At 64.9% G+C, this 56,395-nt stretch carries 56 protein-coding genes (1 of these 56 running past the window's edge); 33 read left to right on the top strand and 23 right to left on the bottom strand.

The window, feature by feature from the left end:
• Positions 1–157 precede the first annotated feature (157 nt).
• Complete coding sequence (locus LFT49_RS11000; protein WP_237430509.1) at positions 158–2,056, top strand: ComEC/Rec2 family competence protein; 1,899 nt, start codon at positions 158–160, stop codon at positions 2,054–2,056.
• Positions 1,990–3,006 (top strand): DNA polymerase III subunit delta, encoded by a 1,017-nt coding sequence (holA, locus tag LFT49_RS10995; RefSeq protein ID WP_237428211.1) that lies wholly within the window; start codon positions 1,990–1,992, stop codon positions 3,004–3,006. Before LFT49_RS11000 ends, holA begins: the two co-directional genes overlap by 67 nt.
• Before the next feature lie 174 nt (positions 3,007–3,180).
• Here the strand turns inward: holA and rpsT are convergent, their stop codons facing one another.
• On the bottom strand, positions 3,181–3,441 hold the full coding sequence (gene rpsT, locus LFT49_RS10990; protein WP_018761400.1) for a 30S ribosomal protein S20: 261 nt from the start codon (positions 3,439–3,441) through the stop codon (positions 3,181–3,183).
• A gap of 169 nt (positions 3,442–3,610) precedes the next feature.
• Entirely contained in the window at positions 3,611–4,165 is a 555-nt protein-coding gene (locus LFT49_RS10985; protein ID WP_237428210.1) for a type II toxin-antitoxin system PemK/MazF family toxin, read from the bottom strand.
• Positions 4,166–4,340: 175 nt separating this feature from the next.
• Between LFT49_RS10985 and lepA the strand changes: the two genes are divergently transcribed.
• Together lepA and hemW are read left to right on the top strand one after the other, a co-directional pair.
• Positions 4,341–6,197 (top strand): translation elongation factor 4, encoded by a 1,857-nt coding sequence (gene lepA / locus LFT49_RS10980; protein WP_236798435.1) that lies wholly within the window; start codon positions 4,341–4,343, stop codon positions 6,195–6,197.
• 25 nt (positions 6,198–6,222) lie between these two features.
• Positions 6,223–7,452 (top strand): radical SAM family heme chaperone HemW, encoded by a 1,230-nt coding sequence (hemW, locus tag LFT49_RS10975; protein WP_237428209.1) that lies wholly within the window; start codon positions 6,223–6,225, stop codon positions 7,450–7,452.
• A gap of 113 nt (positions 7,453–7,565) precedes the next feature.
• On the opposite strand, the gene LFT49_RS10970 is transcribed toward hemW, so the two are convergent.
• Together LFT49_RS10970 and LFT49_RS10965 are read right to left on the bottom strand one after the other, a co-directional pair.
• A complete protein-coding gene (locus LFT49_RS10970; protein WP_056336732.1) occupies positions 7,566–7,976 on the bottom strand; it encodes a DUF4870 domain-containing protein in 411 nt (136 codons plus the stop codon).
• Between the two features lie 76 nt (positions 7,977–8,052).
• Entirely contained in the window at positions 8,053–8,901 is an 849-nt protein-coding gene (locus tag LFT49_RS10965) for a DUF3097 domain-containing protein (RefSeq protein WP_237428208.1), read from the bottom strand.
• A gap of 173 nt (positions 8,902–9,074) precedes the next feature.
• On the opposite strand from LFT49_RS10965, the gene hrcA reads away from it, so the two are divergent.
• The 3 genes from hrcA (at position 9,075) to LFT49_RS10950 (ending at position 12,084) form a co-directional block, all read left to right on the top strand.
• A complete protein-coding gene (gene hrcA / locus LFT49_RS10960; RefSeq protein ID WP_236798432.1) occupies positions 9,075–10,088 on the top strand; it encodes a heat-inducible transcriptional repressor HrcA in 1,014 nt (337 codons plus the stop codon).
• Positions 10,089–10,174: 86 nt separating this feature from the next.
• Positions 10,175–11,302 carry a molecular chaperone DnaJ gene (dnaJ, locus tag LFT49_RS10955; RefSeq protein ID WP_236819541.1) on the top strand — a complete coding sequence of 376 codons (1,128 nt, stop codon included), beginning with the start codon at positions 10,175–10,177 and terminating at the stop codon, positions 11,300–11,302.
• Positions 11,303–11,304: 2 nt separating this feature from the next.
• On the top strand, positions 11,305–12,084 hold the full coding sequence (locus tag LFT49_RS10950; protein ID WP_237428207.1) for a 16S rRNA (uracil(1498)-N(3))-methyltransferase: 780 nt from the start codon (positions 11,305–11,307) through the stop codon (positions 12,082–12,084).
• On the opposite strand, the gene LFT49_RS10945 is transcribed toward LFT49_RS10950, so the two are convergent.
• On the bottom strand, positions 12,071–13,027 hold the full coding sequence (locus LFT49_RS10945) for a GerMN domain-containing protein (protein WP_236819537.1): 957 nt from the start codon (positions 13,025–13,027) through the stop codon (positions 12,071–12,073). The two genes, LFT49_RS10950 and LFT49_RS10945, sit on opposite strands and share 14 nt — an antisense overlap.
• A 368-nt stretch (positions 13,028–13,395) precedes the next feature.
• On the opposite strand from LFT49_RS10945, the gene LFT49_RS10940 reads away from it, so the two are divergent.
• The 5 genes from LFT49_RS10940 to LFT49_RS10920 all read left to right on the top strand — a co-directional run bounded on the left by LFT49_RS10940 (position 13,396) and on the right by LFT49_RS10920 (position 18,914).
• Positions 13,396–14,484: a PhoH family protein gene (locus LFT49_RS10940; protein ID WP_236798428.1), complete on the top strand. Its 1,089-nt coding sequence runs from the start codon at positions 13,396–13,398 to the stop codon at positions 14,482–14,484.
• On the top strand, positions 14,481–14,954 hold the full coding sequence (gene ybeY / locus LFT49_RS10935) for an rRNA maturation RNase YbeY (RefSeq protein ID WP_236798427.1): 474 nt from the start codon (positions 14,481–14,483) through the stop codon (positions 14,952–14,954). Before LFT49_RS10940 ends, ybeY begins: the two co-directional genes overlap by 4 nt.
• Entirely contained in the window at positions 14,951–16,282 is a 1,332-nt protein-coding gene (locus tag LFT49_RS10930) for a hemolysin family protein (protein WP_236798426.1), read from the top strand. Before ybeY ends, LFT49_RS10930 begins: the two co-directional genes overlap by 4 nt.
• Entirely contained in the window at positions 16,266–17,225 is a 960-nt protein-coding gene (era, locus tag LFT49_RS10925; protein WP_236798425.1) for a GTPase Era, read from the top strand. Before LFT49_RS10930 ends, era begins: the two co-directional genes overlap by 17 nt.
• Positions 17,226–17,321: 96 nt before the next feature.
• Entirely contained in the window at positions 17,322–18,914 is a 1,593-nt protein-coding gene (locus LFT49_RS10920; RefSeq protein ID WP_237428206.1) for an LCP family protein, read from the top strand.
• Positions 18,915–18,991: 77 nt separating this feature from the next.
• Here the strand turns inward: LFT49_RS10920 and LFT49_RS10915 are convergent, their stop codons facing one another.
• The gene (locus LFT49_RS10915) at positions 18,992–20,944 is read right to left on the bottom strand and encodes a M13 family metallopeptidase (RefSeq protein ID WP_237428205.1); all 1,953 of its coding nucleotides are present in this window, start codon (positions 20,942–20,944) and stop codon (positions 18,992–18,994) included.
• A gap of 253 nt (positions 20,945–21,197) precedes the next feature.
• On the opposite strand from LFT49_RS10915, the gene leuA reads away from it, so the two are divergent.
• The 3 genes from leuA (at position 21,198) to LFT49_RS10900 (ending at position 24,640) form a co-directional block, all read left to right on the top strand.
• A complete protein-coding gene (gene leuA, locus LFT49_RS10910) occupies positions 21,198–22,937 on the top strand; it encodes a 2-isopropylmalate synthase (RefSeq protein ID WP_237428204.1) in 1,740 nt (579 codons plus the stop codon).
• A gap of 84 nt (positions 22,938–23,021) precedes the next feature.
• A complete protein-coding gene (gene recO, locus LFT49_RS10905; protein WP_236798421.1) occupies positions 23,022–23,774 on the top strand; it encodes a DNA repair protein RecO in 753 nt (250 codons plus the stop codon).
• 2 nt (positions 23,775–23,776) lie between these two features.
• Entirely contained in the window at positions 23,777–24,640 is an 864-nt protein-coding gene (locus LFT49_RS10900; RefSeq protein WP_237428203.1) for an isoprenyl transferase, read from the top strand.
• A gap of 2 nt (positions 24,641–24,642) precedes the next feature.
• Here the strand turns inward: LFT49_RS10900 and LFT49_RS10895 are convergent, their stop codons facing one another.
• Positions 24,643–25,602, bottom strand: coding sequence for an alpha/beta hydrolase (locus LFT49_RS10895; protein WP_236819529.1), 960 nt, complete (start codon positions 25,600–25,602; stop codon positions 24,643–24,645).
• A 95-nt stretch (positions 25,603–25,697) separates the two neighbouring features.
• Here LFT49_RS10895 and LFT49_RS10890 point away from each other — a divergent pair, with 95 nt between their 5' ends.
• Positions 25,698–26,768: a quinone-dependent dihydroorotate dehydrogenase gene (locus tag LFT49_RS10890; protein WP_236798418.1), complete on the top strand. Its 1,071-nt coding sequence runs from the start codon at positions 25,698–25,700 to the stop codon at positions 26,766–26,768.
• Between the two features lie 101 nt (positions 26,769–26,869).
• On the opposite strand, the gene LFT49_RS10885 is transcribed toward LFT49_RS10890, so the two are convergent.
• Entirely contained in the window at positions 26,870–27,472 is a 603-nt protein-coding gene (locus tag LFT49_RS10885) for a DUF3043 domain-containing protein (RefSeq protein WP_236798417.1), read from the bottom strand.
• A 92-nt stretch (positions 27,473–27,564) separates the two neighbouring features.
• Here LFT49_RS10885 and LFT49_RS10880 point away from each other — a divergent pair, with 92 nt between their 5' ends.
• The 5 genes from LFT49_RS10880 (at position 27,565) to LFT49_RS10860 (ending at position 32,786) form a co-directional block, all read left to right on the top strand.
• Positions 27,565–29,019, top strand: a complete 1,455-nt coding sequence (locus LFT49_RS10880; RefSeq protein WP_237428202.1) for a dipeptidase — start codon at positions 27,565–27,567, stop codon at positions 29,017–29,019.
• Between the two features lie 184 nt (positions 29,020–29,203).
• The gene (locus LFT49_RS10875; protein ID WP_236798415.1) at positions 29,204–29,590 is read left to right on the top strand and encodes a HesB/IscA family protein; all 387 of its coding nucleotides are present in this window, start codon (positions 29,204–29,206) and stop codon (positions 29,588–29,590) included.
• Between the two features lie 187 nt (positions 29,591–29,777).
• Positions 29,778–30,650, top strand: a complete 873-nt coding sequence (ctaC, locus tag LFT49_RS10870) for an aa3-type cytochrome oxidase subunit II (protein WP_236798414.1) — start codon at positions 29,778–29,780, stop codon at positions 30,648–30,650.
• A 10-nt stretch (positions 30,651–30,660) separates the two neighbouring features.
• Complete coding sequence (ctaD, locus tag LFT49_RS10865; RefSeq protein WP_236798413.1) at positions 30,661–32,388, top strand: aa3-type cytochrome oxidase subunit I; 1,728 nt, start codon at positions 30,661–30,663, stop codon at positions 32,386–32,388.
• Complete coding sequence (locus tag LFT49_RS10860) at positions 32,385–32,786, top strand: cytochrome c oxidase subunit 4 (protein ID WP_236798412.1); 402 nt, start codon at positions 32,385–32,387, stop codon at positions 32,784–32,786. Before ctaD ends, LFT49_RS10860 begins: the two co-directional genes overlap by 4 nt.
• A gap of 73 nt (positions 32,787–32,859) precedes the next feature.
• Here LFT49_RS10860 and LFT49_RS10855 read toward each other — a convergent pair whose 3' ends face one another.
• Positions 32,860–33,153, bottom strand: coding sequence for an HPr family phosphocarrier protein (locus LFT49_RS10855; protein WP_237428201.1), 294 nt, complete (start codon positions 33,151–33,153; stop codon positions 32,860–32,862).
• Positions 33,154–33,318: 165 nt separating this feature from the next.
• On the opposite strand from LFT49_RS10855, the gene LFT49_RS10850 reads away from it, so the two are divergent.
• Entirely contained in the window at positions 33,319–34,089 is a 771-nt protein-coding gene (locus LFT49_RS10850; protein WP_237428200.1) for a GntR family transcriptional regulator, read from the top strand.
• Positions 34,090–34,198: 109 nt separating this feature from the next.
• Here the strand turns inward: LFT49_RS10850 and qcrB are convergent, their stop codons facing one another.
• From qcrB to ctaE, 4 genes are all read right to left on the bottom strand, one after another.
• A complete protein-coding gene (qcrB, locus tag LFT49_RS10845) occupies positions 34,199–35,869 on the bottom strand; it encodes a cytochrome bc1 complex cytochrome b subunit (protein ID WP_236798409.1) in 1,671 nt (556 codons plus the stop codon).
• Positions 35,847–36,917: a cytochrome bc1 complex Rieske iron-sulfur subunit gene (gene qcrA, locus LFT49_RS10840; RefSeq protein WP_236798408.1), complete on the bottom strand. Its 1,071-nt coding sequence runs from the start codon at positions 36,915–36,917 to the stop codon at positions 35,847–35,849. The genes qcrB and qcrA overlap by 23 nt, the downstream gene beginning before the upstream one ends.
• Before the next feature lie 98 nt (positions 36,918–37,015).
• On the bottom strand, positions 37,016–37,804 hold the full coding sequence (qcrC, locus tag LFT49_RS10835) for a cytochrome bc1 complex diheme cytochrome c subunit (protein ID WP_236798407.1): 789 nt from the start codon (positions 37,802–37,804) through the stop codon (positions 37,016–37,018).
• A gap of 86 nt (positions 37,805–37,890) precedes the next feature.
• Positions 37,891–38,565: an aa3-type cytochrome oxidase subunit III gene (gene ctaE, locus LFT49_RS10830; protein WP_306969060.1), complete on the bottom strand. Its 675-nt coding sequence runs from the start codon at positions 38,563–38,565 to the stop codon at positions 37,891–37,893.
• Positions 38,566–38,677: 112 nt separating this feature from the next.
• Between ctaE and trpD the strand changes: the two genes are divergently transcribed.
• Positions 38,678–39,733, top strand: coding sequence for an anthranilate phosphoribosyltransferase (trpD, locus tag LFT49_RS10825; protein ID WP_237428199.1), 1,056 nt, complete (start codon positions 38,678–38,680; stop codon positions 39,731–39,733).
• A gap of 12 nt (positions 39,734–39,745) precedes the next feature.
• Here trpD and LFT49_RS10820 read toward each other — a convergent pair whose 3' ends face one another.
• The 4 genes from LFT49_RS10820 to LFT49_RS10805 form a co-directional block, all read right to left on the bottom strand.
• Positions 39,746–40,027, bottom strand: a complete 282-nt coding sequence (locus LFT49_RS10820; RefSeq protein WP_043456257.1) for an Lrp/AsnC family transcriptional regulator — start codon at positions 40,025–40,027, stop codon at positions 39,746–39,748.
• A 106-nt stretch (positions 40,028–40,133) separates the two neighbouring features.
• A complete protein-coding gene (locus tag LFT49_RS10815) occupies positions 40,134–40,535 on the bottom strand; it encodes a DUF3054 domain-containing protein (protein ID WP_236798405.1) in 402 nt (133 codons plus the stop codon).
• A 10-nt stretch (positions 40,536–40,545) separates the two neighbouring features.
• A complete protein-coding gene (locus tag LFT49_RS10810; protein ID WP_237428198.1) occupies positions 40,546–40,833 on the bottom strand; it encodes a hypothetical protein in 288 nt (95 codons plus the stop codon).
• Between the two features lie 1,087 nt (positions 40,834–41,920).
• Positions 41,921–42,112: a hypothetical protein gene (locus LFT49_RS10805; protein ID WP_237428197.1), complete on the bottom strand. Its 192-nt coding sequence runs from the start codon at positions 42,110–42,112 to the stop codon at positions 41,921–41,923.
• A gap of 253 nt (positions 42,113–42,365) precedes the next feature.
• Here LFT49_RS10805 and istA point away from each other — a divergent pair, with 253 nt between their 5' ends.
• Together istA and istB are read left to right on the top strand one after the other, a co-directional pair.
• Positions 42,366–43,895: an IS21 family transposase gene (istA, locus tag LFT49_RS10800; RefSeq protein WP_237428196.1), complete on the top strand. Its 1,530-nt coding sequence runs from the start codon at positions 42,366–42,368 to the stop codon at positions 43,893–43,895.
• The gene (gene istB, locus LFT49_RS10795) at positions 43,892–44,680 is read left to right on the top strand and encodes an IS21-like element helper ATPase IstB (protein WP_237428195.1); all 789 of its coding nucleotides are present in this window, start codon (positions 43,892–43,894) and stop codon (positions 44,678–44,680) included. Before istA ends, istB begins: the two co-directional genes overlap by 4 nt.
• A gap of 70 nt (positions 44,681–44,750) precedes the next feature.
• Here the strand turns inward: istB and LFT49_RS10790 are convergent, their stop codons facing one another.
• The 3 genes from LFT49_RS10790 to LFT49_RS10780 all read right to left on the bottom strand — a co-directional run bounded on the left by LFT49_RS10790 (position 44,751) and on the right by LFT49_RS10780 (position 47,516).
• Complete coding sequence (locus LFT49_RS10790; protein ID WP_237428194.1) at positions 44,751–45,578, bottom strand: hypothetical protein; 828 nt, start codon at positions 45,576–45,578, stop codon at positions 44,751–44,753.
• A gap of 499 nt (positions 45,579–46,077) precedes the next feature.
• Positions 46,078–46,416, bottom strand: coding sequence for a helix-turn-helix domain-containing protein (locus LFT49_RS10785; RefSeq protein WP_217509636.1), 339 nt, complete (start codon positions 46,414–46,416; stop codon positions 46,078–46,080).
• Positions 46,410–47,516, bottom strand: coding sequence for a tyrosine-type recombinase/integrase (locus tag LFT49_RS10780; RefSeq protein ID WP_141160405.1), 1,107 nt, complete (start codon positions 47,514–47,516; stop codon positions 46,410–46,412). The genes LFT49_RS10785 and LFT49_RS10780 overlap by 7 nt, the downstream gene beginning before the upstream one ends.
• Positions 47,517–47,939: 423 nt before the next feature.
• Here LFT49_RS10780 and LFT49_RS10775 point away from each other — a divergent pair, with 423 nt between their 5' ends.
• The 3 genes from LFT49_RS10775 to LFT49_RS10765 are packed head-to-tail and all read left to right on the top strand — an operon-like array spanning position 47,940 to position 51,023.
• Entirely contained in the window at positions 47,940–49,163 is a 1,224-nt protein-coding gene (locus LFT49_RS10775) for a type III polyketide synthase (protein ID WP_237428193.1), read from the top strand.
• A 16-nt stretch (positions 49,164–49,179) separates the two neighbouring features.
• A complete protein-coding gene (locus tag LFT49_RS10770) occupies positions 49,180–49,875 on the top strand; it encodes a class I SAM-dependent methyltransferase (protein WP_237430507.1) in 696 nt (231 codons plus the stop codon).
• Between the two features lie 2 nt (positions 49,876–49,877).
• A complete protein-coding gene (locus tag LFT49_RS10765; RefSeq protein WP_237428192.1) occupies positions 49,878–51,023 on the top strand; it encodes an FAD-dependent oxidoreductase in 1,146 nt (381 codons plus the stop codon).
• 28 nt (positions 51,024–51,051) lie between these two features.
• On the opposite strand, the gene LFT49_RS10760 is transcribed toward LFT49_RS10765, so the two are convergent.
• Entirely contained in the window at positions 51,052–51,465 is a 414-nt protein-coding gene (locus LFT49_RS10760) for a nuclear transport factor 2 family protein (RefSeq protein WP_237428191.1), read from the bottom strand.
• A 52-nt stretch (positions 51,466–51,517) separates the two neighbouring features.
• On the opposite strand from LFT49_RS10760, the gene LFT49_RS10755 reads away from it, so the two are divergent.
• The 5 genes from LFT49_RS10755 to LFT49_RS10735 all read left to right on the top strand — a co-directional run bounded on the left by LFT49_RS10755 (position 51,518) and on the right by LFT49_RS10735 (position 55,308).
• Positions 51,518–52,198: a peptide deformylase gene (locus tag LFT49_RS10755; protein ID WP_237428190.1), complete on the top strand. Its 681-nt coding sequence runs from the start codon at positions 51,518–51,520 to the stop codon at positions 52,196–52,198.
• Positions 52,199–52,265: 67 nt separating this feature from the next.
• Entirely contained in the window at positions 52,266–53,147 is an 882-nt protein-coding gene (locus LFT49_RS10750; RefSeq protein ID WP_237428189.1) for a putative RNA methyltransferase, read from the top strand.
• 129 nt (positions 53,148–53,276) lie between these two features.
• Positions 53,277–53,750, top strand: coding sequence for an NfeD family protein (locus tag LFT49_RS10745; RefSeq protein WP_236798394.1), 474 nt, complete (start codon positions 53,277–53,279; stop codon positions 53,748–53,750).
• Positions 53,751–53,772: 22 nt separating this feature from the next.
• Entirely contained in the window at positions 53,773–54,717 is a 945-nt protein-coding gene (locus tag LFT49_RS10740) for an SPFH domain-containing protein (RefSeq protein ID WP_236798393.1), read from the top strand.
• A gap of 243 nt (positions 54,718–54,960) precedes the next feature.
• A complete protein-coding gene (locus tag LFT49_RS10735; RefSeq protein WP_026266052.1) occupies positions 54,961–55,308 on the top strand; it encodes an RNA polymerase-binding protein RbpA in 348 nt (115 codons plus the stop codon).
• 103 nt (positions 55,309–55,411) lie between these two features.
• On the opposite strand, the gene LFT49_RS10730 is transcribed toward LFT49_RS10735, so the two are convergent.
• Both LFT49_RS10730 and LFT49_RS10725 read right to left on the bottom strand, forming a co-directional pair.
• Positions 55,412–56,155 (bottom strand): polyprenol monophosphomannose synthase, encoded by a 744-nt coding sequence (locus LFT49_RS10730; protein WP_236798392.1) that lies wholly within the window; start codon positions 56,153–56,155, stop codon positions 55,412–55,414.
• Between the two features lie 95 nt (positions 56,156–56,250).
• A protein-coding gene (locus tag LFT49_RS10725; protein WP_237428188.1) for an amidohydrolase crosses the window boundary here: on the bottom strand, positions 56,251–56,395 show its 3' portion. 1,505 nt of this gene lie beyond the right edge of the window; 145 of the gene's 1,650 nt are visible here — the last part of the coding sequence; its start codon lies beyond the right edge, outside the window; the stop codon is at positions 56,251–56,253.

The raw sequence follows: 56,395 nt of genomic DNA, 5'->3' as shown, positions 1-56,395 counted from the left end.
TACGAACCGGCGGCGGGAGGGGACCGTCCGGAATCCCAGGAGTGGGAAAGGAATGCTGCGTCCTGAGGCGGAAAGTCAGGGAACGCGACCGTCAGTAACCCGGCGTCCAGGAGCAAAGAGCCCGTGGAGCCGGTTCATTGAGTCGGCCGTGCAGGACATGGACGCAGTGCCGGCCGCCCGGGAGACAACGCCGACATCCGGCCTGGACCGGGTGCGCGCACGGATTGTGGACGCCCGCAAGGCCCAGGAAGAAGCCGACTCAAGTCCTGGCCAACTGCAGAAGCGTACTGACCTCCGGCTTGCCCTGCCGGCAGCGTCGGTGTGGGCTGCCTCGGTGGCGGGGCTTTGGCTGCCGCCCACGGAGTTGGCCGCCCTCTGCTGCGCCCTGGTGGCGCTCGGTGGCGCGTTCCTGGCCATTGCAGCCAGGGGCGGACGGAAACGCAGAGCGCATGGTGGCACCGGGCCTGCTGCAGTTCCCACCTTCCGCAGGGCGCGGGGACGCAGCTATCGGGCGGCAGCGGGCGTCTCTTTGATATTGGCTGCTGCTGCCGCAGCACACTCTGCAACAGCCTCCAGCCAACGGTCCGATGGGCCGCTCGCGGAAGCGGTTGCGGCCGGGAAATCGGCCGTTGCCGTGGTCGAGGTGGCAGGAAATCCGCGCGCCATCGGCGGCCGGGGAGGAACGGGGGAACGGTGGTCGGTGCCGGTGTTGACCCGTGAAGTGACGACGGGCGGTGTTCTGGTCCGGATACGGGCCCGGTTGGTCGTCATGGGCGGACAAGGCTGGGGGAATGTCGTTCCCGGGCAGACACTGCGGGCAACCGGCAAGCTGCGGCCCGCAGAGCCCGGTGGCCAAGAAGCGGGGAACCTCAATGCCTCGACAGGCCCTGGTAACGCTTCAGGCAGCTCGCTGTCGGATAACGGTTCCTTGTTGGAGGCGGGAGCGAGGGACCTGCGCGGGCGTTTTGTTGCCGCCTCCGCGTTCCTGCCACCCGACGCCCGCGGACTGCTTCCGGGAATGGTCACCGGCGACACCAGTGCATTGGACGAGGGCTTGGGCAACGCGATGAAGGCCGTGGGCATGACCCACCTGACAGCTGTCAGCGGCGCAAACTGCTGCCTTGTCCTGGGCGCGCTGCTGGTGATGTGCCGTCGTATCCGGCTGCCCCGCGCTCCTGCTGCTGGAGCCGCCCTCGCCGGCCTGGCCCTGTTCGTTGTCCTGGTGGGACCTGATGCGAGCGTCCTGCGCGCGGCGCTGATGGGTGCCATTGGTGTCGCGTCCCTGGCGGGCGGCCGCTCGGGACGGGGCCTGAGCTTCCTGTGCCTCGCTGTTATCGGGCTCCTGCTGTCGGACCCGGAGCTGGGCTCGAGTTTCGGATTCCTGCTGTCCGTCCTGGCCACGCTGGGCATCATCCTCCTGGGACGGCGGATCGTCGGGTGGATTCCCGCGGCAGTGCCGCGGTGGGTGGCCGCGGCAGTTGCGGTTCCGTTGTCGGCGCAGTTGCTGTGTGGGCCAGTGATCGTCTTCCTGCAGCCGCAGTTTGCAACCTATTCCCTGCTGGCCAACGTGGCCGCCTCACCTCTTGTGGCTCCCGTGACACTGCTGGGTACCGCTGCTGTACCCTTGGTGGTTCTGCTGCCGTGGCTGGCCACGGGGCTGATAGCAGTGGCAGGGATGTTCAGCGCCGGAGTAGGCGGCATCGCCCGGTGCGCGGCTCAATTGCCGGGGTCAGCCCTTCCCTGGCCGGAGGGGATACCCGGACTGTTGTCCATGGTGTTGTTGTCGGTGGTGACACTCGCCACCGTATGGGCGGCGGCCCGGCCCCTGCAGGTCGTCCGCAAAGTTCAGGAAGCGCACGCCGCCACTGTGGTGCTGATCGGGCTGGTGGAACTGCGGCTGCAACAATTCTGCCGCGCCTGCGGCTTGGACCGGGGGCACAGACATGGCAGGCTGGGATACTGCAATAACACCTCCGGAAGGGACCTTCGATGGCCGCTGCGCAAAAGCGAGCAACCCGCTCCCCGGCATCGAACGCGGCCTCCTGGCGGGATGTAACTCCGGACAGGATCGTCCTGGTGAGCGGGCCGGAGGAGTATCTGGGCGTCAGGGCCATGGACAGGATACGTTCGCAGGTACGGGCAGCTGCACCGGACGTTGAATTGAGCCGCATGAACGCTGCCGGCTATGAGACCGGCGCCCTCACCATGCAGGTGAGTCCCTCGCTTTTCGGTGAAAACAAGCTCATCGAAGTGGAAGCAGTGGAGGGCATGAACGACGCCTTCCTCGCGGATGCCCTCGCTTACCTCCAACACCCGGAGGAGGACGCTGTCGTCGTGCTCCGGCATGCCGGGGGAGCGCGCGGCAAGAAGCTCCTCGACGCCATCAGGAAGGGCGGCTGGCCGGTGGTGGATTGCCAGCCGCTAAAGAAAGATGCGGACAAGGTCCAATTTGTGGTCGCGGAGTTCAAGGCAGCCGGCCGGCGGATCAACCAGGATGCAGTACAGGCGTTGGTGAACGCCGTGGGTGCAGACTTGTCGGAACTTGCCGCCGCCTGCGCACAACTGATCGCGGATGCGGGCAGCACCGTCACCACGGAAACCGTGGACAAGTACTACGGTGGCCGGGTCGAAGCCACCGCTTTCAAGGTGGCCGATGCAGCAATGGCGGGAAACGCGCCGGTGGCACTGTCCACCCTCCGCCATGCCCTTGCTACCGGCGCAGACCCGGTGCCACTGGTGGCAGCCCTGGCATCCAAGCTGAGGACGGTGGCCCGGGTGGCAGGTGCTTCTGGATCATCAGCGCAGATTGCCGCGGACCTGGGAATGCAGCCCTGGCTGGTCGAGCAGGCGCAGCGGGATGTCCGGCGCTGGACGCCCGAGGGCTTGGTGCGCGCCATCCAGGCCACGGCGGAGGCTGACGCGCAGGTCAAGGGCCTCTCCCGGGACCCGGTCTACGCGGTGGAGCATGCCGTGACCGTGATTGCCATGTCCGTCCAGGGCAGGTAGCGCCGGCACGGCATCAGCTCCTGCCGCCTTATGGCCTCACGCAGCAGACGAATAAGGCGTTTCAGGTAACCGTCGACGGCGGGCTGCCGCGGCTCCCGAAGAAAACGCGTTAAAGGCGTGTGGCCGGCACCCGAGGGTACCGGCCACACCATCAGTTCGTGGGAACTGGAAACCTTAGAGTGCGTTGACCTTCTTGGAGATCGCCGACTTGCGGTTCGCTGCGTTGTTCTTGTGCAGAACACCCTTGCTGACAGCCTTGTCCAGCTTACGGCTGGCAGAAACGAGCGCAGTAGTAGCAGCTTCCTTGTCAGCGGACTCAACAGCGGTGTTGACGGCGCGGATGGCCGTCTTCAGCTCGGACTTGACTGCGTTGTTGCGCAGGCGGGCCTTTTCGTTGGTCAGGATGCGCTTCTTCTGGGACTTGATATTCGCCACGTGTGAACTCTCTTTGTAATGCGGAAATGGTCTAGAGGGCTTTCAAGCTGGCCTTGACTGAGCGGCGTGGGGATACCTATGGCGGCCAGCTGTCAGTGACCGTCGACCTGCACGGACACACAGCAATAAAGAATAGCAGGTCAGCGGCGCCACTGGCCATTTGCGCCGGTCAGCTCCATCCGTGTCGCCTGCGGAGCCCGGCCGCCACTTTTTCGAAGCGCGCCCTGTCCAGTACCGCGCCTTCACGCCGGATGCCGTCGGGTCGGATCTGGAGGATGCGGTCCAGCCGCACCTCGCTCGCCCGGCCCTGCCTGTCCCAGCCGCCGGCCCCAAGGTCCACGTACTCGGCCGATGTGGAACCCGCGGGCACCCTGTCCCTGCTGGTGAGCATCAGTCCCAGGAGGTAGGGGCCGTGATGCCCCACCAAGAGGACCGGGCGGTCCTTCCCCTTGCCGTGGTCCTCTTCATAGGGGACCCAAGCCCACACCACTTCACCCGGATCCGGGTCGCCGTCCGGCTGCGGGGCGTAGCGGATGTCCGCGCGGCCGCGGAAGTCACCGGGGTAGGCGGCCGACGCTGCGGTGGCGCTGTCGGGCGCTGGACCCCCGCCGCCGGCGCTCTTGGGCGGCAGCCTGCCTGGGACCGGTGGAACGGACGATCGGTTCTGCAGCAGGCGCAGTCCGCGGCGGACGGCGTTTCCCAGGGAGCGGAGATCAATGGCCATCCCGACAGCTTATCGGCGGGGTTGAGCTCCAGAAGCGCACCGGTAGAAGGCGGTCAGGATGCGGTGGCGGGGTCCCGGACGTGGGACACTGGAGGTTCAAGATGTGCGGCTGGACCGCGGGCGCCTTTCGCGTGCCGCCGGATGGCTGCAGAAAAGCCAACAGTAAGGACCCTGCGTGTCTCCCATGGCCCGCACCGCACCGGTGCCCGCCGCGACAGATCCGGCAATCATTCGGAACTTTTGCATCATCGCGCATATTGACCACGGCAAGTCCACCCTGGCTGACCGGATGCTGCAGTCCACCGGGGTGGTCCAGGCGCGCGACATGAAGGCTCAGTACCTGGACCGCATGGACATCGAGCGTGAACGCGGCATCACCATCAAGTCCCAGGCTGTCCGCATGCCGTGGGAGGTGGATGGTGTCAGTTACGCACTGAACATGATCGACACCCCGGGCCACGTGGACTTCACCTACGAGGTGTCCAGGTCCCTGGCCGCCTGCGAGGGCGCAATCCTGCTGGTCGACGCGGCCCAGGGCATTGAGGCCCAGACGCTGGCCAACCTGTACCTGGCCATGGAGAACAACCTCACCATCATTCCGGTGCTTAACAAGATTGACCTTCCCGCGGCTCAGCCCGAAAAGTACGCAGCTGAGCTGGCCAACCTGATCGGCGGCGACCCGGAGGATGTCCTGCGCGTGTCCGGCAAGACCGGTGTGGGCGTGGAAGCCCTCCTGGACAAGATTGTCAGGGACCTTCCGGCGCCGGAGGGTGACCCCGATGGTCCGGCCCGTGCCATGATCTTCGACTCTGTCTACGACACCTACCGCGGCGTGGTGACCTACGTTCGCGTGGTGGACGGCATGCTCCACCCGCGGGAACGCATCCAGATGATGTCCACCAGGGCCTCGCACGAGCTCCTGGAAATCGGCGTCAGCTCACCCGAGCCCACACCTTCCAAGGGCCTGGGCGTCGGTGAAGTGGGCTACCTGATCACCGGCGTGAAGGACGTCCGGCAGTCCAAGGTGGGCGACACTGTCACCAACCTGGCCAAGCCGGCAGCCCAGTCGCTGCCCGGCTACGCCGATGCCAAGCCCATGGTGTTCTCCGGCCTGTACCCGCTGGACGGCGCCGACTACCCGGTACTCCGTGACGCCCTCGAAAAGCTCATGCTCAACGACGCGGCGCTGGTGTACGAACCGGAGACCTCGGCTGCGCTGGGCTTCGGTTTCCGGGTGGGCTTCCTGGGTCTCCTGCACCTCGAGATCACCCGCGAACGCCTGGAGCGCGAATACAACCTCGACCTCATCTCCACTGCGCCTAACGTGGAATACGAGGTGACCCTGGAGGACAAGAAGGTGGTCCGCGTGACCAACCCCAGCGAGTACCCCACCGGCAAGATCGCGGAAGTACGCGAACCCATGGTCTCCGCCACCATCCTGGCCCCCAACGAATTCGTCGGCGCCATCATGGAACTGTGTCAGTCACGCCGCGGCGTCATGGGCGGCATGGACTACCTCTCCGAGGACCGGGTGGAAATCCGCTACCGCCTGCCGCTGGCGGAAATCGTCTTCGACTTCTTTGACATCCTGAAGTCGAAGACCCGCGGCTACGGCTCCCTGGACTGGAAAGCCGACGGCGAGCAGGTTGCCGACCTGGTCAAGGTGGACATCATGCTCCAGGGTGAGCAGGTGGACGCGTTCAGTGCCATTACCCACCGGGACAAGGCATACGCCTACGGCGTGATGATGACCGGCAAGCTCCGCGAACTCATCCCTCGGCAGCAGTTCGAGGTGCCCATCCAGGCGGCCATCGGTTCCAGGATCATCGCCCGTGAAAGCATCCGGGCCATCCGCAAGGACGTACTGGCGAAATGCTACGGCGGTGACATCTCACGTAAGCGCAAGCTGCTGGAAAAGCAAAAAGAAGGCAAGAAGCGCATGAAGATGGTGGGCACGGTGGAAGTGCCGCAGGAGGCCTTCATCGCCGCCCTCACAACGGACGAATCGAAGGACAAGGCAAAGAAGAAGTGACCACTGCGCAGCGGGGGACGCGCTGATGCCCAGCGTCCTTCCCCTTGGCGACCCGGCGCCGTCGGACGGTCTGCTGCCTGCACAGGCAGCGGACGGTGCGGCGGGCCGGGCTTTCGGCCTGTACGTCCACATTCCCTTTTGCGCCGTGCGCTGCGGATACTGCGACTTCAACACCTACACCGCCACCGAGCTCGGCGGCGGCGCATCCCAGGATGCATATGCCCAAACGGCAGTGTCGGAAGTGGCCTTGGCGGCCAAGGTGCTGGCGGGCTCGGGCATGCCGGAGCGGAAGCTCAGCACGGTCTTTTTCGGCGGCGGCACGCCCACGCTGCTTCCCGCTGACGACCTTGCGGCGATCCTGCGCGCTGCCATCGACCACTGGGGCATCGAGGACGGCGCCGAGGTCACCACGGAAGCCAACCCGGACTCCGTCACCCCTGAATCCCTGGCCGTCCTCAAGGAAGCCGGCTTCACCCGCGTGTCCTTTGGCATGCAGTCCGCCGTTCCGCACGTCCTCAAGGTCCTTGACCGCACCCACACGCCGAGCCGGGTTCCGCAGGTGGTGCAGTGGGCAAGGGAAGCCGGCCTGGCTGTCAGCCTGGACCTGATTTACGGCACGCCGGGGGAGTCGCTGGCCGACTGGCGGCACTCACTGGAGACCGCCCTGTCGTACCAGCCGGACCACATCAGCGCCTACGCGCTGATCGTCGAGGAGGGTACCAAGCTGGCAGCCCAGATGCGGCGCGGTGAGGTCCCGGGAATTGACGACGACGACCACGCCGACAAGTACGAGCTCGCCGACCAGCTGATCACCGAAGCAGGGCTTGGCTGGTATGAGGTCAGCAATTGGGCGCGCACTCCGGAGCAGGCGTGCCGGCACAACCTCGCATACTGGCGGGGCGACGACTGGTGGGGGATCGGGCCGGGCGCCCACTCCCACATGGGCGGGGTCCGCTGGTGGAACGTCAAGCACCCGTCCGCCTATGCCAACCGGCTGTCGCAGGGGCTGTCGCCGGCTGCCGGCAGGGAGACCCTGGATCCGGAAACCAGGCACCTGGAAAAGGTGATGCTCGAGGCGCGCCTGCAGTCAGGACTTGAGGTGTCAACGCTCAGCGCCGCCGGGCGGCACGAGGTGGCCGGGCTGATCGCGGGCGGCCTGGTGGAGCCTGCTGCTGCTTTCCGCGGACGCCTGGTGCTGACCCTCAAGGGCAGGCTGCTGGCAGACGCAGTGGTCCGCCGCATCCTCCCCGACTAATCTCAGGAAGCCGCTGGGTGCGCCCCACAGCTTGCGAGGGCAGGGAGCCGCTGGGTGGGCCCACGCCCGTAGGGCCCCGGCCCGAGCTTGCGAGGCTAGGGAACGGGCGGGGACTACTTGATCCAGCGCAGGTTGTACTGGTAGCGGTGCGGCTGGCCACGGTTGACGTGGATACCTGCGGCTACGGAGAAGCAGGTGAGGGCCACCCAGATCAGTGTGGCGATGACCGCGAAGATGTTTCCCACATAGGGGATGAAGACCAGGATGTTGGCCAGCACCGCGGCGATGGTGGGCGGCAGGCTGAAGTTCAGCGCTTCCTTGGATTCCTGCGCGGTGAACGGCCCGCGGTCGCGGAAGATCAGGTAGATCAGCAGCGAGGGGATGCACCCCAGGATCCCGCCGAAGTGCGCCAGCGTGGCCCACTGGCGGTCCTCGCTGGCCGTAAGCGGCAGGGCGTTGGCGGGTACGCCATGGTACTCGGAGCGGCCCTGGCCGTCCCTGTGATCACGTGCGTTTTCTGCCACAGTCTGTGTCCTTCTGAGGTGCAAGTTAGTGCTGACTACTACCAAGAATACTGGCTTTAGGGCCGGCGCCCGCCGCTCAGGGCACGGTAAGGAAATCGATGACTTCCTCAACCCGGCCCAGCAGGGACGCTTCGAGGTCCGCGTATGTGCGTACGGCGCCCAGTAATTTCTGCCATCCGAGGCCGATGTCTTCCTTCGTGCTGTGGGGCCAGCCGAACGCTTTGAGGATCCCGGTCTTCCAGTCCTGCCCGCGTGGGATGGCGGGCCATTTTTCGATGCCCAGGACTGAAGGCCGGATTGCCTGCCAGACGTCCACGTACGGGTGGCCGACGATCAGGACGTTGCCGGCCGCGCCGGGGGACGCCATGACGGCGTCGGCGATCCGGGATTCCTTGGAATCGGGAACCAGGTGGTCCACCAGTACGCCGAGGCGGCGGCCAGGGCCCGGCCTGAAGTCCGCCACGGCTGCGGCCAGGTCGTCGATGCCGTGGAGGGGCTCGACGACGATGCCCTCCACGCGCAGGTCGTCTCCCCAGACCTTTTCCACCAGTTCGGCGTCGTGCTTGCCTTCCACCCAGATCCGGCTTGCCTTTGCGACCTGGGCGCGTTGGCCTGAGACGCGCACTGAACCGGAGGCGGTCCGGCCGGCGGGAGGACCGGCGGCGGCCTTGGGCGCGGGCGGCATCAATCGGATGGGCTGGCCCTCGAGGAGGAAACCGAATCCGAGCTTGAAGGACCGGGACTTTCCGCGGCGGTCCTCCAATGCCACGACGTGCATTCCGCCGGACTTCTCCACGCGGGTGACAGCGCCCACCCAGCCGGACTGTACTTCCTCAAGAACCATGCCCCGCTCCACAGGGACCTCCGGCAGCTCCACCCGCTTGGGAGCGGAAATGCCCCGGGGGCCCCAGTTCTGGTAATCCATGGAATCAATCCGCCTAGCGCTAGCTCCTCAACCCGGGAATTTCGCCCGGAGCGGTACCAATGCTAACAACGGGCCGAGGCATAATAGACTGTTAGCACTTAGGCATGTCGAGTGCTAACCCTTGGGCGGCACCGGGCGGGGCGGGTGCCCCGGACCATGGATGGAGGTGGAGAGTGAGCGAGCCACGCAAACTGGAAGTACTGCGGGCCATCGTGGAGGATTACGTCCACTCCCGCGAGCCGGTTGGGTCCAAAGCCCTGGTGGAGCGGCATCATCTTGGCGTTTCCAGCGCCACCATCCGCAATGACATGGCCGCGCTGGAGGACGAGGGGCTGATCACAGCCCCCCATACCAGCGCCGGCCGGATCCCCACGGACAAGGGCTACCGGCTTTTTGTCGACCAGATCTCCGCCGTCAAGCCCCTGTCGGCTCCCGAACGCCGAGCCATCCAAACCCTCCTGGAGGGCGCGGACGACCTCGACGACGTGCTGGACCGCACCGTCCGGCTGCTGTCACAACTGACCAACCAGGTAGCCGTGGTCCAGTACCCGCACCTGAGCAGGGCACTTGTCCGCCACATCGAATTCGTGCTGCTGGCACCTCGGAAGGTCCTCGTGGTCCTCATCGCGAACAGCGGCAAGGTAGAGCAGCGCGTCATCGACGTCGGGCAGGACCTCGGAGACGAAGCGCTGGCGGAGCTGCGCACCCGTTTCCTTGCCGCCCTGGGGGGAACCCGGCTGAGCCACCTCGCCCAGGCACTTCCCGCCGTCGTGGCCGCTGCGCCCCAGCCGCAGCGCCAGGCAGCCCACGCGCTTGCCCTCGGCCTGGAGGCGCTGGCCCAGAACAGCAGGGAAGACCGCATGGTCATGGCCGGCACCGCCAACCTGGCCAGGTCGAACGTTGATTTCCCCCTGAGTATTGGTCCGGTGCTGGAGGCGCTCGAGGAACAGGTGGTGATGCTGCGGCTGTTGAGCGAAATGGCCCAGGACCACCGCGGCGTGGCCGTCAGCATCGGAAGGGAGAACCCCTATGACGGCCTTGCCGAGGCCTCCGTGGTGGCCACCGGCTATGGTCCGGACAGTGCAGCCAAGGTGGGAATCCTCGGACCCACCCGAATGGACTATCCCACCACCATGGCCGCCGTCAGGGCCGTAGCCCGCTACCTTTCCAGGATTTTGGGGCCCTGACTCCTGGCCGCCGGAGCCCGCTTCGGCTGTGGACAAGAGTCCTGGCGCCCGACTGAACGCAGTACAACAAGGAAGAGACACGAATTTTGAGCAGCCACTATGACGTCCTTGGAGTCTCACCCGAAGCTACGGGCGAAGAGATCAAAAAGGCCTACCGCAAGCTGGCCCGCACCCTTCACCCGGACGTTAACCCAGGTGCCGACGCTGCCGAGCGCTTCAAGGCGGTAACGCACGCCTACGAGGTCCTTTCCGACCCCCAGAAGCGCAGGATCTACGACACCACCGGCAACGAAAACGGCACGGACAACGGTTTCGGCGGCGCCGGTTACGCAGGCCAGGGGTTCGCGTTCCAGGACATCTTCGACACCTTCTTTGGCGCGGGCGGCACGTCTGGCCCGGCGTCCCGGGTCCGCCGCGGCCAGGACGCACTCATCAGTGTCCGGATCGACCTCCGCGACGCCGTCTTCGGAGTCAACAAGAAACTCGAGGTGGACACCGCAGTGGTCTGCCCCACCTGTGATGGATCCTGCTGCCGCCCGGGCACCCACCCGGAGCGCTGTGACATCTGCGGCGGCAGCGGCCAGGTCCAGCGGGCCGTCCGGTCCATCCTTGGCCAGGTCATGACGGCAGCTCCCTGCGGCACCTGCGAAGGTTTCGGTACGGTCATCAAGGACCCCTGCAATGAATGCAGCGGCCAGGGCCGCATCCGCAGCCGCCGGTCACTGACCATCAAGGTTCCTGCCGGCGTCGCCACCGGCACCCGCATCCAGCTTTCCGGGCAGGGCGAAGCCGGCCCGGCAGGTGGGCCCGCCGGCGACCTCTACGTGGAGATCCGCGTCAACAACGACCCCACGTACGTGCGCGAAGGCGATGACCTGCACGCCACCCTGCACATCCCCATGACCGCTGCGGCCCTGGGCACGGACGTCAGCCTGGAAACCTTCGACGGTACCCAGGAGATCGATGTCAAGCCCGGCACCCAGTCCGGCGAAATCATCACCCTGCGCGGCTTGGGCGTCACGCACCTGAGGGGCTATGGCCGCGGCGACCTGAAGGTCCATCTGCAGGTGGACACCCCCGCGAAGCTCGACTCCGCGCAGGAGGACCTGCTGCGCCAGCTTGCCAAGCTCCGCGGCGAGCAGATCACCGAAGGCAAGTTGGCTGCCAGCGGCGGCATGTTCGCCAAGCTCCGGGACCGGTTCGGGAACCTGTAGCGGTGAGCAACCCGGTCTTTTTCACCTCCACCGGTTCGCTGGACGCCATGACGCCGGGCCGCATCTTTGTCCTCGAAGGGGCGGAGGCGCGCCATGCCGTCACCGTAAAGCGGCTGGCGCCGGGCGAGGCCGTGGACATTGTCGACGGCGCCGGCACCCGCATGACCGGAAGAGTCGTCTCGGCTGCACCCTCGGGCCTCGAGGTGGAGTGCGGCAGCCTGGCGGTGGAAGACAGGCCGGACGTGCGGCTGGTGCTGGTCCAGGCCCTGGCCAAGGGCGATCGCGACGAACTGGCCATTGAGACGGCCACCGAACTGGGCGTCGACGCGGTGGTTCCCTGGCAGTCCGAACGGTCCATCGTCCGCTGGAAGGGCGACCGTGCAGCGCGGGCTCACGCCAAGTGGGAGTCAACCGTGGCGGCGGCCGCCAAGCAGGCACGGCGTGCCTGGATCCCGGAAGTGCGCGCCGCCGTCGACACCACAGGGCTTGCCACCGCGGTGAACGCGGCGGACCTGGCGGTCATCCTGCATGAAGACGCCGTACGGCCGCTGCGTACCGTCCTTGAAGCGTGGCAGGGGAGTGCAGGCACCGGCTCCCGTGAAATCCTGCTGATCGTCGGCCCGGAGGGCGGCATCAGCCCGCGGGAAGTAACGAAACTCTGCGACAAAGGGGCTGTGACAGCCCTGTTGGGGCACCATGTCCTGCGGTCCTCCACAGCCGGGCCGGCCGCCGTCGTGCTTGCCAGCGACATTCTTGGCCGGTGGACCACTACCGGACTTTGAAGGTCCTGGTGTCCTCGTTCTTGTCCGGCTCCCCGCCGGAGCCGGCCTGCGCCACCCGGAGTTCGTAGTCGCCTGGCGGCAGGTTCAGGGCCAGCGTGAAGACGCCCGCCTGTCCCTGCTCCGTGCCGGCCGTGGTCTCCCCGTTCAGGAAGGGCGCTTTGCTGCCCCCGTCCCCGGCCCGAAGGAGCTGCCAGTGGAGCTTCGCGCCAGGTGACGTGCTGCGCCCTGTGACTTTTACGCTGCCGCCCGGCACCTCGGCGTTTTCCTGGGGGTCGATAATCCATACCGGCGCCACCAGGCCTGCCGCGCGCGTCATGAGCGCGCCCAGCTGGATCTTTCCGAACGCCACGTAGTCCGTGTGGCCGTCCACGAGGATCCGGACCCGGACTTGCTGGCCGGTGTCGATCAGGCCCGAACTGGCGGCCGCCGCGGTGGCCGTGTAAATCAACTGCTGGATGGCCCGTGCCGCCATGTCTGCATCGAGGTTGCTGTTAAAGGCGTCGGCCGAGACGTCGACGGTGATGACATCCTTACCGGAAATGGACGTGGCCAGCTTGTCCGGGTTCTGCCAGGGCGTGAAGAAATCAGGGTCCAGGGGCTTTTCCGACATCATGGCGCGCAGTGCCCGGGTCACCGGGTTGTCCTGCTCCGGGACGTCCCGGAATTCGCGGTAAAGGAAGATGTTCCCCCCGCTGCGGCCAATCCAGTACACCGGGGCCTTGTTGGAGGACTGCGTGGTTTCCAGCGGGGCGCTTGTGGCCGGGCCGTCCGGCATAGTGCCCCCGGAGGCGGGGACCGATGCGCTGGTGCCTGTAGGTGAAGGCCCGCCCTCGGCCGTGCAGCCTGCCAGGGCCGGAACAAGCACCAAAATTCCTGCAAGGACGGCCGGGCACAGGCGGCCCTTGGGTCGTCCTGCCCTTTTGGGCACAGAGGTTTCCGGCACTGTCCTGCCCTTGTCCTTTCCTGGCGTGGCGGGCCGATCCCCCTGGCGGCCTGACGTCCCAGCAGATGCTGGATTTCCAGCATTGCACAGCGGTGCGCACGGTCAGCCGCTCTGTGCGTCCTTCCGGGGAACTGCAACTGGAACGATATATGGCCGATATGAAGTTGATATCTAAGCGCCCTGCTCGGGAACCTTTCACGGGTGGCGCGGCAGCTCCCATTCGGGCGGATATCCGCTCCATACCCGTGCTGGCGTAAGATAAAGGGATCGCTGGGCAGGGAGCACCGCGCGACGGGCACCGGCATCAGCCAAACGCAAAACAAGTGATGTCGATCTTCGAGGGGACCACGGGCCTGCGGGCCAACACCATGACTGAATCAGCAAATGGTAAGCGCCGGCTCAACACGGGCGAAGGCAGTCCGGGGGAATTTCCGCACTCAATGCCCGGCACCCGGACCGAAGTTGTCCTCTTTGAGAACACCGACCAGATGGTTCAGTCACTTGGCAGCCACGACGAGGCGCTGCGCTTTATCGAAGAGCAGTTTCCGGATGTCAATTTCCACGCTCGCGGCAATGAACTCTCGATCAGCGGCCCCGTCAGTGACGTGCCCCGGATCATGCGGCTGCTCCAGGAGGTCCGTGGCCTGGTGGCCAGGGGCACTGTCATCACGCCCGCAGTGCTGCAGCAGCTGGTGTCGCTCCTGCGCACCCAGTCCCTGCAGAATCCCGTGGACGTGCTCACCCACGACATCCTCTCCAGCCGCGGCAGGACCATCCGGCCCAAGACGCTCAACCAGAAGAACTACGTTGACGCCATCGACGCCAACACGGTGATCTTCGGCATCGGGCCCGCCGGCACCGGCAAGACGTACCTGGCCATGGCGAAAGCGGTCCAGGCGCTGCAGCAAAAAGAGGTCAGCAGGATCATCCTCACCCGCCCTGCGGTGGAGGCCGGGGAGCGGCTGGGATTCCTGCCCGGAACGCTCAGCGACAAAATCGACCCCTACCTCAGGCCGCTCTACGACGCCCTGCACGACATGATGGACCCCGAGTCCATCCCGCGCCTCATGGCCGCCGGCACCATCGAGGTGGCCCCTCTGGCGTACATGCGCGGGCGAACCCTCAATGACGCCTTCATCATCCTCGACGAGGCACAAAACACCACGCCGGAACAAATGAAGATGTTCCTCACCCGGCTTGGATTCGGATCCAAGATGGTGGTCACCGGAGACATCACCCAGGTGGACCTGCCCTTCGGAACGCGTTCCGGGCTGCGGATCGTCGAGGAAATCCTGCAGGGAATCGAGGGCGTTAGTTTCTCCGTCCTGGATGCCGCCGACGTTGTACGGCACCGGCTTGTGGGGGACATCGTCAACGCCTACAGCATCTGGGACGAAACCCAGCGGAACCGGGTCAAGCACTCAGCCAGCAGGGAAAAACGGGGGGAACACGCGTGAGCATCGAGGTCAACAACGAGTCCGGCATCCAGGTGGAGGAATCGGAGCTCGTGGCCCTGTCGCGGTACATCTTTGAACAGCTCTATATCCACCCGCAGGCCGAACTTTCCATCCTCTTGGTGGACGAACCCGCCATGGAGAAGCTGCACATCGAGCTGATGGACGAACCTGGCTCCACGGACGTGCTCTCGGTCCCCATGGACGAGCTGACCCCCGGGACCCCTGACCGGCCGACGCCCCAGGGCATGCTGGGCGACATCGCCATCTGCCCGCAGGTGGCCAAGGTCCAGGCCCGGAACGCCGGCCATTCGCTCCAGGACGAGATGCTGCTGCTGACCACGCACGGCATCCTGCACCTGCTGGGCTACGACCACGCCGAGCCGGAAGAGAAAGCGGAGATGTTCGGGCTCCAGCGCGAACTCCTGTCCGGCTTCACCGGCAAAGAAGCCCCCGCCGAGACAACCCAGTGACGCAACTGCTCCTGGTCGCGGTGGCACTGGTTTTCCTTGCCGTCGCGGCCGTGCTGACCGCGGCCGAGGCCGCCTTCAGTTTCCTTCCCCGCCACGACGCCGAAGAGGCACTGCACCGGAGCCGCGGCACTGCCATGCGGCGCATCCTTGCCGAACCCGTGGCCCACACCCGGGCCCTGCGGTTCTGGCGCGTCTGGTTCGAGATGGCCTCCGCCGTCGCCGTTGCGGTGCTGATCGCCAGCCTGCTGGACAACGTGTGGGTCGCCGGCCTGGTGGCGACCGGCATCATGGCGCTTCTGGGCTTCGTGATCGTGGGTGTTTCGCCCCGGCAGCTCGGCCGGCTGCATTCCACGGCTGTTGTCCGCTTCACCGCCCCGATGGTCCGGTTCCTCACCAGCGTGCTGGGACCGGTTCCGGGCTGGCTTGTTGCCATCGGGAGCTCGGCAGCCCCCGGAGCGCCCGGCGGCGACGATGCGTTTTTCAGCGAGCAGGAGTTCCGGGAGCTCGTGGACCGGGCCAGTGAATCCGACATGATCGAAGACACCGAGGCGGAGATGATCCAATCGGTATTCGACTTTGGCGACACCCTGGTGCGGGCTGTCATGGTCCCCAGGACGGACATCGTCAGCATCGACGCCGGCTCCAGCCTGCACCAGGCAATGTCCCTCTTCCTGCGCTCGGGCTACTCCCGCATCCCCGTCATCAACGAGAATACGGACCACATCCTTGGCATCATCTACCTCAAGGACGTGGCCGCGGTCATCCACCAACTGGCAGCCGGCCAGGAACCACCCCTGGTGGAGTCGCTGGCCCGCGAAGTCCGCTACGTGCCGGAGTCAAAGCCCGTCAGCGACCTCCTGCGCGAGTTGCAGAAGGAATCCACCCACGTGGCCATCGTCATCGACGAATACGGCGGTACTGCGGGGCTCGTGACCCTCGAGGACCTGATCGAGGAAATCGTGGGCGAGATCGTGGACGAATACGACACCGAGAGCGCGGAAGCCGTGGCACTGGACGACGGCTCCTACCGCGTGAGCGCCCGGATGGGCATCGATGATCTCGGCGAGCTGTTCGACCTGGAGATCGACGACGACGAAGTTGACACCGTGGGCGGCCTCCTCGCCAAGGCGCTTGGCCGCGTCCCGATCGTGGGCAGCAGCGTGGAGGTGCAGGGGGTGTCCCTGCGGGCGGAGCGGCTGGAGGGCCGGCGGAACCGGGTCAGCCACATCATTGCGGCGCCCGTACCAAGAGTAGAGACTGACCTTGAAGGCCTCCTGGAAGAGGCCGAAGCAACCCAGCAGGGAGTTCCACGTGAGCAAGAAAAATAAGGCCGAATTACCAAACGATTTTGGCGGCTTCCGCGCCGGGTTCGCGGTCCTGGTTGGCAGGCCCAACGCGGGCAAGTCCACCCTGACCAATGCCCTGGTGGGCAAGAAGGTGGCCATCACCTCCGCCAAACCGCAGACCACTCGGCACACCATCCGCGGCATCGTGCACCGTGACGACGCCCAGCTGATCCTCGTGGACACGCCGGGGCTGCACCGTCCCCGTACCCTCCTGGGAAAGCGCCTGAACGACCTTGTGGCAGACACGCTGGCCGAGGTGGACGCCATCGGTTTTTGCCTGCCGGCGAACGAAAAAATCGGTCCCGGTGACAAATTCATCGCAGCCCAGCTTGCCGCCGTCGGCCGCCAACCGGTGGTTGCCATCGTCACCAAGGCAGACCTCGTGGATAAGCAGGCATTGACTGAACAGCTCCTTGCGGTTGCGGCCCTGGGGCGCGAAGTGATGGGGGAGGACGGCTGGAAGGACATTGTTCCGGTCTCCGCTGCTGACGGCTTCCAGGTGGAAACGGTCGCCGACGTCCTGATCAGCCACATGCCGCCGTCGCCGCCCCTCTATCCCGACGGCGAACTGACGGATGAGCCCGAAGCGGTCATGGTTGCCGAACTCATCCGCGAAGCTGCCCTGGAGGGGGTCCGTGACGAGCTTCCCCACTCCCTGGCCGTGGTGGTCGAGGAGATCGTCCCCAGGGAGGACCGGCCGGACGACAACCCCCTGCTGGACGTCCGCGTTAACCTCTACGTGGAGCGGCCATCCCAGAAGGCCATCATCATCGGCAAGGGTGGCAGCCGGCTGCGGGAAGTGGGAACCAACGCCCGCAAGGGGATCGAAGCCCTCCTGGGCACCCGGATCTACCTGGATCTTCACGTCAAGGTGGCCAAAGACTGGCAGCGCGACCCGAAACAACTGGTCAAACTGGGTTTCTGACCTACGATAAAGGCGTTCGGCGGAGGGCGCCGGCAAGTTCTCCACACTGGACCACTAAAATGGACCGGATTTCGTTTTTAGAGGAAGGTTCACCAGGTGGATCGAGGCCGCGATGGACGTGACAACGAGGCTGACCTGTCAGCCGGACCGGGACCGGTATCCCGGCACGCAAACGGCGGTGCCGTTGGTACTGCCCGCCACCTGGGCCCCCTGCGCGGGATGCCGTTGTGGCTGAAGGCCGTCACTGGCGTGGTGGCACTGGTCCTCGTGGGCGCGATCGCCTTCGGCGGGTTCTGGTTTTTCCGGCTCCAGAACAACATCTCCAAGGCGCCGCTGAACGCCGGCGGGGAGAACACCGAAGCTGCCGGTAACGATGCAACCGGCCGGCTCCAGATCCTGATTCTCGGTTCGGATACCCGCGACGGGAAGAACTCGGAGTATGGAACTTCCGACGATTCCACGGGCTACGGCAAGTCTGACGTCATGATGCTGATGGACATCTCCGAGGACAACAAGCGCGTCAACGTCATCAGCTTCCCGCGTGACCTGCTGGTGGACATCCCCGACTGCAAGGACAGGAAGACCGGCAAGGACTACCCTGCCCGCACAGGTGTGATGATCAACGAGGCCATGAGCGAGGCCGGCATCGGCTGCGCGGTGGACACCGTCAACAAGCTCACCGGCATGCAGGTGGACCACTTCATGATGGCCGACTTCAATGCCGTGAAGGAGCTGTCCAATGCAGTGGGCGGAGTAGACGTCTGCATCAGCGACGCCGTTTACGATCCCGACTCCCGGCTGCGCCTGCCCGCCGGAACATCGTCAGTGCAGGGTGAAATGGCGCTGGCGTTCCTCCGGACCCGCCACGCTTTTGCCGACGGCGGCGACCTGGGACGGATCAAGGCGCAGCAGGGCTTCCTGTCGTCACTGACCCGCAAGATCAAGGATGAGGGAACACTGTCCGACCCGGCAAAAATGCTGAAGATCGCCGACGTCGTTACCCGGAATTTGACCGTTGATGACGGGCTTGCCTCCGTTCCCACCCTCCTGACCATCGGCACCCGGCTCAAGGACATCGACATCAGCAAGGTGGCGTTCGTGGCGGTGCCCACCACGCCGGCACCCGTTGATCCCAACCGGCTGGTCATCGCGGAGCCTGCCGGCGCACAGCTGTTCTCTGCGTTGCGGAAGAACGTGGACCTCACCGATCCCAATGCGCCCGCTTCGCCGTCGCCCAGTGAGACGGCATCACCGTCTCCAACGCCGACTGAGACGGCTCCGCCGGTGCCGCCGTACAACAAGGGCATCCAGCCCGTCACTGTCGCCAACGGAAGCGGGGTCAGCGGCCGCGCGCAGGAAATTGTCCAGGCGTTGGTGGCAGGCGGCTTCACGCAGACCAGCCAGTTCCTCGCCCAGCCGGTGGCCAAGACAGCCGTGTATTACGGCAACGGCTTCGCCGACGTGGCGGCCGACGTCGCCGCCCTGCTGGGGATTCCGGCCACACTCATGATTCCTGCCCCGGGGGTATCGGGCGTGCAGGTCTACGTGGGGAGCGACTTCACCAGCGGCACCACTTATGGAGGAGGAGCCAGCGGTGGGACGGCGCCGGCTTTGCCGCAGGACATCGTGAACCAGACTGCAGGAGACAAAGTCTGCCAGCAGGCCAACCCTGAGCTGATCGTGCGGTAACACCAGTGTCGCCGGCGGCAGGCCGCCGGCAAAAAATTTGGGCCCCGCCGCACAGGCGGGGCCCAATTTTAGTTTGGCTACCAGATGCTGACGCGCTCGGCGGCCGGCATCCACATGCCGTCCTCCTCGGTGACGTCGAACGCCTCGTGGAAGGAGTCCAGGTTCTTCGCAATCGCGTTGGTCCGGAACTCATTGGGGGAGTGGGGATCGGTGGCAAGCCGCCTGATCGCCTCTTCCTGCCGGATCACCTGGCGCCATCCCGCCGCCCAGGAGGCAAAGAAACGCTGCTGTCCGGTCAGCCCGTCCAAAACTTCGGCGTCCTTGCCATCGAGGCTGATCTGGTAGGCCTTGTAGGCGATGGTCAGGCCTGCCAGATCGCCGATGTTCTCACCGAGCGTGAGCCGGCCGTTGACGTGGTGGCCCGGCGCGGCGGTGGGGGACAAAGCATCAAACTGTGCAACGAGCCGTGCTGTCAGGGCCTCGAAAGCCTGGCGGTCCTGGTCCGTCCACCAGTTGCGGAGGGCGCCGCCGCCGTCGAACTGTGATCCCTGGTCGTCAAAGCCGTGGCCAATCTCGTGTCCAATGACGGCGCCGATACCGCCATAGTTGACGGCGTCGTCGGCGTCGGCGGTAAAGAACGGCGGCTGCAGGATGGCGGCGGGGAACACAATCTCGTTCATCATCGGGTGGTAGTAGGCGTTGACCGTCTGCGGCGTCATCAGCCACTTGGTCCGGTCCACAGGCTTGCCCACCTCGTCCAGGTGCCGGTCGACGTCGGCATTGTGCGCCCGTTCCACGTTGCCGAGGAGGTCTTGGGGGTCGATCTCCACCGCGGAGTAGTCGATCCACTTGTCCGGATAGCCGATCTTGGCCCGGAATGCCTCCAGCTTGCGCAGGGCCTCGGCCTTGGTGTCCTCGCCCATCCAGTCCACCCCGGTGATGCTGCGCCGGTAGGCCTCGATGAGGTTTGCCACCAGGGTCTGCATCCGTGCCTTGTGGGTCTCGGGGAAGTGGCGTTCCACGTAGATCTGCCCCACGGCTTCACCCAGAGCAGCCTCGATGACGGCGACGCCCCGCTTCCACCGGTCCTTGTTGCGGGGCGTGCCGCTGATGGTGGTGCCGTAGAAGGCGAAGTTGGCGTCCACGAAGGCGGAGGACAGGTAGGGGGCGGCACCGCTGATGACCCGCATGGCCAGCCACTCCTGCCAGGTCGCCACGGGGACTTCGCCCAGGAGTGCGGCTGCGCCGGTGAAGAAGTCAGGGGTGCTCACCACGATTTCCGTACGCTTGGCCTCGTCGATTCCTGCAGCGTCGAACCAGGTGTCCAGGAGCGGGAAGAGTTCGGTGGCTTCTTCAGCCGTCTTCAGGTTGTAGGTCTTCTGCGGATCACGAAGGGTGACATTGTCCCAGTGGTGGGACGCCAGCTTTCGCTCCAGCTCAACGACCCGGGCTGCTGCGCCCTGCGGATCGGCCACCCCTGCGAGTTCGAACATCTTCTGCACATGCGCGGCGTAGGCGGAGACGATGGGAGCGAACTTCTCCTCCCGGTAATACGACTCGTCGGGCAGGCCCAGGCCGCCCTGGCCGGTGTACAGCAGGACCCGGTCCGGGTTGCCGGCGTCGGGGGCAGGGTAGATGTAGAACAACCCGCCCACGTCGGCGCGGAACAGCCGGCCGGCCAGTGCAATGAGGTCCGGCACAGCGCTGGTGGCGAACACCTCGGCCAGCCGTCCGCGGATGGGCTCCATGCCCTTGGCCTCAACAGCTGCTTCGTCCATGAAGCTGTTGTAGAGGTCGCCGATCTTCCGCTCGATACCGGTGGCGTCCGCCCCCTTTGCCGCGGCTTCCTCGATGATGTCCCGGACAGCGATCTCGGACCCGTCGCGGAGTGCGGTGAAAGTGCCCTCCAGCGGCCTGTCATCGGGAATCTCGGTTGATTTAAGCCAGGCTCCGTTGATGTGCTGGTAGAGGTCGTCCTGCGGCCGGACTGTGTGATCAATGGTGGACAGATCGATCCCCGAAATGGGCACTGCAACTCCTTTGCTGGGACGCCGTTGCCGGGCGGAAAACCGGAATGCGTCTGCATGCTGGACTTTACGGACGGTAGTGCCCTTTCATCTTACGCACCCGTGTTACCCTCAAAGTGTGCGTGCAGAGCTCCTTCTCCTTAGCTGCCGCGGCGAGGCCACAGACGCTATTTAGCGCACGGCCCACCCTCGCTGCGGAGTTTGTGTTGCCCGGCCACCCTTTCACTGAAGATCGATAGAAAAGGCCACGAACGTCATGCGAAACGCACAGAAGCCCTCAGGAATGCCTGCCCACCGGTACACCCCGTTCCAGGACCAGATCAAGGTTGAACTCCCGGACCGCACGTGGCCGGACAAGGTCATCACCAAGGCCCCGCGCTGGTGCGCTGTGGACCTGCGCGACGGCAACCAGGCACTGATCGACCCCATGAGCCCGGCCCGCAAGATGAAGATGTTCGATCTGCTGGTCCGCATGGGCTACAAGGAGATCGAGGTTGGCTTCCCGTCCGCGTCCCAGACGGACTTCGATTTTGTCCGTCAGCTCATCGAGGGCAACCACATCCCGGACGACGTCACCATCCAGGTCCTGACGCAGGCGCGCGAACACCTGATCGAACGGACCTACCAGTCCCTGGTGGGCGCCAAGCAGGCCATCGTCCACCTCTACAACTCCACATCGGTGCTGCAGCGGCGCGTGGTCTTCAACCAGGACGAGGACGGCATCCTGGACATCGCCCTCCAAGGCGCCCGCCTGTGCAAAAAGTACGAGGAAACCCTCGCGGATACGCACGTGACCTATGAGTACTCGCCCGAATCCTTCACCGGCACGGAACTGGAGTACGCGGTGCGCGTGTGCAACGCCGTCGCTGACGTCTTTGAAGCCTCGGCGGACCGCCAGGTAATCATCAACCTGCCCGCCACCGTGGAGATGGCAACGCCCAATGTCTACGCCGACTCCATCGAGTGGATGAGCCGGCACCTGCACCCGCGCGAAGGCATCATCCTGTCCCTGCACCCGCACAACGACCGCGGCACCGGAGTCGCAGCCGCCGAACTGGGCTACATGGCCGGTGCAGACCGCATTGAAGGCTGCCTCTTCGGCAATGGTGAACGCACCGGCAACGTGGACCTGGTGACCCTGGGCTTGAACCTGTTCGTCCAGGGCATTGATCCCATGATCGACTTCTCCAACATCGACGACGTCCGCCGCACCGTGGAGTACTGCAACCAGCTGCCGGTCCCGGAGCGGTCGCCGTACGGTGGCGACCTGGTGTTCACTGCTTTCTCCGGTTCCCACCAGGACGCCATCAAGAAGGGGTTCGAAGCCCTGGAGCGCGATGCCGCTGCAGCCGGCAAGGCCGTGGACGACTTCACCTGGCAGGTGCCGTACCTGCCCGTGGACCCCAAGGACCTGGGCCGCAGCTACGAGGCCGTGATCCGCGTGAACTCGCAGTCCGGCAAGGGCGGCGTGGCCTACCTGCTGAAGAACGAACACAGCCTGGACCTGCCGCGCCGTGCGCAGATCGAGTTCTCCGGTGTCATCCAGCGCCGCACCGACACCGTCGGCGGGGAGGTCAGTGGCGCCCAGCTCTGGCAGATCTTCCAGGATGAATACCTGCCGTCCGGGAAGGCTGATGGGCAGTGGGGACGCTACTCCCTGGGCGGAGTCAAGACGGAAACGGATGCCGACGGCGGCATGACGCTGCACGCGTCCCTCGCCATTGATGGTGCCCAGGTGAACCGCACCGGCACCGGCAACGGTCCCATTGCGGCCCTGCTGAACATCCTCCACGAGGACGGCGTGGACGTCCGCGTGCTGGACTACAGCGAGCACGCGCTGTCCGAGGGCGGCAACGCCATGGCCGCCGCTTATGTTGAGTGCGCCGTAGGGGAGCGGGTGTTGTGGGGCGTCGGGATCGACGCCAACACCAGCATGTCCTCCCTCAAGGCCGTCATCTCGGCAGTGAACCGCGCCATCCGGGACGCCCAGGCCTGATACCTGTAGCAGGTGGCGCCGCTCTTACCGGCGGCGCCGCCACGCCTTGGCAGCATGGTGCTGTACAGGATGGGAAGATAGAGCGTGCCCCAACAGTCTTTCGCCTCCCGGGCGTACCGGGACGACGCCGTGGTGCTCCGTACCCACAAATTGGGCGAAGCGGACAGGATCATCACCCTCCTGACCAAGCACCATGGGCAGGTCCGCGCCGTCGCCAAGGGTGTGCGCCGCACCAGCAGCCGTTTCGGTGCCCGGCTTGAACCCTTCATGGTGGCGGACCTGCAACTGGTCTCCGGGCGCACCCTGGACATCGTGACCCAGGCCGTCGCCAAAGGTGCCTACGGCGGAAGCATCGCCGCGGACTACGGCAGGTACACGGTGGCCGCGGCGATGACCGAGACGGCGGAAAAACTCACGGATGTGGACGGCGAAGCGGGCACCGCGCAGTACAACCTGCTGGTAGGGGCCCTCGCCGCGTTGAGCCGGGACGAGCATGCCGCCGGCCTCATTCTGGACTCCTACCTGCTGCGCGCGCTGGCTACCGGCGGATGGGCGCCCAGCTTCACCGACTGCGCGCGCTGCGGCATGCCCGGCCCGCACTCCGCCTTTTCCGCGCCTCTGGGCGGCATGGTCTGCCCGCAATGCAGGCCGCCGGGGTCACCCGCCCCGGCGCCGGAGACCGTGGTCCTGCTGGCCGCGCTGCTGACCGGGGACTGGACGACGGCCGACGCTTCCCAGGCGCAGCACCGCAAGGAGGCGGCCGGGCTGGTGGCCGCGTACCTGCAATGGCATCTGGAACGAGTACTGAAATCCCTCAAACATGTGGAGCGTAGCTGACAGTGGCCCTGGGAAAAAAGAACAATGCAGCCCGCAGGCGCACCCATCCCGTGGTGGCCCCCTACCCGCATCCGTCCGGTGCGGTGGCGCCCTCTATTCCCGCTGAGTTCATTCCGCGGCACGTGGCCATCGTGATGGACGGCAACGGACGGTGGGCCAACCAGCGCGGCCTGCCCCGGATCGAGGGGCACAAGGCGGGGGAGCCAGCGCTGCTCGACGTCGTGGCCGGAGCCATCGAGTTGGGGATTGAGTACGTCAGCGTGTACGCCTTCTCCACCGAGAACTGGCGCCGGTCGCCCGAGGAAGTGCGCTTCCTGATGGGATTTAACAAGGATGTGCTGCGAAGGCAGCGGAACCAGCTCGATGACTGGGGAGTGCGGGTCCGCTGGGCCGGCCGCCGCCCCCGGCTCTGGGGTTCGGTGGTCCGTGAGCTGGAAGAAGCTGAGGAGTTCACGGCTGCCAACACCACCTGTAATTTGACCATGTGTGTTAATTACGGCGGCCGGGCCGAGATCACCGATGCGGTTACCGCCATTGCCGCGGAGGTGGCAGCGGGGAAGCTGAAGCCCGGTGCCATCACGGAGCGGACCATCCAGAAATACCTCGACGAGCCTGACCTGCCGGACGTAGACCTCTTCCTGCGCAGCTCGGGGGAGCAGCGGCTGTCCAACTTCCTCCTCTGGCAGTCCGCCTACGCGGAGTTTGTCTTCATGGACACGCTCTGGCCGGACGTGGACAGGCGGACGCTTTGGGCCGCCGTCGAGGAATATGCCCGGCGGGACCGCCGGTATGGGGGCGCCGTGGATGCCGCCGCTGCTCCCGCGGACGTCAGGGATGATTCCCCGGCCGGGCTTCAGGCGGAGTAACTTCACCCATACGCACGCAGCCAGCGGGCCAGCCTTGAGTAGGCATCGGACCGGACCGGCTCGGGGGAGAGGAAGACGTCGTGCAGCGCCCCGTCGATCCGTTCGAGGGTCACGGTGCGGCCCAGGGTCAGCGCCCGGGCGCTGATGGTATTGACGTCCAGGACGGCATCGGTGCGGCGCATTTCCTCGGACCAGAGAAGCCCGTTGGCGCTCCCCTTGGAGAGCAGGACCAGGATGGGCGCTTCGATCCCCAGGCCGCGCGCCACCCGCGCATGTCCCGCGAGGACCGCCCTTAACCACCCTGCCCGGACGGGGAAAGCCATCCGGGGACGGTAGCGTTCGTCAAGGGGCCACTCGCCGTCCGCAGCGCTGCTGATGGTGCGCCAGTAATGGCCCCGTTCGGGCAGGCGGAGGACTGTTTGAGGCCGGAGGCGGGCAACCGGGCGCACCATGCCCGCCGCAGCCCGGCGCACGAGTGAGCTGCCGTGCATCTCCAGCCACGGACTGTTGAGGACCAGCAACGAAACGGCCCCGGGATGCCGGCTGGTCCAGAGGGCTGCCACCAGTCCGCCGGTGGAATGGCCCATCAAAGCCAGGGGACCGGGGGCGCCCTCGGCGCTGATGATGCGCCCTGCTTCTTCAATTTCGGCGTCATAGGCCGCGAGGTCCGCCACGTACCCACCAGGGGATTCCGGGCGCAGGCTGCGCCCGTGGTTGTGCATGTCCAAGGCGTAGAAGTCGTATCCCGCCCCAGCCCAGAACCTTGCCAGGTCGACATTGAAGAAGTAGTCGCTCCAGCCGTGCAGGAACAGTACGGCACCGCGGCGGCCGTCGCCGGCGCCCCTGTCCGGCTGAGGCCGGAGCCGTACCAGGGTTGCGGTCCGCTCCACACCGTCAGGTCCGGTGGCCACAAAGGAACCGGACTCAAAGTCCCCGCCCAGGATGTCCTGCTGCCACTGCATGACCTCATGCTAAACCGGGCCGGCGGGTGCGTCCGTTCCGGATCGGCTGCTTCTTCGTTTTGGTATGCGGCCCCAGGAAACGGGAAACTGGAGGCATGCGCGTTTACCCCACTTTCTTCAGGCTGGCCTTTTCATGGATGGACGCCGAGCGCGCCCACAAAATCGGATTCAAAGGCATCCGGCTCGCGCATGCGTCGGGCGCCGGGAGGCTCCTGCAGAAATTGACGGCGCCTGCACCGTCCCTCCAGACCACTGCCTTTGGTGTTACATTTCCTTCGCCCTTCGGGCTGGCCGCCGGCTTCGACAAGGAAGGGCTCGGCATCGAGGCCCTCACCGATCTTGGGTTCGGCCACGTGGAAGTCGGCACCATTACCGGCCAGGCCCAGCCGGGCAATGAAAAACCGCGGCTGTTCCGCCTGGTGGAGGACCGTGCGGTTATCAACCGGATGGGTTTCAATAACGACGGCGCCTCGGCCGTCGCGCCCCGGCTGAAGGCGGCGCGCGCTGCGCTCCAGCGCCGATACCCGTCGGTGCGCCCGGTCATCGGCGTCAACATTGGCAAGACCAAGGTGGTGGAGCTGGCGGACGCCGTGGACGATTACCTGGTGAGCGCCCGCAGCCTGGCTCCTGCCGCGGACTACCTCGTGGTGAATGTCAGTTCCCCCAACACGCCGGGGCTGCGGTTGCTCCAGGACGTGGAGACCCTCCGCCCTCTCCTGACGGCAGTGGGACAGGAAGCTGACCGGGCCGCCGGGCGGCACGTGCCGCTGTTGGTGAAGATCGCCCCGGACCTCAGCGACGAGGACATTGACGACGTCGCCCGCCTCGCCCTGGACCTCAAACTGGACGGGATCATCGCCACCAACACCACCATTGCCCGCTCGGGACTGACCTCGCCGGCGGACCAGGTGGCCAAGTGCGGTGCCGGCGGCCTGTCCGGAGCCCCCTTGAAAGCGCGGTCCCTCGACGTCCTCAAGCGGCTCAAGAAGGCTACCGGCGATTCCCTGACCCTGGTGGCGGTAGGCGGTGTGGAGTCGGCCCAGGACGTACAGGAAAGGCTCGACGCCGGCGCAAGCCTGGTGCAGGGCTACACGGCGTTCCTTTACGAAGGTCCGTTCTGGGCGGCACGGATCAACAGGCAATTGGCAAAGAACCGCCGCTCCTGATAGTCGGGCGGCCGGCAAGCCTGCCCCGGACAGCCACTACTTAAAACCGGAACCCCGGCGGTCATTCCGCCGGGGTTCCGGTTTTTGAAGTCGATGCCTGGTCAGGCGGGGTACTGGCCGCGCTGAACCTGGGGCTTGGGCAGCCGCAGTTTCCGGAACTGCAGGGACCGCATGGAGCCGTACCAAACGGTTCCACGCTCCACCTCGCCGAACTTCTCCGCCAGGCGCTTGCGAAGCTTGCGGGACAGGATAAAAACGTCCACGAAGACAGCCAGGAACATCACCCAGAATGCGCCCAGGACGTAGATCATCATGTCGCTGGAGGCCGGTACCACCAGTGACACCAGCACGAAGACCAGCGCGCCGAACATCAGGTACTCGCCAAGGTTGAACCGCGCGTCCACGAAATCGCGGGCAAACCGCTTCTGCGGGCCTTTGTCCCGCAGCGGCAGGAACTTCTCGTCACCGGTGTCCAGCGCCCGGCGCATTTTCAGCCGCTGGTCCTGGACGGCCTGGCGTTCGGCGGCCTTGGACGCCTTGCGGTCCTCGGGGACCAGCGGGCGTTTGCGGGCAGCCTCCTGTGCCTTCCGGGTGGGGGTTGGGGCGCCCTTGCCCACCGCGCTGTTCTGCCGCGCGGCCGCTTCCGCTGCCTGCTGGTCTATTGTTTGCTGCGCCGAGGGCGCTTCTTTTCTACGTCCGAACACCTGACCAGAATACCTTGCAGCAGCACGCCCGCCGCCTGCTCCCGCGCCCGCCCTGGCCGGGAGCAGAATGTGACGAGGGTAATGTTTTGGCCATGACCTCTTCATCCGCTGCCACCCCGCGCAGCACCACAGACATCCCCGGATCCAGCCCAGCCGGCAACGTCAGGACGGACGATCTTCGTTCAGCCGTAGACCGTTCCTTCGATCGGACTTTGGCACGGCTCAAGGAGCTTGTCGCTATCCCCGGAATCGCATGGCCCAGCTTCGACCGCGCCCCCCTGGAACGCAGCGCCGAGGCCGTCGCGGAACTTGTCCGGGGCGCCGGCCTTGGCGAAGTCCAGGTGCTGTCCGTGAACAAGGCAGACGGCACACCCGGTGGCCCGGCCGTCGTCGCCCGCCGTCCTGCCGGGGACGGAAAGCCGACTGTCCTGCTGTATGCCCACCACGATGTCCAGCCGGTGGGCGACGAATCGCTGTGGGAAACGGAGCCGTTCACTGCCGTTGAAAAGGGCGGCCGGCTGTTCGGCCGGGGCGCTGCCGATGACAAAGCCGGCATCATGACGCACGTTGCTGCCTACGCAGCCGTCTCCGAGGTCCTGGCCGACTCCCTGGATCTTGGCGTGACCTTCTTTATTGAGGGGGAGGAAGAAGCGGGGTCGCCTACGTTCCGTTCATTCCTGGAGGCCAATCGCGAACTGCTGCGTGCCGACGTCATCGTGGTGGCCGACTCAAGCAACTGGAAAGTAGGGGTACCTGCCCTGACCACCAGCCTGCGTGGATTGGTGGACGGCACTATTGAAGTGCAGGTCCTGGAACACGCAGTGCACTCCGGTATGTACGGGGGCCCGGTCCTGGATGCGCCCACGCTGCTGTCGCGCCTGATCGCCACGCTTCACGATGCCGACGGGAACGTGGCCATCGAGGGCCTGGTGGCAACCGACACGGCTGCGGTGGAGATGCCGGAGGCGGACTACCGCGCGGATGCCTCGGTGCTTGACGGGGTCCGGCTGGCCGGGTCCGGAAGCATCGCTTCCCGGCTGTGGACCAAGCCGGCCCTGTCGATCATCGGTTTCGACGCGCCCGCCGTGGATGTGGCCTCCAACACCCTCCTTCCGCGCGCGCGGGCCAAGTTCAGCCTGCGTCTGGCGCCCGGGCAGGTTCCGGCGGACGCCATGGATGCAGTTCGCCGCCACGTGGAGGCCAACGCGCCCTTCGGCGCAAAGGTTGTCTTCACTCCGGGGGAGGCCGGGAACCCGTTCCGGACGGACACCTCCTCCGCCGCTGCCTCCGTGGCCATGTGGGCCCTGGGGGAGGCGTGGGGCGTTCCTGCCGTGGAAACCGGCATCGGCGGTTCCATCCCCTTCATTGCGGACTTGACGGACCTGTATCCTGCAGCGCAGATCCTGGTAACGGGGGTGGAGGACCCTGATTCGAGGGCCCACAGTGCCAACGAATCCCTGCATATCGGTGACTTCCGCAACGCCATCGTTGCCGAAGCCCTCATGCTTGCAAGGTTGAACGGTGAGGGCCTTCCGGGGGCCGAATGACGGTCCTTTGCCGTGAAGTGGACCGGACGGGCTTCCAGGGAACAACCGGACCGCTTTGACGGTTACGACAGGAGTTAGAGCTACAGGACTGCCGCGCGTAGCATGTAGCTATAGCCCATACCGTAACCGTAGGGGCAGGCGCCGTTTCGGCGACGCCGCCAGACCGTCCTAAGAAGGTAGGCCAATGAGCACCGCAACCAACGAAAACAGCACCGCCACCACCGTGGCCAGCGATGAACTGCCCGTTCACGAGGTCAACCTGACCGACGTCGCTGCAGGCAAGGTACGCAGCCTCCTTGAGCAGGAAGGCCGCACGGACCTGCGGCTGCGCGTAGCCGTACAGCCCGGCGGGTGCTCAGGGCTGATTTACCAGCTCTACTTCGACGAACGGCTCCTTGATGGTGACGCCGTGCGCGACTTCGACGGAGTCGAGGTCGTCGTGGACAAAATGAGCGTGCCGTACCTGAGCGGCGCCAGCATCGACTTCGAAGACACCATCTCGAAGCAGGGTTTCACCATCGACAACCCGAACGCCGGAGGCTCCTGCGCCTGCGGTGATTCATTCCACTAAGCCGGTTATTTCGCCTGATGTCCGCGCCGGGTTCCCTGCCGTCCAAAACGGCACGGGGGCTCGGCGCGGACATGTGGGCGAAACGCCCGGCGGAGCGGTAAGCTCTACACCGAGTAGTAAAACTTTTTTGTGCCCGGAGCGCCTTTCTGGCTGCCCGGACAACAGCAACAAGTAGGAAGGGCCGTCTGTGAGTTCGCAGAACCGAACCGGCAGCCGACGCAAAACGATCACCACGATCTCAAGCTTGGCAATTGCCGGCGCGTTGGTTTTGACCGGATGTTCGCCAGAGGTAGAGAAAGGGTGGATGCCCACTGAACGTGGCACCACCAGCAACACCGACCGCATCATGGACCTCTGGGTCAACTCATGGATTGCTGCGCTCGTGGTGGGCACCATTACGTGGGGCCTGATCATCTGGTGCCTGGTTGCCTACCGCCGCCGCAAGGGAACCGTCGGCTTCCCCCGGCAGACCAGCTTCAACCTCCCCCTCGAGGTCTTCTACCTGACCATCCCGATCTTCATGGTCCTGGTGTTCTTCTACTTCACCGACCGTGACCAGCAGGCCATCGATGACCGCTCCCAGCCGGCCGACGTCGTAGTGGACGTCCGCGGCAAGCAGTGGGCATGGGACTTCAACTACAAGTCCGGCGACGTCATTCAGGAAGACCTCCACGAGGCAGGCGTCCAGGCGCACCTCACGGGCAACACCATCGACAAGGAACAGCTTCCCACCCTGTACTTGCCCGTCAACAAGTCCGTTGACCTCGAACTCAATGCCCGCGACGTCATCCACTCCTTCTGGGTTCCTGCCTTCCTCCAGAAGCGCGACATGATCCCGGGCAAGACCAACTACATCCGGTTCACCCCCACTAAAGAGGGCACCTACGACGGTAAGTGTGCCGAACTCTGCGGCGAGTACCACTCCGAAATGCTGTTCCGCGTAAAGGTGGTGTCGGAATCCGAATTCCAGGCCCACATGGACAAGCTCAAGGCTGACGGCAACACCGGCCTGCTCGGTGTGGAGTACGACCGCAACCCGAACCTGAACGAAACCAAGTAAGGGGAGCGACGTGGCTACGTACACCCAATCCGCACCTGCGGGAGTCCTGTCGGCTCCCGTGGTACCCAAATCCAAGGGGCGCATCGTCGTCAACTGGATCACCTCCACTGACCACAAGACCATCGGGTACATGTACCTGATCGCGTCGTTCGTGTTCTTCTGCCTCGGCGGTGTCATGGCGCTGCTGATCCGCGCCGAGCTGTTCGAACCCGGCATGCAGATCCTGCAGACCAAAGAGCAGTACAACCAGCTGTTCACCATGCACGGCACGGTCATGCTGCTGATGTTCGCCACCCCGCTGTTCGCCGGATTCGCCAACGTCATCATGCCGCTGCAGATCGGCGCCCCGGACGTTGCCTTCCCCCGCCTGAACGCGCTGGCATTCTGGTTCTTCCTGTTCGGCTCAACCATCGCGGTGTCCGGCTTCATCACTCCGCAGGGCGCCGCGTCCTTCGGCTGGTTCGCTTACGCACCGCTGTCCAACACCACCTTCACCCCCGGCATCGGCGGTGACCTGTGGGTGTTCGGCCTGGCGCTGTCGGGTTTCGGCACCATCCTGGGTGCGGTCAACTTCATCACCACCATCATCTGCATGCGCGCTCCGGGTATGACCATGTGGCGGATGCCCATCTTCACCTGGAACACCCTGATCACCGCCATCCTGGTGCTCATGGCCTTCCCGCCGCTGGCCGCCGCCCTGTTCGCGCTCGGCGCGGACCGCAAGTTCGGTGCCCACATCTTTGACCCGGAGAACGGCGGCGCTGTCCTGTGGCAGCACCTGTTCTGGTTCTTCGGCCACCCCGAGGTGTACATCATCGCGCTGCCGTTCTTCGGCATCGTCTCGGAGATCTTCCCGGTGTTCAGCCGCAAGCCGATCTTCGGTTACAAGGGCCTGGTCTACGCCACCATCGCCATCGCAGCCCTCTCCGTGACGGTGTGGGCACACCACATGTACGTCACGGGCGCCGTCCTGCTTCCGTTCTTCTCGTTCATGACCATGCTCATCGCAGTGCCTACCGGCGTGAAGTTCTTCAACTGGATCGGCACCATGTGGCGCGGGTCGCTGACGTTCGAGACGCCCATGCTGTGGAGCATCGGCTTCATGATCACCTTCCTCTTCGGTGGCCTGACCGGCATCATCCTGGCTTCCCCGCCCCTGGACTTCCACGTCTCGGACTCCTACTTCGTGGTGGCGCACTTCCACTACGTGGTGTTCGGCACCGTCGTCTTCGCCATGTTCGCCGGGTTCTACTTCTGGTGGCCCAAGTGGACCGGCAAGATGCTCAACGAGCGCCTGGGCAAGATCCACTTCTGGATGCTCTTCCTGGGCTTCCACGGCACCTTCCTGATCCAGCACTGGCTGGGCGTCGAAGGTATGCCCCGCCGCTACGCCGACTACCTCGTGGAGGACAACTTCACGTGGATGAACCAGTTCTCCACCATCGCATCGTTCGTGCTTGGTGCGTCCCTTATCCCGTTCTTCTGGAACGTCTACATCACCTGGCGCAGCGCGGAAAAGGTCCAGGTCGATGATCCGTGGGGCTTTGGTGCTTCGTTGGAATGGGCCACGTCCTGCCCGCCGCCGCGCCACAACTTCACGTCCCTGCCCCGGATCCGTTCGGAGCGTCCCGCCCTGGACCTGCACCACCCGGAACTCCGGCAGGTTCACACCGTTGAGTCGCCGGCTCCCGCAGCAGGGGTGCTCGGCAACGCCGACCAGAAGGACACCGCACAATGAAAATCGAATCCTGGATCTTTGGCTCCGGAGTTTTCTTCTTCGTTCCCGTCGCTCTGGTCTACGGTTTCCTGACCAGCTGGGGTGAATGGGTCGGCATCCTGGGCATCCTCCTCGTTGGTGGGCTGGCAGGCATGATCGGCGCCTACCTCGGCTTCACCGGCCGGCGGGTAGGCCTGCGTCCTGAAGACCGCAGTGATGCTGAAATCCACGAAGGCGCCGGCGAGCAGGGGCACTTCAGCCCCTGGAGCTGGTGGCCCCTCGTGCTGGGCATCGCCTGCGCCACCGGCTTCCTGGGCCTGGCAGTGGGTCCGTGGATCATCTTCATCGCAGCCGGTATTGCCGTTGTGGCACTCGTTGGCTGGGTCTACGAGTACAGCCGCGGAGACCACGCGCACTAGGCAAGAAAAAGAATAACGACGTCGGGCCCCACCGAAAGGTGGGGCCCGACGTCGTTAACTATCTCCAAGCGGCTCAGGCGGCTCCCTGCGACTCCAACAGGCCCCGGAGGTCCCGGAGGGCTTCCTCGGCCTTTTGCCGGCCCAAAGCGCCATCCAGGGCCGCCTCATTGACGGCCAGTTCAACGTGGCAGCCCTGCGGGAAGTCGGCAGCCATCACCTGGAGCAGGGAGCGGGCATCCACCTTGTCAGCGCCGGCCTTGCTGATAGTGACCGGCAGTCCGGTATCGGTGACCGCCCGGACAAATATCGCGGCGGAACGTGCGTGCAGGCCCACGGGCGCAGCGACCACGGCCTTCTGTACTGGCAAAGCGACTCCTACGTCACGCGACGGCCCCATCCGTCTGTCCGGCAAAATTTCCTGACCAAATATATCCGGCGGCCGGCGCTGTGCGCGACAGCGACCGAGAGTGGTACAGCAGGTGGTCTAGCCCGTCCTAAAATTGAGTGCAAACCCAACGGCAGGAGAAACATCATGGCAGCTGGCGCCACGGCAATAGCGGGGGAGATAGACCGCACCAGCGGAACCGCCATCTACGTTCAACTACGCGAGATCCTTCGGACCTATATTGCAGAGTCCTGCCCCCCGGGCTCGGCGCTTCCCTCGGAACGTGACCTTGCCGAGCGGTTTGGGCTGGCCCGGATGACCGTGCGACAGGCCATCGATGCCCTGGTGGGGGAGGAGGTCATCGAGCGTGTGGTCGGTTTGGGGACCTTTGTCCGGCGCCCGAAGCTGGACCTCCAAGTGAAGCTCACGTCCTATAGCGAGGAGATGCAGCGGCGCGGCATGGTTCCTGCAGCCAAGGTGCTGAGCTTCGAGCAGATCGGTGCCAGCGCCTTCCTGGCGCGCGAGCTCCAGCTTGATGAGGGCACTCCGCTGGTCCGGTTCCGCCGGCTTCTCCTGGCGGACGGGGAACCGATGAGCGTGGACGAAAACTTCATCCCGGCGCACCGGGTCCCAGGGCTGCTCGACGGCGAGCCGCCCACCTCGCTGTATAACGTCCTCAGCGAGCAGTTCGGCCTGGTCATGGAGTGGGGGGAGGACATGATCGAGGCCACGGCGGCGTCACCCTCCACTGCCAGGCTGCTCAACGTGGAAGTGGGGGCGCCCCTGTTGAAGATCCAGCGGCATGCGTTCGTGGCAAGGGCCATGGTGGACTACTCCGTCTCGTACTACCGGGCGGACCGGTACAAGCTCTGGGTGCCCCTCCAGCGACCCGGAGCACGGAGAGCCCGCAACCACTAGGCACGCCACTTTTGGCGCTGGTGAACGGGCCTGGAGGTACTTGCAGTCACGTGTTAAGCAGGAAAGGCCCGATCCATAACGGATCGGGCCTTTCCTTTGGGTTCTGAAGCTAGTGCGTGAGGCTCTTGCTTCCTTCTGCCGCTTCAACAGCCTCGTGGCCGTGGCCGTGGGCTGCCTCCAGCTCAGCAGGCGTTGCCGGAGCGACGCGGTCTTCAAAGAACCAGCGCGAAAGGAACGCGCGGCGCTTTTCCTTGCTGGTGACTACGCCGTGCTCGTTGGGAATGGCCGGAATCACCTGGGGTGATTCGAAACCAACCAGCTTGTAGCGCTTGTACTCATCCAGCGGGGCGTGGACCTCGATGAACTCACCGTGCGGAAGCCGGACGATGCGGCCTGTCTCCCGACCATGAAGGGCGATCTCCCGGTCCTTGCGCTGCAGCGCAAGTGCTACGCGCTTGGCGACGATGAAGCCAATGATGGGGCCGATGAAGAACAGAGCACGAAGCCAGTAGGTGACATCGTTCAGCGACACGTGGAAGTGCGTGGCGATGAGGTCGGAACCTGCAGCAGCCCACATGACGCAGTACCAGATGAACCCTGCTACGCCGATTGCCGTGCGGGTGGGGGCGTTGCGCGGACGGTCCAGCACGTGGTGTTCACGGTCATCCTTGGTGATCCACCGTTCGATCCACGGGTAGGTGAACATCACGGTGAACAGGATGCCGGCCGGCACCAGGGCGGGCAGCAGAACGTTGAAGGTGAACACGTGGCCGAACCAGACCTGCTCCACGTGCCAGTTGCCGAGCGTGCCCGGCATGAGCCGGAGCGCGCCATCAACGAAGCCGATGTACCAGTCGGGCTGCGTACCGGCGGACACGGGGGACGGGTCGTAGGGACCGTAGTTCCAGATCGGGTTGATGGTGAAGAATGCGGCCATCAGTGCGATCACACCGAAGACGATGAAGAAGAAGCCACCGGCCTTCGCTGCGTAGACAGGCCCGAGGGGGTAACCCACAACGTTGTTGTCGTTACGGCCGGGGCCAGGGTACTGGGTGTGCTTGTGGACCACCACCATGAACAGGTGGAGGACGATCATCAGCAGGATCAGGGCAGGCACCAGCAGGATGTGCAGCATGTAGAGGCGGCTGATGATGGCGGTACCGGGGAACTCGCCACCGAACAGGAAGAACGAGATGTACGTTCCGATGACCGGGATCGACTTGATGACGCCATCGATAATCCGGAGGCCGTTACCGGACAGCAGGTCGTCGGGGAGCGAGTAGCCGGTGAATCCGGCTGCCATGGCCAGGATCAGCAGTACGCTGCCGACTACCCAGTTCATCTCACGCGGGCGGCGGAACGCGCCGGTGAAGAAAACACGCAGCATGTGGACCGCAATGGACGCCACGAACAGCAGGGCCGCCCAGTGGTGCACCTGGCGCATGAAAAGGCCGCCGCGGATATCGAAGGAGATGTTCAGCGACGAGCTGTACGCCACCGACATTTCCACGCCCTTCAGAGGAACGTAGGAACCGTCGTAGTGGGTCTCCGCCATGGACGGATCGAAGAAGAACGTCAGGAAGGTGCCCGAAAGCAGCAGGATGACGAAGGAGTACAGGGCGACTTCACCGAACATGAACGACCAGTGGTCGGGGAAGACCTTGCGGCCGAATTCGCGAAGGATGCCAGAGCCGCCCACGCGGGAGTCAACGAAGTCGGTAAACCGGCCTGTCTTTGTTTTAGCGACGAAAGCGGGTTCAGCTGTTGATGTTGCGCTCATGCTCATCACGCTCCCAGTAACTTGGTCCTACGGGTTCATGGAAGTCGCTGGTAGCGACGAGGTAGCCCTCGTCATCAACTGCAATCGGCAGCTGGGGGAGAGGACGGCTGGCGGGGCCAAAGATCACCTTGCACTCTTGCGTGAGGTCGAAGGTGGACTGGTGGCACGGGCACAGAAGGTGGTGCGTCTGCTGCTCGTAGAGGGCAACGGGGCAACCGACGTGGGTGCAGATCTTGGAGTAGGCGACGATTCCGTTGTAGCCCCAGTCTTCGCGGCCCTTGGAGGGGTTCAGCGATGCTGGATCGAGGCGCATAAGCAGGACAACGGCCTTGGCCTTCTCGTTGAGCTTGCCTTCCTCAAGTTCGTTCAGCCCCTCCGGGATAACGTGGAAGGCGGAACCGATGGTGACATCCGCGGCCCTGATGGGAGTGCCATCGGGGTCCCGGGTAAGCCGCTTGAGCTTTCCGTCCTGGGGAGCCCACATGGTGTGTGCGAGCTTGTCGTCAGGCCGTGGCCCAAGGTCGCCGAAGATGGCCACAGCGGGAAGCGGAGCCAGCGCGACGGCACCCAGAAGGGTGTTGCGGATCAGCGGACGGCGCTTGATGCCGGTCTCTTCCACGATGTCGTCAACGATGCGGACGGCAGCCTGGCGGTCCTCCTCGTAACGGATCGCATGGCGTTCCTCGGAGACCTCGTGATCGGGCATAAGGGCCTTGGCCCAGTGCACGATGCCGGTACCGATACCCAACATTGCGAAGGCAGTGCCGACGCCGAGCAGGGCATTCTGGAGCCGGATAGTGGCAATGCTGGAGTCATGACCAAGATCGATGGCGAAGTACGCCACCAGGAAGATCAGGGTTCCAACAACAGAAATGCCAAATAGTAAGGCGACCTGCCGTTCTGCCCGCTTTGCGGCCTTCGGGTCCGTGTCAGCCAGGCGCAAACGATGCGGGGGAATTCCAGGATCCTGGAACCTCTCCACCTCATTCTGACCAGCCGTAGCTACGGTGCCCGAGTGGTTCGGACTGCCGTCACTATGGTTGCCCATAATTCGCCTCATCCTTCTCTCGTCCCGGCGGTTGCCGGGTTAGTTTCTAATATCAAGCTGCTGACTGGGCAGCAGAAGTGTGTTTTTCCTGCCGAAACTCAGGAAGTCCTTGAGGTCAGCCAGATGGTGAAGGCGATGATGACGCCGAGGCCGGCGACCCAGACAAACAGGCCTTCAGCAACCGGGCCAAGGGAGCCCAGGTTGGCGCCGCCCGGCGAACCGGTGGTCTCGATCTGCTTCAGGAAGGTGATGATGTCCTTCTTGCCCTCAGGGGAGATGTTGGCATCGTTGAACACGGGCATGTTCTGCGGGCCCGTGGCCATGGCTTCGTAGATGTGCTTGCCGCTGACATCGGCCAGGGCGGGAGCAAACTTGCCCCGGGTCAGGGCGCCACCGGCTGCTGCGGCGTTATGGCACATGGCGCAGTTGGTACGGAAGAGCTCGCCACCGGCGGCCGCGTCACCGCCACCGTTTGTCAGCTCTTCTGAAGGGATTGCCGGGCCGGCTCCCAGGGAAGCAACGTAGGCTGCAAGCTGGTGGGTCTGCTCGTCGTTGAACTGGACAGGCTTCTTCATGGCCTGGGGACCGTTCATCTGCATCGGCATGCGGCCGGTACCCACCTGGAAGTCAACAGCGGCGGCACCGACGCCGACCAGCGACGGACCGTCCTTGGATCCACTGGCACCCATGCCGTGGCAGGTGGCGCAGTTGGCGGCGAAGAGCTTGCCGCCTTCCTCCACGTCGCTTGCGCTTGCGGTGGTGGTGCTCGCCTTGGCCTCATTCATCGAGGTTGCTACGGCGTACAGCCCACCCGTAATGAGGAGCCCCATCAGAAGCAGCGCGATTGCTGCAAGTGGGTGACGCCGCTTTTGGGAGAGTGCCTTCACGTGGTGGTTCCTTTATTCGATCCTGCGCCGGCTCCGGGAGCCGCTACCTGAAATTCTGCCTCTTGTAGAAAAAGAATCAAAGCTGGCTACTTGAGTACGTAGATGACCAGGAAGAGGCCGATCCACACGACGTCCACGAAGTGCCAGTAGTAAGAGGTGACGATTGCGGACGTTGCTTCGAAATGTCCGAACTTCTTCGCAGCGAAGGACCGGCCCATGATGAGCAGGAAGGCAATCAGGCCGCCGATGACGTGGAGGCCGTGGAAGCCGGTGGTCATGTAGAACGCTGAGCCGTAGGCGTTGGAGGAGAGCGAGACGTGCTCGGAGACCAGCATCGCGTATTCGGTGGTCTGGCCGGCGACGAAGAACGCGCCCATGAGGAAGGTCAGGGTGAACCATTCGTTCATTCCCCAGCGGGCGAACTGCAGCACGCCACCGGAACGCCGGGGCTGCAGCCGCTCTGCGGCGAAGACGCCCATCTGGCAAGTAAAGGAACTGGCCACGAGGACGATCGTGTTGACGAGCGCAAAGGGGAAGTTGAGCTTGGCTGTCTCTTCCGCCCACATCTGCCCGCTGGTGGAGCGCAGAGTGAAGTACATGGCGAAGAGACCGGCGAAGAACATCAACTCGCTGGACAGCCACACAACGGTTCCGACAGAAACCATGTTGGGGCGGTTCAGCGTTGGGTGCGCCGGGGTACTGGGGGCATGGGTCGCAGATGTCACATAGACATTATGTCTGTAAAAGTCCGTGCTGCCCAACGCAAACCGCCTTTTCGGAGGACTTTTTCTACAAAGACGCGAAATTGGCCGGAAAAGTTCCCGGCACCGTTCACATTGGTCAGCGCCTGCCATCCCTCGATAGCATCAGCAGGTGACTTCACTGGCATCCGCAGCGTCCGGCAACACTTGGCCCCGCCTGATCTCCGCCCTTATCAAGGGGTCCGACCTCTCGGCGGAGAGCACCTCCTGGGCCATGGACACCATCATGTCCGGTGAAGCCACGCCTGCGCAGATCGCTGGATTCCTGGTGGCCCTCAGCGCCAAGGGTGAAACCGTGGATGAGCTTTCCGGCCTGGTCGAAGCGATGCTTTCCCATGCCAACCCGGTGGCAATCTCCGGCGAAAAGCTCGACATCGTCGGGACGGGTGGTGACCAACTTAACACCGTCAACATCTCCACCATGGCCGCGCTCGTCGCTGCCGGCGCCTGTGCAAAGGTGGTGAAGCACGGCAACCGGGCCGCGTCGTCGTCGTCCGGTTCTGCCGACGTGCTCGAAGCGCTGGGTGTCCGCCTTGACCTGTCCATTGCGCAGGTGGCGCGGAACGCTGAAGAGGCGGGGATCACGTTCTGTTTTGCCCAGGTGTTCCACCCCTCGTTCCGTCACACGGCCGTACCCCGCCGCGAGCTGGCAATACCTACGGCATTCAACTTCCTGGGGCCGTTGACCAACCCCGCGAACGTTCAGGCCTCGGCCGTCGGCGTCGCCAACGAGAGGATGGCGCCGCTCGTCGCGGGAGTCCTGGCCCGGCGGGGGAGCAGGGGGCTGGTGTTCCGTGGCAACGACGGGCTGGATGAGCTGACCACCACCGGTCCTTCCACGGTCTGGGAGATCCGGAATGGCGTCGTCACCGAGCTCCATTTCTCGCCCGAGGACCTCGGCATCAGCCTGGCTACCGTTGAACAGCTCCGCGGCGGCGATGCAGCTGCCAACGCGGGAGTCGTGCGGGACGTGCTTGCCGGCCAGGAGGGTCCTGCCAGGGACGCAGTGTTGGTGAATGCTGCGGCCGGCCTGGTTGCGTTCGACCTGGAAGCGGAGGGCCCGTTCCTGGACCGTATGCAGAAGGCGTTCGCCCGCGCAGCACAGTCCATTGATTCCGGTGCCGCCGCCGCCGTGCTGGACCGTTGGGTATCCCTGTCCCGCGCCTAGGGCGGCCAGGGCCTACTGTTCGAAGCCCAGGGAAAAGGCGGCGTCCAGATCGTGCTGCGAGTAGGCCCGGAACGCGATGTGAGTGGTGGTATGGACCACGGCGGGAACTTTGGAGAGGCGGTCGGCGATGACGTCCGCCAGATCCTCGTGCCGGTGCACGCGCGCCACCGCTATGAGGTCCCATTCCCCGGTGACCGAGTAAACCTCGCTGATGCCTTCGATGGCGGAGATCTCCTCCGCCGTCTCGGGAATGCGGGCGGCGTCAGTCTTGATCAGAACAAATGCGGTAACCACGTTTGTACCCCTTCAATCAGTTCCGCCGCGGCAGGGCCCGGCAGGTTTCTTCTCTGCTGCCAGCCTATTACACGGTCGGCGTTTCCCCGGCTGCCGCGTCCTGTACTTATCGACTGCGGAGCTTTCCAGCGCCGGTGATCAGCAGGCGGTAGCCCACCAGGAAAACGGCAAGCGCCAGCGTGGCCACGATGACGAAGGGAATCACGACTGTTTGGCCAGTGAGGGCGCGCAGGACCATGCCCCCTGCCAGGCTGCCCAGCCAGACGGGAACACCTGCCCCCAGGACGGATAAGGGTCTCCGCCATACCCTGGCAGCTGCCCAGCCCGCGGCTGCGCCGGCGAGGAAGGGCCATGCGGTGAGGAGCACGCCGAGGACCGGCTCCTCACGGTGGTGCGCGTCCCGGCCTATCGCGGCGAATGCGAGAATCAACACGATGTCAGCTGCTGCCGCCGCCAGGACTACTCTCGCGGAAGCTGTCTTGGCCGGCTTCGTTTTCAACGAACTCATGGTTTCGAGCTTAGCCGCCTGCAGAGAGGGTTGACGCGGGCATGTACATGCCCGGCGTCGGGATCGGCAGGGGACCGGCATCCTGCCGGCCGTTGCTGTCTGGCGGCGCTTCAACCTTGCGGACCAGCCAGCTTGCCTCCCACCGGAGCTGGTATCCGCCGCTTCCGTCCCACTCAACCAGGACGTCCGTCACGGTATAGGCGACGGCGGTCCCCGGGTGGGCCCGAACCGTGACCGGTGCGGGCTTCAGGAGGATGATGGGCCGTCCGGGTGCCTGCCGCAGCGCGTCCTCACGCATCAATGAACGGCACGCGTGGCAGGTGCTGACCGAATGTGTGCACGCTTGGGGTCGGGGAAGTTCCTGCATGGAGGCGTCCTTGTGAATGGAAGGAGGATGGTGCGCGGTCGCCGTCTGCATGAACAAGAGAGCCGCCCCGGGGGACCGCTCCATCGCGCTGGCGGAGGACCGGCCGGCCTGCCGCCATGTCCAAAAGGTTAGGACGCCCGGCTGTAGCGCGCATGGGGAGGAACTACCCAACTTCCATGCGGGGGCTCCCCGTTTTGAGCGGCGTAGGGGATAGGGATGCAGTAGGGTCACAGCAGGAACCAAGGAGCCCAGCACTACTGGAGACACAGTGAACAAAGCCTTGTGGATATGCAGCCTGGTTGGTGCGGCCTTGGGCATCAGCCTTGGCCTGGCAATGTTTCAGTCGCCGTTCTGGGGCTTTGCATTGGGACTGGGACTTGGAGCCGTGGTGGGCGCTTCGATCCGGCGGCGTCACTGACAAGTATCAAAACCGGCCCGTTGGCCGGCCAGTCCCACCAGCCCACCAGCTATCCAGCCGAACAGACTTGATAGCCGTGGCAGGAGGGGGATGCATGTCTCAGCCAGAGGCCAAGCCATCGGACTGCTTCATCAACTTTACTGGCATCCCTGCGGATCAAATGTGAGCGTATTCGCCACGAAAGCCTGCGTCGTGCAAGTCCTCCGCTAGAACACGGAATGTCTACCTTTGCTGCCAAGGCTTTCCCTGTTGGTCTAGTTCGTGCCAGCATTTGCACAACTGCTCGGGGAGGAGTGCGATGACGGGTCGAAAGCAGAAAGCCTTCGTTTTGGTAGTCACAGCGATGTTGGTTGTTGGCATTGCCGTCTGGATCCAGGTTGCAACGGGCTCCCCGGCTGTGACGGCGGTGGGTTTCGCGTTAGCTGGGCTTCTTGGGTCCTACTTTGGTTGGCGATGGTCTCGAAAGAAGTCTGCTGAAGTTGAGGGTTATCGTCAGGAGCTCATTGGGAAGAGACCGATTGAGGATCTGCGCTCAGACAGGCGAGAAGACCTTGATGAGTGAGAGTTAGATGTCACTGTCGAAGTGTTCGCAAGGACGCTTCAAGGCCCGGTTCTTAGGTTGACGTAGCGGGACCAGGCGTCGCCTGCCGCGTCGGCGTGGAGGAAGGCTACTTGGTGGCTGTATCCGAGTGCGTCGGCGACCAGTGGCGGTGGTGAGACTAAAAGGTGTTCGTCGAGGGCCGTGTTTCGTGCGCCGCGCAGGTCGATGCCCAGGCTTCGGAGCCTATCCATGATGCCGTTTGGGTGAAGTGGTTGTCCGGCCCGGGTCCCCGGGAAGAGCCAGGGGTGTTAGCGGCCATGAAAAACTGCCCATAGGCGGCCACGAAAGTGCCCGCTGGCGGCCAGCAGAACTGCCCGCCGGTGGCCATGAGATCTGCCCACTTCCTTACTTGTTCCTGCCGCGTCTTTAGGCGGTGGGGGCCTCTCCCTGCGGTTTGATGACGGTGTCTAAGCGCACCAAAAGCGAACCAGGAAGAGGCCCTGTATGAAGTCTGACGGAGAAATCATGGAAATTCTTGCTGCCTACGATCTGACCGGATCGTTGCGCGCCACCGCGGAGCTCACGGGCTGCTCGCACCACACCGTTGCTAAACACGTCACCGCCCGTGACGCGGGCCGGCCGATCGGGGAACCCGCGGCCCGCGGCCGGGTCACCGACGCGTTCCTGCCCAAGATCGAGGAATGGATCGAAGCCTCCAAGGGCCGGATCCGGGCCGACAAGGCCCACGAAAAGCTCCTCGCTCTGGGCTACACCGGTTCGGAACGGTCTACCCGCCGGGCGATCGCGCAGGTCAAAGCCGCGTGGCGGCTGGGCCACACCCGCGTCCACCGGCCGTGGATCACAGAACCGGGGATGTGGTTGCAGTACGACTTCGGCGACGGGCCCCGGATCGGCGGGGTGAAGACCATCCTTTTCGTGGCCTGGCTGGCGTTCTCACGCTTCCGCATCGTGATCCCGCTCAGGGACAGGACCGCGCCGAGCGTGTTCGCGGCCCTGGACCGGTGCTTCCGGATCCTCGGAGGGGCGCCGACCTATGTCCTCACGGACAACGAGAAGACCGTCACCACCGCCCACGTCGCCGGGGTCCCGGTGCGCAACCAGCAGACCCTGGACTTCGCCCGGCACTACGGGGTGACCGTGCTGACCTGCCAACCGGCGGACCCGGCCACCAAAGGCGGAGTCGAAGCGTCCGTGAAACTCGCCAAGGCCGACCTCGTGCCCAAAGACACCAACCTCCGCGATGACTACCGCACCTTCGCCGAGCTCGAGGCCGCCTGCACGGCGTTCATGGACGAGGTCAATCACCGTGAGCACCGGACGACGCGGCGGAAACCCGCGGCCATGCTCGCCGAGGAAGCCCCGCGGCTGCACCGGATCCCGGACACCGCCCACACGGTCGCGTTCGGCCTGGCCCGCGGCGTTCCGGAGAACACCCCAATGGTCACCTTCGAAAACGCCCAGTACTCCGTCCCGGCCCACCTGCTCGGAGCCCGGGTGTTCGTCCGCACCCACGGCACCGGGCCCGGCGAGCAGGTCATCATCGTCCACCACGGCACGACCGGGCCCGTCGAAGTCGCCCGCCACGAACGGGCACGGCCCGGCAGCCCCGCCATCAACGACGAACACTTCCCCGGAACCCGGGCGAAGCTCCCCGGCGACTACGAGGTGAGGGCCCGCAGCGCGGACGAGGCCGCGTTCCTGGCCATCGGCGAAGGCGCCAGAACCTGGCTCGTCGAGGCCGCCGCGGCCGGGACCGCAAGGATGAACGTGAAAATGGCCGAAGCCGTTACGCTGGCCAAAATCGCCGGCACTGATCAGGTCGACCGGGCCCTGGGCGACGCCGCCCTGCACGGCCGGTTCGCGCACCCGGACCTCGCCTCGATCTTGAACGCCAACATCCGCCGCACTACCACCCACGCCGCCAACGAAGCCACCTCCCTCACCCAAGGAACAGGGGCGTGGGCCGCGATCGGCAACCCCGCAACCATCACCACGCCGGAGGAGGCCCGATGAGCCCCGTCACCACGACCAATACCGTGGCTCCGCCGCTACCGGCGGACCTGGAGGCCCTGATGCGGTCCCTGAAAATGCCCCACGCCCGGGCGCTGGCCCCGGACCTGATCGCGACCGCCCGCGCCCAGCGGTGGGAACCGGCCGAGGTCATCAAGGCCCTCTTCACGGAGGAAGCCGCCGGCCGGGCCCGGTCCATGCTCGCTTCCCGCCGCAAAGCAGCCGGGTTCCCGACCGGGAAGACCTTCGAGGCGTGGGACCCTGCAGCGTCCTCCATCCCGGGCCCGACCCAGCAGGCACTGCGGACCCTGGAATGGATCACCCGCAGGGAAAACTTGGTCGTCTGCGGGCCCTCGGGGACGGGGAAGACGTTCTTCCTCGAAGCCCTCGGCCAGCAGGCCGTCGAAGCCGGAATGCGGGTCGCTTGGTTCAGGCTCGAGGACCTCGGCGTCCTCATCCGCGCCCACCGAACCGATGACAGCGTCACCCGGGCCGTTGCCCGGATCCTGCGCGCCGAGCTCGTGGTCATCGATGATATTGGTCTGTTGCCCGTGGCCACGGACGCCGCCGAAGGCCTCTACCGGGTCGTGGACGCAGCCTACGAAAAACGCTCCGTCGCGATCAGCTCCAACCTCCACCCCGCCGGGTTCGATGAGCTCATGCCCAAAACCCTCGCCACCGCCACCGTTGACCGACTGCTGCACCACGCCCACGTCTGCCAGACCAGCGGCGATTCCGTCCGTCTTACCCAGGCCCTCGCCGGAAAAGGAGTGACCCGCTTGAACTGACCAACCCAACGATGGCCGACCCCGCCGAAACGAATCAGTGGGCAGATCTGTTGGCCATAACCGGGCAGTTTTACTGGCCACCAGCGGGCACATCAACTGGCCGCCCATGGGCAGAACGTAATGGCCATTGACAGGGGCTTTGTGCGTCTGATCCTGTTCTGAGATTCGGACGGCCTTTAAGGTGCTCTCGAAGCAAGTCGGCGAAGGGTTCGGAAATGGGCACTGGGTGCGGGCCGAAGGTGATCCGCATGTTGCCGGTGCTTTCATTGGTTTCGATAGCGTCGGTCCGGAGTTTGGCGACCCGAACGAGCGGCTGGGCGTAGAGAAGCAGCAGGATGCCGGCGACTCGGTAGGGCAGGGACTCGCTGGTGCCGGTAAGCAGTTCCCGGAGCCAGGCCACGCGCTGGTCCTGGGTGATCGCGGGGCGGGTTTTGGCTGTGTAGTGGCCCATGTCCACCCTGTGGTTTGTGCCGGTGTTCTTGATGAAGACGATGAAGGTGCGGATGGCTTTTCTGGTCGTGGAACCGGTTGCGAGCCAGGTTTCGATGTCTTGTTGGGTGCAGTTCGCCGCTGTCCGCTGGTGGGTTTCCCAGAGCCAGTCCAGAAACTGGACGGTTTCGGTGATCTCTTGCTTGGCCGAGTGGACCGGGGCTTGGGCGCTCTTCTCCGGTGTTGTGATGGACCGGATGCGCCGGAGGTGATGCCAGGTGGCAAACTGTGCGACGGGTTTGGCGACCTCCTCGGGCAAGTGGCGGAGCTTGTCGTCAATCCAGGTTTCGAACCGGGCCAGATACGGGTCTTGGTAGGGGAGGAGTCCATGATGAATGAACAGGGCGCGCAGGTGATTGGCTTCGCGGTTCGCTGACTTGGCCGCGGCATCGAGTCCTTCGTGCGTCAAGGGAGTTTCCCCGCATGACAGAGAGGCCAGGAGTGCTTGGACTTTGGGGGAGCGTTTCCACGTGATGATGCTTTCGGGCCGGTCCGCTTTGCAAAGCGCATGGACGATTTTGCCGGCGGTGTCCGGGTCGGCGGGGTGCATGAGCAGTAGTTCGTTGAGGTCCTCCCGGAGGGCGCAGCGGGCGCATATGCCGCGCCGGTAGAACTCGCCCTCCGTATTGCAACGGGTGCAGTGGAAGTCGTGGAGGATGCCGGCGCAGGGCGCGCAGCGTGGCCCTCCGCTGATGTCCGGTGGCCCGGGTAGAAGTCTGTGCTGGCCGCACTCCGGGCAGGTCCCGTGGGTGCGGGTGGCGGTGGTGAAGCATGGGCCGCAGATTCGGCCTTCGGGCCAGGTGGCGCGGGTTTTACCGGCGGCCCGGCCGCAGCGTGCGCAGGTAGCAGTCCCCGTGGTGCGGGGCCGGCCGCGGCTGGTGCTGCGGGGGCTGAGGCCTGCGGGTTTGTCAGTGATCATTGTCGATGATGCGTGCGCGCCGTGGTCTGACGGTGCGGTTCAGGTCGACGACGTTGGGGGCGCTGGTTCCGGTTTTGCGGGCGCGGACGTCGGCGGCTGTGACGGTGATGAGGTCCTCGGGTCCGCAGGAGAAGATGTCGCAGATCGCGGCGATGACCTGCAGTGCGACGCGTTCGGGTTTCTGGTTGACGAGACGGTAGACCTGTGGGCGGGACAAGGTGATGCCGCGCTCGGCCAGAAGGGGGATGAGGTCGGTGGTGTTGTGCAGGCCCCGTGCTGCCATGAGCTCCGAGAGCCGCCACTTGTATTCGACGTCGCGTCTCACCATTCACCTCGCATCTGCACGCCCAGGACTTCATCCATGGTGCGGTCCAGCGCCGCCCGAAGGGTCGTGTTGCGGAAGTCGTCGCTGACGAACTGGTAAATCCCGGTGGTGGAGGCGTGTTCGTGGCCCATCTGATGTTGCACGAATCTAGGATCCCATCCGTCCTCCAACAGGTGCGTTGCATAGGAGCGCCGGAGCGAATGCAGGTCCAGGCCATCCATTGGCAGGCCCAGCTCGTTGAGGTAGCGCCGGAGCCGGCGCAGCAGGGTGGATTCGCAGATCAGGCCGCCGCGTTCGCTGGGGAACAGGTCCAGGGTGTCGAGCATGCCCCGTCCGTTGGCGAGCCAGTCCTCGAGAACGCCGGCGGTCCAGTCGAAGACCGTCAGGACGCTGCGGGGTTTGTGCGGGGAGCCCTTGCGGGATTTGCCGAACCGGACCTTGCAGACGCCTGCCTTGCCGAACCTTCGCGCCTTCGGGTTGGCCGCAAAGTCGATGGATTGCAGGTGCCGGAGCTCGTTGAATCTGAGCCCGTACGAGTAGGCGATTTTCAGCATGACGGCGTCCCGGTAGGCGGCCTGCCAGCCTTTCTTGCCTGAGGCGGCGATGAGTTCGACCTGGTCGTCGGCGTGATCGAACAGCATCTGGAGTTCCGTCTTGGTGAAGGGCCGCTTGGAGGGACGTCCTTCGTACTCCTGTGTGTGGGAGGCGGTGTTCCAGTCAAAGAAGACCTGGGACGGGTGCGTGCCGAAGCGCTGTTCGCAGACCTGGTCCCAGCCGTAGTCGGGGTTTGACACGTAGGACGTGAACCGGCGGAGCGTGGACTGGTAGCCGCGGACCGTGGAGTGCTTCAGCTGGTGGATTGAGCGGAGGTCACCGAAATACTCCTCGACGTGTTCCGGTGCCCAGTTCCACGGAAACTCGTTCACATGGTTCACGAACCGGCGGACACTCGCGATGCCCTTGTCGATCGTGTCGAACTGGAGGTTCCTGGAAAGCTGCTGGTTGCGCCACCCGGTCAGCATGTCCTCAAGAGTCTGTTCCTCGGGATGCAGCAGCTGAACAGCACTCAGCTGCAGCACACGCCCGAACGCGTCCACCGCCATTCTCGCCCCACAGTTCCCTCGAAGTTTGTGCTCAAATCTTGAATCAATGATTCATTAAATGCATCATCAGCACAAAACCGCAGGTCAGACGCTTGTCGCAACCGCTTCAAGGATCGATATTGCGCCCGTCGGGCAGCGCCTGGCCAGCGGCGCGTTAACGCTGTTCAGACCGCAAATTCCGCGGAATCTTAGGGAAGTGAAAGGACTTGGTGCGGATCCGGGGGATCGGGGCGATTGATTCATCTGATGCAATACGCAGAGTACTACTTGACATAATGTAGATTATCGGCGTTTCGGTAAGGACTCCGGGCGGGGTTGCCCAGCATGCATCCCTGGCCACAAAACCGGCCTGAAAGAGCATGAAAGCGCTGGTCAGGACGCAGAGCCATTGTCTTTATCAGGGCACCCGTCAAGAATGAATCAATGACGGTCTACGTGCGTTCACTTGAAACTGCAGTTCCGACGACAAAGCTGATCCAGTCCGAAGCCCGCGATGTGTTTGCGGCCCAGCCAGGCTTGTCCCGTTTGGGTTCGCGGTTGGTCAACACCTGCTTTGACGGTGCAGCCATCGAGACGAGGTTCACCGCCGTCGAGGAACTGACCACCACGGGCCGCTCCGAAAACCCCCAGTTCTATGACCAGGAAACCGGCTTGCTGCTGAACCCCAGCACCAAGGTCCGCAACGACATTTTTGCCCGCGAAGCCACAAAACTGTTCGTGGAGGCTTCCCGCGCTGCCCTGGAAGCCGCCCCTGAGATCGATTTACTTGACATAACTCACCTTGTAACCGTTTCCTGCACCGGCTTCTTCAACCCCGGACCCGACTATAAGGTTGTCCGCGAACTTGGCCTCAGCCCTGCTGTCCAGCGCTACCACCTGGGTTTCATGGGCTGTTACGCGGCTTTCCCCGCGCTCCGCGCCGCAAAGCTGTTCTGTGAGGCGGATCCCCATGCTGTCGTCCTGGTTGTCTGCGCTGAATTGTGCTCCCTGCACGTGCGCACCTCCAACAACCCGGACACCATCATGGGCTCCGCCCTGTTCGCTGATGGTGCGGCAGCCGCCGTCGTCACGGCCCGGCCAGGCGCCGAGGACACCGCACTGCTGAAGCTGGACCACTTCGAGACTGTCCTGACGCCGGTCGGCGAGGACTCCATGGCCTGGAACATCGGCGACAACGGCTTCGAGATGGTGCTTGGCAACTACGTGCCGCACATCATTGACGACCACATCGTGGATGCGCTGCAACCGCTTCTGGCCAGGGAACCGGAGCTGGCGGCACTCCCCTACACCGCCATCCCCCACTGGGCCATCCACCCCGGCGGACGCAGCATCCTGGATAAGGTGCAGTCCCGGCTCGGCCTCAGCCACACGCAACTGGTGCCCGCCCGGGAGACCCTGCGAAATTTCGGAAACATGAGCAGCGCCACCGTGCTGTTCGTCCTCAAACACATCCTGGAACAGCCCCTCCAGGAAGGGGAAGAACGGATCTGTTCCATGGCCTTTGGCCCGGGCCTGACCGTGGAAACGGGCCTGTTCACAAAGCTGCGGCAGCTGACCGGCGGGTTGGCAAACCCTGCCCGGATGGACGCTGCCGGGGAACAAGCCCTGCTCCAGGACAACCGGGCAACGGAGGTCACGCTTGCCTGAGCGGGCTTCCACAACAATGGACATCCTGCTTACCCGGCGCGCCATCGGCGATGTCGAGCAAATGGACCACCCCGACTGCGACCCCCGGCTCCTCGATAACACCTACCGGCAGTTCGGCATCATTAACAGGGCCCTGTCGGGCTGGCGCCGGCTCTACACCACGGAATTGCGCAGCTTGGAACGGCAGGGCCAGGCGCCGCTGACTGTCCTCGATGTCGGATGCGGCGGCGGCGACCTCGCGGTGATGCTGGCCCGCTGGGCAGCCCGGGACGGCATGCCCATCCAGATCACCGGCATCGATCCCGATCCCCGCGCGGCCAGCTTTGCCAGGCGCCGGCCGCCCATATCGGGCGTTGAGTTCCGTCAGGCCCACAGTGCAGACCTCGTCAGGGACGGTGTGGCCTTCGACGTCGTGATTTCCAACCACATGCTGCATCACCTCGGACCCGAAGAGCTGCGGCAACTGTTGGCCGACTCCGAAATCCTGGCGTCAGGGAAGGCGCTGCACAACGACCTCGTTCGAAGCCCTACCGCCTTTGCCCTCTTCAGCGTTGCCGCACTCCCCTTCCGCCGCTCCTTCATCCGCCAGGACGGCCTTACCTCCATCCGCCGGAGCTACCGGCCCGTCGAGTTGGCTGCCGCCGCTCCCCCGGGCTGGTCAGTGGAGCGCTCATCTGCCTTTCACCAGGTCCTGACCTACCGCAAGGGCTGACCATGGATGCCGAGGTTCTGATCGCAGGCGGAGGTCCCGTGGGCCTGTACATGGCTGCTGCGCTGCTGCAGGAAGGTGTCTCGGTCAAGGTTTTTGAACAGAGGCAGACGCGGAACCGGCATACCCGCGCCATCGGCATCCACCCTCCGGCGCTGGAGGCACTTGCCGGGGTTGGGGTGGCTGCCCCCATGGTGCAGGAGGGCGTCCCCATCAGGACCGGCCTGGCGGTCAGCGGCGGGAAGACAGTGGGGACCATGGAGTTCGCCGCCGTATCCAGGGATTTCCCCTTTGTGCTGGCGCTCCCGCAGTTCCGCACGGAGCAGCTTCTCGAAGAGCGCGTCACTGAGCTGGACTCCGGCGCGATCATCAGGGGTGCCAACGTCACCAGGGTCAGGGACGACGGCGGCACGGTAACCGTTGAGGTCGAGTCCGGCGCAGGTGCCACGCGCCGCAGCGCCACGGCAGCGTTGCTCGTGGTGGCTGACGGTGCCCGGTCCCGGCTGCGTAGCGCGTTGCAGGTGCCGGTGGCCGGCAGAACGTACCCGGACCACTACCTCATGGGGGATTTCGACGACGGCACGCACTACGGGAACAAAGCCGTCCTGTTCCTCGAACCGGAGGGAATCGTTGAATCCTTCCCGTTGCCCGGCGGCGTGCGCCGCTGGGTGGTCCGGCTGGGACAGGCCGCCGGACCGGCGGCAGGCCCGCACGACCTGGCCCAGTTGGTGCGGCGGCGGACCGGGTTCCTTCCTGATACGTCCTCGAATTCCATGCTGAGCGCCTTCAGCGTGCGGTCCACCATTGCCCGCCGCACCGTCACGGGACGGGCGGTGCTGCTGGGAGATGCGGCGCACGAGATCAGCCCCATTGGAGGCCAGGGCATGAACCTGGGCTGGCTGGACGCCAGGGAGCTGCTGCCGGTGGTCTGCGCGGCCTTGGCAGGCAGGCCGACTGGCAGCCAGCTCAGGGAGTTCGAAAAGCGACGGCAGAAGGCAGCGGTCCTGGCCCGCCGACAGGCGGAAGTCAACATGATGCTGGGCAGGCCGCTGCCGTCACAGCTCCTGGGAATCCGCACCGCCGCCATTGGCGCGGCCGCGGCAATTCCGGCAGTGAACCGGTGGGCCGCCAGGCGCTTCACAATGCACTAGGCTCCCGGTGGGCACAAGCAGGCGGGGGTTACCGGAAATAGCAGTCGTAGCTGTCCTGGCTCACGATCACGCCACCGCTCACCTCAAAGACGGACGCCGTCCTGGCGCGGATGGTCTCGCCGCGGTCCCAGTACCGCAGGTCCATCAGTACCGTGGCCGACCAATCGGCCTCCACCACCACCCGGCCGCCTTCACAGGTGGTCCTCCGCACAATGAACTTCTGGTCCTTCACCACCTGGCGGCTTTGGTCGGCGCCGGCAAGGACTCCAGCCAGTGCCCGGGCGGAGCCTTCAGGGGCCAGCAGATGCGGTGCCTCGGTCAGCACGAACGATTCCGACAGGAACGGCCTGATCTCCGCCGCGCCGCCGCCGGCCTCAAGGACCCGGATGAATTCCAGTACGTGCTCCAGCGGGGATGCCGCCGGCAGGGAATTGTCAGCCATGCAGTAGACCCTAACCGACAGGTCCCCGTGGTCCGGCCAGTAGGCTGTCCCCATGACCCAGACTGTTCCCCAAACAACTGCCGGTGCCCACGAAATCTGTGAGACCGTGGAGCGGATCCTGTCCGCCGAATCCCTTCCGCCCATCGTCCAGGCGGGCCACCCGGCACTGCGCCAACGCGCCGCCGAGTTCGACGGGCAATTGTCAGCGGACCAGTTGCACCGCTTGATCGGGATCATGCGCCAGGTCATGCACGAGGCCCCGGGTGTGGGCCTTGCCGCCCCGCAGCTGGGCATTCCCCTGCGGCTTGCCGTCCTGGAGGACCAGTTCAACGTTGATCCGGAAGCTGCAGCCCTGAGGAATCGGAGCCCATTGGAGTTCCTGGCCATCCTCAATCCCCGGTACACGCCCCGGGGGGAAGGACTCGCGTCGTTCTATGAGGGGTGTCTTTCCCTGAACGGGCTCCAGGCCGTAGTGGCCCGCCCGGAGGCTGTGCTCCTGGAGTATCTGAGGCCCGACGGCGTGCCGGAGCACCGGGAGTTTTTCGGGTGGCAGGCGCGCATCGTTCAGCATGAAACGGACCACCTTAACGGCATCCTGTACATAGACCGGGCCCAGCTACGGTCCCTGAGCAGCAACGCCGAGTACGCGGCGCACTGGGCGGAGGCCGGCATCGGCAGGGCACAGGATGGTTTGGGGTTCGACGCCGGTCCGGCCGGCATTTCCGCCGGCTGATTCCAGCTGCCAGGTACGCAAGGCGGCGGGCACGGACTGCGGGCCCGGCAGCCCTAAGATTGGTCCCATGCCTTCCGCGGATGTCCTTCTCCTCTGTCCTGTCTGCTCAGCTCCGCTCGAGCACCAGGAAGCGAAGGGTGGCCGCCATCCGCGCCTGGCCTGTCCCAACGGCCACAGCTTCGACGCCGCCCGCCAGGGCTACTTCAACCTCCTGGTGGGCAAGGGCTCACCCTTCGAGCCGGACAGTGCGGCCATGGTGGCGTCACGTTTCAACTTCCTGGGGGACGGCCACTACCGGCCGATGGCGCAGGCGCTTGCCGCCGCCGTCGTGCCCAACCTGCCGGCGGCAGGTGCCGTCGTGCTGGACTCCGGAACGGGGACCGGGCACTATCTGCGCGAAATCCTCGACGCGGCGGCTGCGGCCGGGCGCCAGGCGTCTGCCATCGGCCTGGACATCTCCAAATTCGCCCTCCGGCGCGCCGCCCGGCTCAATCCTGAAACGGTCAACCTGGTGTGGGACATCTGGCAGCCCTTTCCGGTGGAAAGCAACTCGGTAGACGCGGTTACCGTGGTTTTTGCCCCACGGAACCCCGCGGAATTCGCCCGGGTCCTGCGCCCCACGGGCGTGCTGGTGGTGGTGACACCGCGCAGCGGACATCTCGCGGAGCTCGCCGAGGTGACCGGGATGCTGGGAATCGAAGAAGGCAAGGACGAACGGCTGGCCGTGGCAATGGCCGGCCATTTCGAGGCGGAAAGCACCCTCGACGTCGACGTCGCGCTGGAGCTTAGCCGCACGGCAGCCGCGGACCTGGCGTTCATGGGGCCTGCCGGCCATCACCTGGACCGGGACCGGCTTGCGGCCCGGCTCGAAGATGTCCCCGAGCCTTTGGCAGCACAGGCGAAGTTCAGGCTTTTCATCTTCCGGCCCGGCACCCGGGATGCCCCGTAACGACTTGGCCACTATCCCCCGGCAGCCTCCATGATCCGGCCCACACCGCAGGACCGCGGACTAGGATGAAAAGACAGTTACTGGCGGGTCCGCGGACGCGGTTCCCCCGTGACGAAGGGGGAAACAGGGATGTTCGAATGGCTTGGGGAAAACTGGTGGGCCGTCTGGCTCACAGCCTTCCTGGCGTTTGCCGTGATCGAGATGATCACCCTTGACCTGTTTTTCATTATGCTCGGCGGCGGTTCACTCGCCGCACTGGTGGCCGATTTCGCCGGCGCCGATCCCTGGCTGCAGGTGGTCATCTTCTGCATCGTGTCCCTGCTCATGGTTGCCTTTGTCCGCCCGGTGGCGCTCTCGCACCTGAAGAAGGGCCCGTCCGAACAGCGGACCAACGTGGACCGGCTCATTGGCGAACCGGCCGTGGTGATGGAAGCAGTCACCTCTGACGGCGGCCTGGTGAAAATCGGCGGGGATATTTGGAGCGCCCGCTCCGCCGCGGGAGTCCTTCCTGCGGGCCAGAAGGTGGTCGTGGCGGCTATCGATGGCGCAACAGCAGTGGTTTCGGTACCGCCGACGGCGGCCACCGGACCTGATACAACCTGACAATTGGGGAACAAGGAGTTGTATGAATAACGCAGGCGGAACCGCGCTGGCCATCGTGCTGGTGGTTCTGATCGTCTTTGTCATCATAGTTTTGGTCCGGGCCGTCCGGATCATTCCGCAGGCACGCGCCGGCGTCGTTGAACGGCTCGGCAAGTACCAGCGGACGCTGAACCCGGGATTGACGATCCTGATTCCGTTCGTGGACCGGCTCCTGCCGCTCCTGGACCTGCGCGAACAGGTGGTGTCCTTCCCGCCGCAGCCGGTCATCACCGAAGACAACCTGGTGGTTTCCATCGATACGGTGGTGTACTTCCAGGTGACGGACCCCCGGGCTGCCACCTATGAGATCGCCAATTACATCCAGGCCGTGGAACAGCTCACCACCACCACGCTGCGTAATGTTGTGGGCGGACTCAACCTTGAGGAAGCCCTCACGTCCCGCGACCAGATCAACGGGCAGTTGCGCGGCGTCCTGGACGAAGCAACCGGCCGTTGGGGCATCCGCGTCTCACGGGTGGAACTGAAGGCCATCGACCCGCCGCACTCCATCCAGGATTCCATGGAGAAGCAGATGCGCGCGGAGCGTGACCGTCGAGCCGCCATTCTCACCGCGGAGGGAACCAAGCAGTCCGCCATTCTGACGGCAGAGGGCCAGCGCCAGGCTGCGATCCTCAAAGCCGAAGGCGAGGCCAAGGCCGCAATCCTCCGCGCCGACGGCGAGTCGCAGGCAATCCAGAAGGTCTTCGACGCGATCCACAAAGGTAACCCGGACCAGAAACTGCTGGCCTACCAGTACCTCCAGACGCTCCCCAAACTGGCTGAGGGATCCGCCAACAAACTTTGGATCATCCCGAGCGAGGTCGGGGAAGCATTGAAGGGCATCGGCAGCGCCATCGGCGGCGCCAACGCGGAAGCCACCGCTTCCGGGCTCTTCGAGCAAGCGCCTGTCGACCGGAGCCAGCCCTAACACGACAGGGAAACAGGGAGGGTTCCGCGGCAGAACCGCGGAACCCTCCCTGTTTTGGTCCTGACCGATTAACACCCGTATAATTGGGTATTTGTCCGGCAGGAGTATACCGGCTGGAACAACCAAGCTTCGCAATGCGTTGAATCCTATGATGCAGCACAGTGCACACAGTAGTCCGGCGGTGCTACGGCGCCACCGGCTAGCGCGGAGATCTAATCCGCGAACCGACCAGAGGGAGAAAACATGAGCGATCGCAGCCTGCGGGGCATGCGCCTTGGTGCGCAGAGCATGGAGACCGAGTCCGGAGTTGAGCCGGCTCCGCGCCAGCGGGTTGAATACCGTTGCGCGGATGGCGAGCAGGTCTTCGTCACGTTCTCCTCCGAGGCGGAAATTCCTCCGGTGTGGGTCTCCAAGACCGGCAAGGAAGCGCTCCTGGTTGACGGCGAAAAGCCGGACACCAGCAACGACAAGGCAGTGCGCACCCACTGGGACATGCTGCTGGAACGACGTTCCCTGCCTGAACTCGAACAGATCCTCGAGGACCGCCTGACCATCCTTCGCGAACGCCGCGGAGAGCGCCGCTCGGCCTAAGGCCAGCCGCAAAAAAAAGGGGGCGGCCCCGCACTTTGGTGCGGGGCCGCCCCCTTTTTTTAGCGTATTCCGTCCCCTGCAGGGGTTTAGCCCGCCAGCAGAATCAGGCCTGCTTGTTCTTCAGCTTGCCTGCCAGGGTGTTCCATCGGGCAGCCAAACCCCACCTGGTGACATTGATCATGGCTTCGACGACGATGTTGCCGCTCATTTTCGATGCACCCAGCTCGCGTTCAACGAAGGTGATGGGGCGTTCCTCGATGCGCAGGCCCAGCTTCGCCACGCGCCAGGCCAGGTCCACCTGGAAGCCATAGCCCACCGAGTCCACCTGGTCCAGGTTGAGCTTCTCCAGGGTCGTCCTGCGGAATGCCCGGAAGCCTCCGGTCACATCCTTGATCGGCAGGCCGAGCATCAGGCGGGCATAGGTGCTGCCCACCCGCGAGATCGCCTGGCGATACAGGGGCCAGTTCACCACGCTGCCGCCGGGAACCCAGCGCGAGCCCATGGCCAGGTCTGCGCCCTGGTCCACCGCTTCAATCAGTTGGGGAAGCTGTTCGGGCTGGTGGGAACCGTCTGCGTCCATTTCAACCAGGACGTCGTACCCGGCCTCCAGCCCCCACTTGAAGCCGGCAATGTAGGCCGCGCCCAGGCCTTCCTTGCCTTTGCGGTGCAGGACATGGACCTGGGAATCCTCGGCGGCGAAGCCGTCGGCAAGTTGCCCGGTGCCGTCAGGGCTGTTGTCATCAACCACCAACACGTCCGACGCCGGAACAGCCTTCCGAAGGCGCTGGAGCGTCTTGGGCAGCGATTCCAGTTCGTTGTAGGTGGGAATGATCGTAAGGACGCGCACAAAGGGCCTTTCCTGGTGGAAGTGGTCGGTGCACCTGATACCGGCCTTGCCGGCGCCGGGCGCAACTCCCCATTATAGGGCGGACGGTTCCCGGGTCAGGAACGCAGTGCCGGGCTGGCGAACAGTTCGGCGCCGTTTTTGACGGTCTGCAGGCATACCGGGTCCGAGCCCGTGTCCAGGGCCGGCAGCAGGGGGGTCCGGGCGCGCGGATCTGTACTCCATGACTGCACCCGTCCGTCG

Origin of the sequence: Arthrobacter sp. FW306-06-A, from assembly GCF_021870055.1 — a bacterium.
GTDB lineage: Bacteria > Actinomycetota > Actinomycetes > Actinomycetales > Micrococcaceae > Arthrobacter.
This window is presented reverse-complemented; position numbering and strand designations above follow the sequence as displayed.

Coding starts and splice junctions, on each gene's coding strand:
- LFT49_RS11000 (WP_237430509.1), top strand. CDS start 158: ATGGACGCAGTGCCGGCCGCCCGGGAGACAACGCCGACATCCGGCCTG.
- holA (WP_237428211.1), top strand. CDS start 1,990: ATGGCCGCTGCGCAAAAGCGAGCAACCCGCTCCCCGGCATCGAACGCG.
- LFT49_RS10985 (WP_237428210.1), bottom strand. CDS start 4,165: ATGGCCATTGATCTCCGCTCCCTGGGAAACGCCGTCCGCCGCGGACTG.
- hemW (WP_237428209.1), top strand. CDS start 6,223: ATGCCCAGCGTCCTTCCCCTTGGCGACCCGGCGCCGTCGGACGGTCTG.
- LFT49_RS10965 (WP_237428208.1), bottom strand. CDS start 8,901: ATGGATTACCAGAACTGGGGCCCCCGGGGCATTTCCGCTCCCAAGCGG.
- LFT49_RS10940 (WP_236798428.1), top strand. CDS start 13,396: ATGACTGAATCAGCAAATGGTAAGCGCCGGCTCAACACGGGCGAAGGC.
- leuA (WP_237428204.1), top strand. CDS start 21,198: ATGCGAAACGCACAGAAGCCCTCAGGAATGCCTGCCCACCGGTACACC.
- LFT49_RS10895 (WP_236819529.1), bottom strand. CDS start 25,602: ATGCAGTGGCAGCAGGACATCCTGGGCGGGGACTTTGAGTCCGGTTCC.
- LFT49_RS10890 (WP_236798418.1), top strand. CDS start 25,698: ATGCGCGTTTACCCCACTTTCTTCAGGCTGGCCTTTTCATGGATGGAC.
- LFT49_RS10880 (WP_237428202.1), top strand. CDS start 27,565: ATGACCTCTTCATCCGCTGCCACCCCGCGCAGCACCACAGACATCCCC.
- LFT49_RS10875 (WP_236798415.1), top strand. CDS start 29,204: ATGAGCACCGCAACCAACGAAAACAGCACCGCCACCACCGTGGCCAGC.
- LFT49_RS10860 (WP_236798412.1), top strand. CDS start 32,385: ATGAAAATCGAATCCTGGATCTTTGGCTCCGGAGTTTTCTTCTTCGTT.
- LFT49_RS10850 (WP_237428200.1), top strand. CDS start 33,319: ATGGCAGCTGGCGCCACGGCAATAGCGGGGGAGATAGACCGCACCAGC.
- qcrB (WP_236798409.1), bottom strand. CDS start 35,869: ATGAGCGCAACATCAACAGCTGAACCCGCTTTCGTCGCTAAAACAAAG.
- qcrA (WP_236798408.1), bottom strand. CDS start 36,917: ATGGGCAACCATAGTGACGGCAGTCCGAACCACTCGGGCACCGTAGCT.
- LFT49_RS10815 (WP_236798405.1), bottom strand. CDS start 40,535: ATGAGTTCGTTGAAAACGAAGCCGGCCAAGACAGCTTCCGCGAGAGTA.
- LFT49_RS10810 (WP_237428198.1), bottom strand. CDS start 40,833: ATGCGTGAGGACGCGCTGCGGCAGGCACCCGGACGGCCCATCATCCTC.
- LFT49_RS10805 (WP_237428197.1), bottom strand. CDS start 42,112: ATGGATAGGCTCCGAAGCCTGGGCATCGACCTGCGCGGCGCACGAAAC.
- istA (WP_237428196.1), top strand. CDS start 42,366: ATGAAGTCTGACGGAGAAATCATGGAAATTCTTGCTGCCTACGATCTG.
- istB (WP_237428195.1), top strand. CDS start 43,892: ATGAGCCCCGTCACCACGACCAATACCGTGGCTCCGCCGCTACCGGCG.
- LFT49_RS10785 (WP_217509636.1), bottom strand. CDS start 46,416: ATGGTGAGACGCGACGTCGAATACAAGTGGCGGCTCTCGGAGCTCATG.
- LFT49_RS10780 (WP_141160405.1), bottom strand. CDS start 47,516: ATGGCGGTGGACGCGTTCGGGCGTGTGCTGCAGCTGAGTGCTGTTCAG.
- LFT49_RS10775 (WP_237428193.1), top strand. CDS start 47,940: ATGACGGTCTACGTGCGTTCACTTGAAACTGCAGTTCCGACGACAAAG.
- LFT49_RS10770 (WP_237430507.1), top strand. CDS start 49,180: ATGGACATCCTGCTTACCCGGCGCGCCATCGGCGATGTCGAGCAAATG.
- LFT49_RS10765 (WP_237428192.1), top strand. CDS start 49,878: ATGGATGCCGAGGTTCTGATCGCAGGCGGAGGTCCCGTGGGCCTGTAC.
- LFT49_RS10760 (WP_237428191.1), bottom strand. CDS start 51,465: ATGGCTGACAATTCCCTGCCGGCGGCATCCCCGCTGGAGCACGTACTG.
- LFT49_RS10755 (WP_237428190.1), top strand. CDS start 51,518: ATGACCCAGACTGTTCCCCAAACAACTGCCGGTGCCCACGAAATCTGT.
- LFT49_RS10750 (WP_237428189.1), top strand. CDS start 52,266: ATGCCTTCCGCGGATGTCCTTCTCCTCTGTCCTGTCTGCTCAGCTCCG.
- LFT49_RS10745 (WP_236798394.1), top strand. CDS start 53,277: ATGTTCGAATGGCTTGGGGAAAACTGGTGGGCCGTCTGGCTCACAGCC.
- LFT49_RS10740 (WP_236798393.1), top strand. CDS start 53,773: ATGAATAACGCAGGCGGAACCGCGCTGGCCATCGTGCTGGTGGTTCTG.
- LFT49_RS10735 (WP_026266052.1), top strand. CDS start 54,961: ATGAGCGATCGCAGCCTGCGGGGCATGCGCCTTGGTGCGCAGAGCATG.